This is a genomic window from Ralstonia sp. 22111 (assembly GCF_052045895.1).
Classification (GTDB): Bacteria; Pseudomonadota; Gammaproteobacteria; order Burkholderiales; family Burkholderiaceae; genus Ralstonia; species Ralstonia wenshanensis.
Genome location: NZ_JBQEPR010000013.1, coordinates 57,672 through 114,329, shown reverse-complemented (window position 1 = coordinate 114,329; position 56,658 = coordinate 57,672). Strand labels below are relative to the sequence as shown.

Annotated in this window: 50 protein-coding genes and 1 tRNA gene (2 of these 51 running past the window's edge); 27 read left to right on the top strand and 24 right to left on the bottom strand. The window is 64.7% G+C overall.

The features are described from left to right. The 6 genes from aroE to mpl form a co-directional block, all read right to left on the bottom strand. A protein-coding gene (gene aroE, locus ACTJK4_RS24090) for a shikimate dehydrogenase (protein WP_316871810.1) crosses the window boundary here: on the bottom strand, positions 1–482 show its 5' portion. It extends 436 nt beyond the left edge of the window; 482 of the gene's 918 nt are visible here — the first part of the coding sequence; it begins with the start codon at positions 480–482; its stop codon lies off the left edge, out of view. Positions 483–493: 11 nt separating this feature from the next. Next, positions 494–1,408 carry an energy transducer TonB family protein gene (locus ACTJK4_RS24085; RefSeq protein ID WP_232041028.1) on the bottom strand — a complete coding sequence of 305 codons (915 nt, stop codon included), beginning with the start codon at positions 1,406–1,408 and terminating at the stop codon, positions 494–496. A gap of 52 nt (positions 1,409–1,460) precedes the next feature. Further along, the gene (locus ACTJK4_RS24080) at positions 1,461–3,557 is read right to left on the bottom strand and encodes a ribonuclease catalytic domain-containing protein (protein WP_440819129.1); all 2,097 of its coding nucleotides are present in this window, start codon (positions 3,555–3,557) and stop codon (positions 1,461–1,463) included. Positions 3,558–3,710: 153 nt separating this feature from the next. Continuing rightward, entirely contained in the window at positions 3,711–4,289 is a 579-nt protein-coding gene (locus ACTJK4_RS24075) for a chorismate--pyruvate lyase family protein (RefSeq protein WP_232041030.1), read from the bottom strand. After that, complete coding sequence (locus tag ACTJK4_RS24070) at positions 4,286–4,909, bottom strand: YqiA/YcfP family alpha/beta fold hydrolase (protein ID WP_440819128.1); 624 nt, start codon at positions 4,907–4,909, stop codon at positions 4,286–4,288. The genes ACTJK4_RS24075 and ACTJK4_RS24070 overlap by 4 nt, the downstream gene beginning before the upstream one ends. A gap of 7 nt (positions 4,910–4,916) precedes the next feature. After that, positions 4,917–6,302 (bottom strand): UDP-N-acetylmuramate:L-alanyl-gamma-D-glutamyl-meso-diaminopimelate ligase, encoded by a 1,386-nt coding sequence (gene mpl / locus ACTJK4_RS24065; protein ID WP_440819127.1) that lies wholly within the window; start codon positions 6,300–6,302, stop codon positions 4,917–4,919. Positions 6,303–6,380: 78 nt separating this feature from the next. Here mpl and ACTJK4_RS24060 point away from each other — a divergent pair, with 78 nt between their 5' ends. From ACTJK4_RS24060 to ACTJK4_RS24015, 10 genes are all read left to right on the top strand, one after another. Continuing rightward, positions 6,381–7,055, top strand: coding sequence for a UDP-N-acetylmuramate--alanine ligase (locus ACTJK4_RS24060; RefSeq protein WP_322017550.1), 675 nt, complete (start codon positions 6,381–6,383; stop codon positions 7,053–7,055). A gap of 64 nt (positions 7,056–7,119) precedes the next feature. After that, positions 7,120–7,644, top strand: coding sequence for a TlpA family protein disulfide reductase (locus tag ACTJK4_RS24055; protein ID WP_232041034.1), 525 nt, complete (start codon positions 7,120–7,122; stop codon positions 7,642–7,644). A 183-nt stretch (positions 7,645–7,827) separates the two neighbouring features. Beyond that, the gene (gene aroQ, locus ACTJK4_RS24050) at positions 7,828–8,295 is read left to right on the top strand and encodes a type II 3-dehydroquinate dehydratase (RefSeq protein WP_440819126.1); all 468 of its coding nucleotides are present in this window, start codon (positions 7,828–7,830) and stop codon (positions 8,293–8,295) included. Positions 8,296–8,436: 141 nt separating this feature from the next. Next, on the top strand, positions 8,437–8,904 hold the full coding sequence (accB, locus tag ACTJK4_RS24045; RefSeq protein ID WP_232041036.1) for an acetyl-CoA carboxylase biotin carboxyl carrier protein: 468 nt from the start codon (positions 8,437–8,439) through the stop codon (positions 8,902–8,904). A 132-nt stretch (positions 8,905–9,036) separates the two neighbouring features. Beyond that, the gene (accC, locus tag ACTJK4_RS24040; RefSeq protein ID WP_232041037.1) at positions 9,037–10,404 is read left to right on the top strand and encodes an acetyl-CoA carboxylase biotin carboxylase subunit; all 1,368 of its coding nucleotides are present in this window, start codon (positions 9,037–9,039) and stop codon (positions 10,402–10,404) included. Then, positions 10,401–11,300 (top strand): 50S ribosomal protein L11 methyltransferase, encoded by a 900-nt coding sequence (gene prmA, locus ACTJK4_RS24035; RefSeq protein ID WP_440819125.1) that lies wholly within the window; start codon positions 10,401–10,403, stop codon positions 11,298–11,300. The genes accC and prmA overlap by 4 nt, the downstream gene beginning before the upstream one ends. Before the next feature lie 107 nt (positions 11,301–11,407). Next, on the top strand, positions 11,408–12,847 hold the full coding sequence (locus ACTJK4_RS24030; protein ID WP_440819124.1) for a DUF3426 domain-containing protein: 1,440 nt from the start codon (positions 11,408–11,410) through the stop codon (positions 12,845–12,847). A 53-nt stretch (positions 12,848–12,900) separates the two neighbouring features. Continuing rightward, entirely contained in the window at positions 12,901–13,401 is a 501-nt protein-coding gene (tpx, locus tag ACTJK4_RS24025; RefSeq protein WP_024979133.1) for a thiol peroxidase, read from the top strand. Between the two features lie 92 nt (positions 13,402–13,493). Continuing rightward, on the top strand, positions 13,494–14,429 hold the full coding sequence (locus ACTJK4_RS24020; RefSeq protein ID WP_414561092.1) for a carbohydrate kinase family protein: 936 nt from the start codon (positions 13,494–13,496) through the stop codon (positions 14,427–14,429). Between the two features lie 9 nt (positions 14,430–14,438). Then, positions 14,439–14,906: a membrane protein gene (locus tag ACTJK4_RS24015; RefSeq protein ID WP_045204804.1), complete on the top strand. Its 468-nt coding sequence runs from the start codon at positions 14,439–14,441 to the stop codon at positions 14,904–14,906. A 251-nt stretch (positions 14,907–15,157) separates the two neighbouring features. On the opposite strand, the gene ACTJK4_RS24010 is transcribed toward ACTJK4_RS24015, so the two are convergent. After that, the gene (locus tag ACTJK4_RS24010; RefSeq protein ID WP_440819123.1) at positions 15,158–15,733 is read right to left on the bottom strand and encodes a histone H1-like DNA-binding protein; all 576 of its coding nucleotides are present in this window, start codon (positions 15,731–15,733) and stop codon (positions 15,158–15,160) included. A gap of 786 nt (positions 15,734–16,519) precedes the next feature. Beyond that, the gene (locus ACTJK4_RS24005) at positions 16,520–16,705 is read right to left on the bottom strand and encodes a hypothetical protein (RefSeq protein WP_440819122.1); all 186 of its coding nucleotides are present in this window, start codon (positions 16,703–16,705) and stop codon (positions 16,520–16,522) included. Between the two features lie 768 nt (positions 16,706–17,473). Here ACTJK4_RS24005 and ACTJK4_RS24000 point away from each other — a divergent pair. From ACTJK4_RS24000 to ACTJK4_RS23975, 6 genes are all read left to right on the top strand, one after another. Further along, positions 17,474–18,253 (top strand): collagen-like triple helix repeat-containing protein, encoded by a 780-nt coding sequence (locus tag ACTJK4_RS24000; RefSeq protein ID WP_440819121.1) that lies wholly within the window; start codon positions 17,474–17,476, stop codon positions 18,251–18,253. Positions 18,254–18,385: 132 nt separating this feature from the next. Further along, the gene (locus tag ACTJK4_RS23995; RefSeq protein WP_440819120.1) at positions 18,386–19,501 is read left to right on the top strand and encodes a collagen-like triple helix repeat-containing protein; all 1,116 of its coding nucleotides are present in this window, start codon (positions 18,386–18,388) and stop codon (positions 19,499–19,501) included. Positions 19,502–19,567: 66 nt separating this feature from the next. Next, positions 19,568–20,023, top strand: coding sequence for a DUF2147 domain-containing protein (locus ACTJK4_RS23990; protein ID WP_316878555.1), 456 nt, complete (start codon positions 19,568–19,570; stop codon positions 20,021–20,023). A 216-nt stretch (positions 20,024–20,239) separates the two neighbouring features. Beyond that, positions 20,240–21,787, top strand: coding sequence for a methyl-accepting chemotaxis protein (locus ACTJK4_RS23985; RefSeq protein ID WP_440819119.1), 1,548 nt, complete (start codon positions 20,240–20,242; stop codon positions 21,785–21,787). A 118-nt stretch (positions 21,788–21,905) separates the two neighbouring features. Next, positions 21,906–23,249, top strand: a complete 1,344-nt coding sequence (locus tag ACTJK4_RS23980; protein WP_316871823.1) for a peroxidase — start codon at positions 21,906–21,908, stop codon at positions 23,247–23,249. A gap of 124 nt (positions 23,250–23,373) precedes the next feature. Next, complete coding sequence (locus tag ACTJK4_RS23975; protein ID WP_440819118.1) at positions 23,374–24,270, top strand: EamA family transporter; 897 nt, start codon at positions 23,374–23,376, stop codon at positions 24,268–24,270. Here the strand turns inward: ACTJK4_RS23975 and ACTJK4_RS23970 are convergent. The 3 genes from ACTJK4_RS23970 to ACTJK4_RS23960 all read right to left on the bottom strand — a co-directional run bounded on the left by ACTJK4_RS23970 (position 24,267) and on the right by ACTJK4_RS23960 (position 29,801). Then, the gene (locus tag ACTJK4_RS23970) at positions 24,267–25,349 is read right to left on the bottom strand and encodes a M14 family metallopeptidase (protein ID WP_440819117.1); all 1,083 of its coding nucleotides are present in this window, start codon (positions 25,347–25,349) and stop codon (positions 24,267–24,269) included. The two genes, ACTJK4_RS23975 and ACTJK4_RS23970, sit on opposite strands and share 4 nt — an antisense overlap. 154 nt (positions 25,350–25,503) lie before the next feature. Continuing rightward, positions 25,504–26,712 carry a ribonucleotide-diphosphate reductase subunit beta gene (locus ACTJK4_RS23965; protein WP_102066852.1) on the bottom strand — a complete coding sequence of 403 codons (1,209 nt, stop codon included), beginning with the start codon at positions 26,710–26,712 and terminating at the stop codon, positions 25,504–25,506. 116 nt (positions 26,713–26,828) lie between these two features. After that, a complete protein-coding gene (locus ACTJK4_RS23960; RefSeq protein WP_260802212.1) occupies positions 26,829–29,801 on the bottom strand; it encodes a ribonucleoside-diphosphate reductase subunit alpha in 2,973 nt (990 codons plus the stop codon). A 651-nt stretch (positions 29,802–30,452) separates the two neighbouring features. On the opposite strand from ACTJK4_RS23960, the gene ACTJK4_RS23955 reads away from it, so the two are divergent. The 3 genes from ACTJK4_RS23955 to ACTJK4_RS23945 are packed head-to-tail and all read left to right on the top strand — an operon-like array spanning position 30,453 to position 34,904. Further along, the gene (locus ACTJK4_RS23955) at positions 30,453–32,483 is read left to right on the top strand and encodes an alkaline phosphatase family protein (protein WP_440819116.1); all 2,031 of its coding nucleotides are present in this window, start codon (positions 30,453–30,455) and stop codon (positions 32,481–32,483) included. Between the two features lie 30 nt (positions 32,484–32,513). Continuing rightward, on the top strand, positions 32,514–32,708 hold the full coding sequence (locus tag ACTJK4_RS23950; protein WP_252690587.1) for a hypothetical protein: 195 nt from the start codon (positions 32,514–32,516) through the stop codon (positions 32,706–32,708). Between the two features lie 36 nt (positions 32,709–32,744). Continuing rightward, on the top strand, positions 32,745–34,904 hold the full coding sequence (locus ACTJK4_RS23945) for a phosphocholine-specific phospholipase C (protein WP_440819115.1): 2,160 nt from the start codon (positions 32,745–32,747) through the stop codon (positions 34,902–34,904). Positions 34,905–35,470: 566 nt separating this feature from the next. Here the strand turns inward: ACTJK4_RS23945 and ampD are convergent. Genes ampD through ACTJK4_RS23920 form a run of 5 tightly spaced genes read right to left on the bottom strand, consistent with a single transcriptional unit; the run spans position 35,471 to position 40,984 of the window. Further along, positions 35,471–36,067, bottom strand: a complete 597-nt coding sequence (gene ampD / locus ACTJK4_RS23940) for a 1,6-anhydro-N-acetylmuramyl-L-alanine amidase AmpD (RefSeq protein WP_440819114.1) — start codon at positions 36,065–36,067, stop codon at positions 35,471–35,473. Continuing rightward, on the bottom strand, positions 36,060–37,679 hold the full coding sequence (locus ACTJK4_RS23935) for a sigma-54-dependent transcriptional regulator (RefSeq protein WP_343620135.1): 1,620 nt from the start codon (positions 37,677–37,679) through the stop codon (positions 36,060–36,062). Before ACTJK4_RS23935 ends, ampD begins: the two co-directional genes overlap by 8 nt. Positions 37,680–37,718: 39 nt before the next feature. Further along, entirely contained in the window at positions 37,719–39,767 is a 2,049-nt protein-coding gene (locus tag ACTJK4_RS23930; protein WP_414561101.1) for an ATP-binding protein, read from the bottom strand. Further along, positions 39,764–40,030: a hypothetical protein gene (locus ACTJK4_RS23925; RefSeq protein ID WP_232041057.1), complete on the bottom strand. Its 267-nt coding sequence runs from the start codon at positions 40,028–40,030 to the stop codon at positions 39,764–39,766. The genes ACTJK4_RS23930 and ACTJK4_RS23925 overlap by 4 nt, the downstream gene beginning before the upstream one ends. A gap of 45 nt (positions 40,031–40,075) precedes the next feature. Then, a complete protein-coding gene (locus tag ACTJK4_RS23920) occupies positions 40,076–40,984 on the bottom strand; it encodes a cytochrome C assembly family protein (protein ID WP_232041058.1) in 909 nt (302 codons plus the stop codon). A 174-nt stretch (positions 40,985–41,158) separates the two neighbouring features. Here ACTJK4_RS23920 and ffh point away from each other — a divergent pair, with 174 nt between their 5' ends. Both ffh and ACTJK4_RS23910 read left to right on the top strand, forming a co-directional pair. Beyond that, positions 41,159–42,574, top strand: coding sequence for a signal recognition particle protein (gene ffh / locus ACTJK4_RS23915; protein WP_260802218.1), 1,416 nt, complete (start codon positions 41,159–41,161; stop codon positions 42,572–42,574). 68 nt (positions 42,575–42,642) lie between these two features. After that, positions 42,643–43,191 carry a hypoxanthine-guanine phosphoribosyltransferase gene (locus tag ACTJK4_RS23910; protein ID WP_232041060.1) on the top strand — a complete coding sequence of 183 codons (549 nt, stop codon included), beginning with the start codon at positions 42,643–42,645 and terminating at the stop codon, positions 43,189–43,191. A 65-nt stretch (positions 43,192–43,256) separates the two neighbouring features. On the opposite strand, the gene ACTJK4_RS23905 is transcribed toward ACTJK4_RS23910, so the two are convergent. From ACTJK4_RS23905 to ACTJK4_RS23890, 4 genes are all read right to left on the bottom strand, one after another. Continuing rightward, positions 43,257–43,850, bottom strand: coding sequence for a MarC family protein (locus tag ACTJK4_RS23905; RefSeq protein ID WP_232043050.1), 594 nt, complete (start codon positions 43,848–43,850; stop codon positions 43,257–43,259). Positions 43,851–43,863: 13 nt separating this feature from the next. Next, a complete protein-coding gene (locus tag ACTJK4_RS23900; RefSeq protein ID WP_232041061.1) occupies positions 43,864–44,730 on the bottom strand; it encodes a 2OG-Fe(II) oxygenase in 867 nt (288 codons plus the stop codon). Positions 44,731–44,796: 66 nt separating this feature from the next. Further along, on the bottom strand, positions 44,797–45,552 hold the full coding sequence (locus ACTJK4_RS23895) for a lytic transglycosylase domain-containing protein (protein ID WP_414561103.1): 756 nt from the start codon (positions 45,550–45,552) through the stop codon (positions 44,797–44,799). A 22-nt stretch (positions 45,553–45,574) separates the two neighbouring features. Then, positions 45,575–47,299, bottom strand: coding sequence for a proline--tRNA ligase (locus ACTJK4_RS23890; RefSeq protein WP_414561104.1), 1,725 nt, complete (start codon positions 47,297–47,299; stop codon positions 45,575–45,577). A gap of 220 nt (positions 47,300–47,519) precedes the next feature. On the opposite strand from ACTJK4_RS23890, the gene ACTJK4_RS23885 reads away from it, so the two are divergent. Both ACTJK4_RS23885 and ACTJK4_RS23880 read left to right on the top strand, forming a co-directional pair. Further along, positions 47,520–48,227 carry an RNA pyrophosphohydrolase gene (locus ACTJK4_RS23885; RefSeq protein ID WP_316871833.1) on the top strand — a complete coding sequence of 236 codons (708 nt, stop codon included), beginning with the start codon at positions 47,520–47,522 and terminating at the stop codon, positions 48,225–48,227. Between the two features lie 5 nt (positions 48,228–48,232). Continuing rightward, a complete protein-coding gene (locus ACTJK4_RS23880) occupies positions 48,233–48,862 on the top strand; it encodes a CNP1-like family protein (RefSeq protein ID WP_322017529.1) in 630 nt (209 codons plus the stop codon). A 96-nt stretch (positions 48,863–48,958) separates the two neighbouring features. Here ACTJK4_RS23880 and proB read toward each other — a convergent pair whose 3' ends face one another. From proB to rplU, 4 genes are all read right to left on the bottom strand, one after another. Next, positions 48,959–50,083 carry a glutamate 5-kinase gene (gene proB, locus ACTJK4_RS23875; protein ID WP_343620954.1) on the bottom strand — a complete coding sequence of 375 codons (1,125 nt, stop codon included), beginning with the start codon at positions 50,081–50,083 and terminating at the stop codon, positions 48,959–48,961. Between the two features lie 33 nt (positions 50,084–50,116). Continuing rightward, the gene (obgE, locus tag ACTJK4_RS23870; RefSeq protein WP_027680331.1) at positions 50,117–51,211 is read right to left on the bottom strand and encodes a GTPase ObgE; all 1,095 of its coding nucleotides are present in this window, start codon (positions 51,209–51,211) and stop codon (positions 50,117–50,119) included. A gap of 196 nt (positions 51,212–51,407) precedes the next feature. Further along, complete coding sequence (rpmA, locus tag ACTJK4_RS23865; protein ID WP_004633021.1) at positions 51,408–51,668, bottom strand: 50S ribosomal protein L27; 261 nt, start codon at positions 51,666–51,668, stop codon at positions 51,408–51,410. Between the two features lie 37 nt (positions 51,669–51,705). Then, a complete protein-coding gene (gene rplU, locus ACTJK4_RS23860; protein ID WP_004633023.1) occupies positions 51,706–52,017 on the bottom strand; it encodes a 50S ribosomal protein L21 in 312 nt (103 codons plus the stop codon). A 336-nt stretch (positions 52,018–52,353) separates the two neighbouring features. Here rplU and ispB point away from each other — a divergent pair, with 336 nt between their 5' ends. The 4 genes from ispB to pilB all read left to right on the top strand — a co-directional run. Continuing rightward, positions 52,354–53,283, top strand: coding sequence for an octaprenyl diphosphate synthase (gene ispB / locus ACTJK4_RS23855; protein WP_414561432.1), 930 nt, complete (start codon positions 52,354–52,356; stop codon positions 53,281–53,283). Between the two features lie 26 nt (positions 53,284–53,309). Beyond that, positions 53,310–53,386, top strand: a tRNA-Pro gene (locus tag ACTJK4_RS23850). 172 nt (positions 53,387–53,558) lie between these two features. Beyond that, the gene (locus ACTJK4_RS23845) at positions 53,559–54,833 is read left to right on the top strand and encodes an HlyC/CorC family transporter (RefSeq protein ID WP_414561105.1); all 1,275 of its coding nucleotides are present in this window, start codon (positions 53,559–53,561) and stop codon (positions 54,831–54,833) included. Positions 54,834–55,092: 259 nt separating this feature from the next. Continuing rightward, a protein-coding gene (gene pilB, locus ACTJK4_RS23840; protein WP_232041069.1) for a type IV-A pilus assembly ATPase PilB crosses the window boundary here: on the top strand, positions 55,093–56,658 show its 5' portion. 162 nt of this gene lie beyond the right edge of the window; only the first 1,566 of its 1,728 coding nucleotides appear in the window; its start codon is at positions 55,093–55,095; its stop codon lies off the right edge, out of view.

The following is a 56,658-nucleotide window of genomic DNA, read 5'->3' as shown; positions in this document are numbered from 1 at the left end:
GCGGGCTTGTGCTCCAGCAGCGGCAGCAGCACGCCACGCGCCGCACCGCCCGCGCCCAGCAACAGCACGCGCTCGCCTTCGAACGAGTTCCCGATGTTGTGGGTGATGTCGCGCATCAGGCCGACGCCATCGGTGTTGTCGCCAAAAATCTCATCGCCGTCGAACTTGAGCGTATTGACCGCGCCGGCCGATTCCGCCCGCAGCGACAGCGACGTCGACATGGCATACGCATCGAGCTTGAAGGGCACGGTCACGTTGAGCCCGCGGCCGCCTTCGCGCACGAAGTTCATCACGGTTTCGTCAAACGCGATCAGTTCGGCGTAGATGCGGTCGTAGCGGATGAGCTGCCCCGTCTGCTGCGCAAACGCGGCATGGATGATGGGCGACTTGCTGTGCGCGATCGGGTTGCCGATCACGCCATAGCGATCTGTGGGCGGCGCGCTCGCAGCTGCGAGGATGGCCTCTTGAAACGACGACGGCATGGACGACGAAATCAGCGGGTCTGCAGGTGGGTTTCCAAGCCTGCGCGGGTGAATTTGAACGTGGCAACCACATCCTGGATGTCGACACGCTTGCGCATCTCGGCCGGGAAGGCGCCAAACGGAGAAGACGAACGGACGATGGCCACGGCCTGGCGATCCAGTGCGGGGTTGCCCGAGCTTTTTGCGATCTCGATGCCTTCGATCTTGTAGCCGTCCTGGTTGTAGCCGAGCTGGCCTTCGCGGTTGATGCTGATTACGACGATCAACTCGCCGTACAGCGGGCGGCCGTTCTGGCTGGGAAAGTTGGCGGTGCCACGGGCTTCAATCTTGCGGCGCACGGCATCGTAATAGCGGGCGTAATCGACCTGACGCGCGCTGGCGGCCGTCAGCACATTGCGGCGCGGGCGCTTGGCGTAGTTTTCGAGGTTGCGGTCGATCTCGGCCTGCAGGCGGGCGATTTCGTCTTGCGTGGTGCGGTCGTCGGTGCCGTTGGTGGGCGACGGCTGCGGACGCTCGCCGGGCTTGACCTGCCGATCGTTGACCAGCGGTGCGCGGTCAGTCGATTGCGTGAGCAGGCGCCGCTGCTCCTGCTCGAGGTATTCCAGCCGGCGCTGCGTGAGCTTGATGGCGTCGCCGGTCTGCTCATTGGTGTCGGCAGGCAGCGGCGTGGTGGCGCGCTGTTGATCGAATTCGCCACCGCCGTTCAGGTTGACCTGGGCCACGGCCGTCGCCTTGGACGGCGCCGTCGACGATTTGGCATTCACGAGAACCACATCCAGGCCCGGATCTTCGCGCTTGATATCGAACGCTTCGGGGGCCACCACGCGCACGAACAGCAGCAGGACATGCACGGCCAGCGACACCACCAGCGCCTTGGTGAGCGTGCTGCTGCCGGACCAGTCCGGACGGTTTGCAAGGGCGGCCATGGGGCGATTCCTGGTCGATGCGCGAAGAATGAAAGTCAGACAGCGATTGTAGTTAGGCAGCGCCAGGCGTTCCACCGCTCTCGCTGTCTTGCGGCGGCGGCGCCACAGCAGCGTCCGCTTCTGCGCGCGCCTCTTCCTCATCGGCGGCGGGTTGTGGTTCAGCCGGCACATCGGCTTCAGTCTCTGCCTCGGCCAGTTCTTCTTCGATGGCTTCGGCCTCAGCTTGCGCGCCCACCGCGGGCGCGAGGATTTCGACCACGCGGCACGACACTTCCAGGCTGATCTCGTCGGTGTCCAGGATATCGAGCACAACATGCGTGCCGCGGGGCGTTTGTGCCAGTTCGGGCACCTTCGTCACCAGCGGAATGTCGGCGAATCGCACAGCGCCTTCCTTCAGCACCACGGCCTGCATGCGTGTGCGGTTTTCCTGCCTGAGCCAGCGCAGGCACCAGTAGCGCTCCATGGTCGACTGGTGGTCGGCGTAGGCAGCGTAGGTGGCTTCGAAGTCGGCCACGGCAGCCAGCAGATCGGCATCTTTGGGCTTGAACGGCGCGATCAGCTTGGCCGTCACGCCGTGCTGCGCCACTGCTGCAATCTGCCATTGGTTGACCAGATCGACATAGCGACGCAGCGGCGAGGTGCTCCACGCGTACTGCGCCACGCCGAGCCCTTCATGCGGCGCCGGATACGTCTGCATGCGCGTGCGGTGCATGCCCCACGCCTTCTGTGTGCGATAGATGCCCGGCACCCCGGCGTCGGCCAGCATGCGGCCCCACGTGCTGTTGGCCAGGATCATCAACTCGGCGACGATCTTGTCCAGCGGCGAGCCGCGTTTGCGCTGTTCGATCCGCACGCGCTCGCCACCGCCCTCGGCTTCGGGAATCGCATCGATGTAGAACGAATAATCGCCCTTCTGCGCGCCCTCCGGCTTCAGGCCGCTTGCGATGCGGGCCTGCTGGCGGCCGTCATACAAGGCGCACACGAACGGCCACAGCACCGCCAGTTCGGCCTTGAACGGGTAGTCGCCCGAGCCATCGGCCAGCGCGTCGGCGGTGATCACGTCGTCGAGCAGGTTGTGGCGCAGGTTGGCCGCCACGGTCACGGATTCGCAGCGCGTCTCGCTGGCGGTGACCGCCCACGTGGCGCGGTCGACCGTCGCGTACAGCGACAGGGCCGGACACGCGCGCCCTTCCTGCAGCGTGTAACGATCCACCACCGACTCCGGCAGCATCGTGATCTTGTCGCCGGGGAAATACACGGTCGACAAACGCTGGCGTGCAATCACGTCCAACGGTTCACCGCGCTGGATGCCAAAGCCCGGCGCGGCAATATGGATGCCGATACGCACGGTGGCGTCATCAATCGGGGTCACGGAGATGGCGTCGTCGATTTCCGTGGTGGTCACATCGTCGATCGAGAAGGCGCGCACGTCGGCGGCCGGCAGCTCCATCGCCGGTTCCGGCACGGTCACATCCGGGAAGCCGGTGCCCTTCGGGAAGCACTCCGAGAGGAAGCGCGCCTCATGCAGCGCGCGGGCATTGGCGATGCCGCCCACCGCCACCATTAGGCGCATCGGCGACAGACCCAGTGCCGTGCACGCCGCATCGAGCGCCTTATATTCGAGGCTGTTCTTGTCCGGCTTGAACAAGAGTTGCAGCGTCTTACCGCCGAAGGCCTCAGGCAGGCGCATCGCCTTCAGCTCGGCTTCATATTCGGCCTGCAGGGCAGCTTGCTGTTTCTTGCGCTCGAGGCCCGCGAGCGCGGCCTTCAGTTGATCTTCGGGTGCGCGCTGATAGCGGCCGCGGCCCTTGCGGCGGAAGTAGATCGGCGAGCCATGCAGCGCGATAGCCAGCGCGGCTTGCTGCGTGGCATTGGCGCCGGCGCCAAAGTATTCGCCCGCCAGATCGGTAAAGCCGAATTCTTCGGCCGAAGCGCATTCCCAGAGGAAATCCAGGTCGATCTCTGCCGACAGTGCCTGGGCCGCCTGCGACAACTCACCAGCGGACGGCTGCGCGAATTGCAGCAACACGTCGCGCGACTTGACCTTGGTGCGCTTGGCACTCGGCAACTCGACCTGATAGGCCTCGCCCTGTTGGGACAAGACGGTGCCCGCGCGGATCTCGCCGCCTTCTTCAAACAGCAACTGCATGGATTTGTATGGATTGCGGCACTCGCATGAGCGAGCGTCACTTTGAATGAGGTGGAATGGCCGCGCACCCTGACGTCACAATGCAATACGCGGCGATAAAAAGTTGGGGGCGATGATACCGCACTGGCTGAACGCCCGGCCCGCGAAATACGCCTACCGCGGCGGGTGGAAGTTGCTCAGCGCAGGCAGGAAAACCTCTGTCACGAGCATCGCGCTTGCCCCGCGTCGGAACACCGATCGGCGGGCCGGCAACCGGGCGGTCCCAGCCACAGGCGCGTCGCCGAGCGCCCCGTGCGCCCGGCGTACCAGCGGGTGGCGCGCGTCCAGCAAAGCGAATTCGAAATCTCCGCGCTCAACACGCGGATCGGCAAACAGCGAGTGCCCCAGCGGCTGCGCGCCCAGTGCTTTCAGGAACGGCCAGTCAAGCGCCACACTGCGCGGATGCACGATGGTGTGGGCATAGACCACCGGGATGTCGTCGCAGATCAACAAAACCTCGCGGATCAAGGTGTCCGCAGGGCCAGCCATGCCTAGACAACGCCACTCGTCGCGCAACGGCATCGCGCGCTGCTGGCCGAGCAATTGAACGCGGAAGCGCGAGGATGCCGCCCGAAGCCGCGCGGTCAGCGAATCGGCACCCACAGCCCAACGCGCCCAATGCCGGTCATAGACGACAGCCGGAGGCAACGCGCTGCGCCAGAGGCTGCGCGGGTAAGAGGGGGAATCGGTCATGCGGCGCTAAACGGATGCGCTGCCAACAAATCGGCGGGAACACCGCAGAAGACAAGCACTTCGTCCATGTACTGGGCGAAATCGCTGATGCCATGGTCGCTACCGTCAATGATGCGGGTGGTCGCGCCAGGAAAGTGGCCGAGCATTTCGCGGTAGTCGAGCACCTCGTCGCCGGTCGCAGCCAATAAGTAATAGCGCTCGGGTTGCGTGATCACAGGCACAGCAAGGGCGCGCAGCTCATCGAGGTGATGTGGTTCAACGCGAATGGTGCCACCGCCATGCCACAACGGTTGCTCGCCAACGTATTTGGCGAGATCCCGCTCCGGGCGGGTAGCGGGATTAAGCATTGCCGCACGAAGCCCATGCCGCTCAGCCAGCCAGGTGGCGTAAAAGCCGCCCAGGGAGGAGCCGATGAGCACAGGCTTGAGGCCGTCACGCATACCCAACTCAGCGAGTAGCGCCTCTGTTTCGGCCACCGCCTCACGCGGTGACACGGGCAACGTCGGACAAACGTATTCATCTGCCAGGCCCACGGAAGCCATCCGCCGACCTAACAACTGCGCTTTGAACGAGCGCGGCGACGAACGGAATCCGTGCAGATAGACGATGGATGCCGGCATATGGGGATCAGTTCGCCGTGCCGACGCGTTCAGCCAAGGCGTCCAGCAGCTTCTGATGTACGCCGCCGAACCCCCCGTTGCTCATGACAAGAACGTGGTCGCCAGGGCGGGCGGCAGCCGTGACGTCTGCGACTAGGGTGGCCAGATCAGAGAATGCCTTCGCGCGCCCCCCCAGCGGTGCTAACGCGCCAGCCAAATCCCAGCCGATTGCGTCGCGGCCGTTGGCGGCACCGTAAGCGAAGACTTGATCGGCTCCGGATAGGCTGTCTGGAAGCGCCTGCTTCATCACACCCAACTTCATGGTGTTTGAACGGGGCTCCAGTACCGCGAGAACGCGCCCCTTCCCTACCCGACGGCGCAGGCCCTCGATCGTCGTACGAATGGCGGTCGGATGATGGGCAAAATCGTCGTAGACGGTCACGTCATTGACAGTGCCACGCACTTCCATGCGGCGTTTCACATTTTCGAAACGGGCCAGGCTTTCAATGGATTGAGCAGGCGGCACGCCAACGTGGCGCGCGGCGGCAATGGCTGCCAGCGCATTCATGCGATTGTGATCGCCTTGAAGCGCCCAACGGACTCGGCCCTGCGGCTGCCCCTTGAAAACCACGTCGAAGCTGTCGTCATCGCGCAGGTTCGCGATTTCCCAGCCAAGGCGGTCTTCAGCGCCGAATTGCTCGACTTCTGACCAGCATCCGCGCTCAAGTACACGCTTCAGGCTATCTTCGCGACCATTCACGAGCAGGCGACCTTGACCGGGCACAGTGCGTACCAAGTGGTGAAATTGGGTTTCGATTGCGGCAAGATCGGGAAAGATGTCGGCGTGATCGAACTCCAGGTTATTCAATATGGCCGTACGGGGGCGGTAATGGACGAACTTGCTGCGCTTGTCGAAAAATGCCGTGTCGTACTCATCGGCCTCGATGACAAAGAAGTCGGATTCCGTGAGCCGCGCCGACAACCCGAAGTTGCGCGGCACACCACCCACCAGGAAGCCCGGGTTGTAGCCGGCGTCCTGCAAGATCCACGCGAGCATCGATGTGGTTGTCGTTTTGCCATGCGTACCTGCCACGGCAAGCACCCATTTCTGACGCAGGACGTTGTCGCCCAGCCATTGCGGGCCAGAAATGTAAGGGAGATTGCGATCCAGGATGGCTTCCATCAGCGGATTGCCGCGGGAGATCACGTTGCCGATGACGTACAAATCAGCGCCGATGGAGAGCTGTTCGGGGTCGAACCCTTCGATCAGTTCGATACCTTGCGCTTCGAGCTGGGTGCTCATCGGGGGGTAGACGTTGGCGTCGCAGCCGGTGACGCGGTGACCGGCCTGGCGGGCAATCAGGGCAATGCCGCCCATGAAGGTGCCGCAGATTCCAAGGATGTGGATATGCATGGGAGCCATCTCAACTTCGTTGCGCCGCATTGTACCTGCGGCTTCAGGCCGGCCCGCGCGCTTCAGTAAAATAGAGCCATGTCCAAACGCCCCACCCTCGACCCCGCCCGCGTGCGGGAGGAAATTGCCATCACCGCCGCGCGCATGATCGCGGAAGACGGCGCCGATTACGCGACCGCCAAGCGCAAGGCCGCGCGCCAGGTGCTTGGCACCGAATCCCGCGCGCCCGGCGAATGGCTGCCCGACAATGAACAGGTCGAAACGGAAGTCCGCGAATACCAGGCGCTGTTCCAGGCCGAATCCCAGCCGCGCGTGCTGGCGTTGCTGCGCCGCATCGCGCTGCTGCTGATGGAAGGGCTGGCAGTCCATCGCCCGTACTTGGCGGGGGCGGTCTTCAACGGCACCGCCAGCGAGCACTCCGACATCCACCTGCAGGTCTTCTGCGATAGCCCGAAGGATGTGGCGATCTTCCTGCTCAACGCCGGCGTGGACTTCGATACCACGGAGAGCGCTCACTTCGCCGGCCGAGACGAGGTGGAAACGCTCAGCTTCCTGTGGCGCGGCCAATGGCCCGCCGGGGCCGAATCCCGCGAGTTGGCGCGCGAGCTGCGCGCTGAAACAGGCACGCCCGTCGGCGTCCATATCGCCCTATATGACATGAACGATGTGCGCGGTGCGCGGCGGGCAGACGCCACCGGCAAGACGCAACGCGGCGACGCGGCGGCAGTGCGTGCCCTACTGTCGCAGGGGTGATCGGCCGACAGGAGTACAATCCCGCACGCTCCGCCTCTGTATATATAGAGACCTCCGCAAAACCATGTCCCGCCGTACCGCTCTGATTGCCCTGTTGATTGCCGGCCTGCTTGCCGCGACGGCGGGCGTCTATTTTGGGCATCGCGCCACTGAGCCGAAAACGCCGGCCGACCATGCTGTTGCCGCGTTCTACGGCAGCAAGCTCCCGGACGCCAATGGCGCCCCCCTGGATCTGGCAGCGTTTCGGGGCCAGCCGGTGGTCATCAATTTCTGGGCACCGTGGTGCGGTCCTTGCGTAGAGGAGATGCCCGAGCTGTCTGCGCTGGCACAGGAGCAAAAGGCCAAGGCAAGGTTCGTTGGCATCGGGATTGACTCGGCGTCCAATATTCAGACTTTTCTGGGTAAGGTCCACGTCACATACCCCATTGCCGTGGCGGGCTTTGGCGGAACGGAGCTGGGCCGCCAGTTCGGAAACGAAGTCGGCGGCCTTCCGTTCACTGTGATTCTCAACGCACAAGGCGAGATCATTTTCCGGAAGATGGGTCGTGTGCATGCCGACGAACTACGTGAGGCCCTGCGGCGCACGTGAATGTACAAAAACGTCATATGACGTTCATGTGCACACAACTCCCCTTCTTCTTCGGCAAATGTGTGGGCAGTACGCCCAAGATCGGTGAAAACACCGATTTCTCGATACTTTTTCAGCAAAAACTAGACAAAGCATTCTAAGTTGCTGTAAATTGCGCCCAACTTCGCTCAACCGGTCAAAACCGTGGCTGATAAACCCATCGCCAAAGCGCTTCGCAACGTGCTCGTACTGCACGGCCCGAACCTCAATTTGCTGGGGACGCGCGAACCGGAAGTCTATGGCGCAACCACTCTTGCCGACATCAACGCCGCCCTGGTCGAACGCGCCACGGCGCGCGGCGTGACGCTTGCGCACTTCCAGTCGAACCATGAAGGTGCGCTGGTGGATCGTATCCACGCCGCAAAAAGCGAAGGCATTGAATTCATCATCATCAATCCGGCCGCCTACACGCACACGAGCGTGGCGCTGCGCGACGCGCTGGCCGGCGTGGTGATCCCGTATATCGAAGTGCATCTGTCCAACGTGCATCGTCGTGAACCGTTCCGCCACCATTCTTATCTGGCGGACCAGGCGGTGGGCGTGATTTGCGGATTGGGCTGGCGCGGCTATATGGCGGCGCTGGACTTCGCAATTGACCAACACGGCGGCTGATCAGCCGTCTTCTTCCTTTTATTTCAACCACTTAACCAACGCAACGACGCCAGCGCCTGGAGCGCCTTTGACCGATGTGCGGCTGAAGAGCCATTCGCGCGCATCGACCGCCCAGACCGCCGACGCTGCAGGAGAACGTTCATGGATTTGCGCAAGCTGAAAACGCTGATCGACCTCGTGGCCGAATCGGGCATTTCGGAACTCGAAGTGACCGAAGGCGAAGGCAAGGTCCGCATCGTCAAGTCGGCGCCGCAAGTGGTGGCCCCGATGCAATATGCGCCGATGCCGATGCAGGCCGCACCGGCTGTCGGCGCCCCCGCCGCAGCGGCTCCGGCAGCCGTCGGTGGCGAGGCTGCCGCCCCGGCCCTGCCGGCAGGCCACATCGTGACGTCGCCGATGGTCGGCACGTTCTACCGTTCGCCGTCGCCGGGCGCCGCCGAGTTCGTCAAGGTGGGCGACACGGTCAAGGAAGGCCAGACGATCTGCATCATCGAAGCGATGAAGCTGCTCAATGAGATCGAAGCGGACAAGGCGGGCGTGATCAAGGAAATCCTGATCGAGAACGGCCAGGCTGTGGAATACGGCCAACCGCTGTTCGTGATCGGCTGATCTTCCGGCATCTGACCCTCATCGTGCGGCGCGCAGCGTGCCGCATCCGAGCGCGAGCCGGCGCACAAGGGCTGCCACTGAGCGCGGCCCAGCCACTGCGCCCTCGCCTCTCCTTTTTGTAGCGAGAACACGATGTTCGACAAGATCCTGATCGCGAATCGCGGCGAGATCGCTCTTCGCATCCAGCGTGCCTGCCGCGAACTCGGCATCAAGACCGTGGTGGTCTATTCCGAGGCAGACAAGGAAGCCAAATACGTCAAGCTGGCTGACGAAGCCGTGTGTATCGGCCCGGCACCGTCGCCGCTGTCGTACCTGAACATGCCGGCCATCATTTCGGCCGCCGAGGTGACCGACGCACAGGCCATCCACCCTGGCTACGGCTTCCTGTCGGAAAACGCCGACTTTGCCGAGCGCGTGGAGCAATCCGGCTTCACCTTCATCGGCCCGACGCCCGAATCGATCCGCCTGATGGGCGACAAGGTCTCGGCCAAGCAAGCGATGATCAAGTCCGGCGTGCCGTGCGTGCCGGGCTCGGAAGGCGCCCTGTCCGAAGACCCGAAGGAAATTCTGGCAACGGCCAAGAAGGTTGGCTATCCGGTGATCATCAAGGCGGCTGGCGGCGGTGGTGGCCGCGGCATGCGTGTGGTCCACACCGAGGCTGCGCTGATCAACGCCGTCAACATGACGCGCGAAGAAGCCGGCCGTGCCTTCGGCAACCCCGAAGTCTATATGGAGAAGTTCCTGGAGCATCCGCGCCACGTGGAGATCCAGATCCTGGCCGACCAGCACCGCAACGCCATCTGGCTGGGTGAGCGCGACTGCTCCATGCAGCGCCGCCACCAGAAGGTGATCGAAGAAGCGCCAGCGCCGCACATTCCGCGCCGCCTGATCGAGCGTATTGGTGACCGTTGCGCCGAAGCCTGCAAGAAGATCGGCTACCGCGGCGCCGGCACGTTCGAGTTCCTGTACGAGAACGGCGAGTTCTACTTCATCGAAATGAACACGCGCGTGCAGGTCGAACATCCGGTCACGGAAATGATCACGGGCGTCGACATCGTGCAGGAGCAGATCCGCGTGGCGGCCGGCGAAAAGCTGCGCTTCCGCCAGAAGGACATCGTGCTCAAGGGCCACGCCATCGAGTGCCGCATCAACGCGGAAGATCCGTTCAAGTTCACGCCGTCGCCGGGTCGCATCACCTCGTGGCACGTGCCGGGCGGCCCGGGCGTTCGCGTGGATTCGCACGCCTACAACGGCTACTTTGTGCCGCCCAATTACGACTCGATGATCGGCAAGCTCATTACGTACGGTGCAACGCGTGAGCAGGCCATCGCCCGCATGCGCATCGCCCTGTCGGAAATGGTGGTGGAAGGCATCCAGACCAACGTGCCGCTGCACCGCGACCTGATGCTCGACGCGAACTTCGTGGAAGGCGGCACCGACATCCACTATCTGGAGCACCGCCTAGCGCAACAGGAAGTGGCCAAGGGTGGCGGCAAGTGACGTACCGCGAATGCGTGCTCGAAGTGTCGCGTGACGACGCCGAAGCGTTGTCCGAAGCGCTGTTTGATCTCGGCGCGCTGTCGGTCTCGGTGGAAGACGCCGATGCCGACACGCCCGAAGAGCAACCACTCTTTGGCGAGCCCGGCCACGAGCCGACACGCCTTGCGTGGAACCGCTCGCGCGTGGTTGCGCTGCTCGCTGACGATGCCGACCCGGCATTGCTGGTGGCAGCCGCGGCCAACGAAATCGGGCTGTCACCGCTGCCTTCGTACACCGTGCGCGAAGTCGAAGAGCAGGACTGGGTGCGCGTCACGCAATCGCAGTTCGAGCCCATTCATATTGGTGAGCACATCTGGGTCGTGCCGTCGTGGCACGATGCGCCGGAGCCCGATGCCGTGGTGCTAGAACTCGACCCGGGCCTCGCCTTCGGCACCGGCAGCCACCCGACCACGCGCCTGTGCATGGAATGGCTGGAGCAGCACGTGCAACCCGGCGAACGCACGCTCGACTACGGCTGCGGCTCGGGCATCCTGGCCATCGTCGCCAAGAAGCTCGGCGCCGGTGAAACCGTCGGTGTCGATATCGATCCGAACGCCGTGGAAGCCTCGCGCTACAACGCCGAGCGCAACCACGTCGAAGCCACCTTCGCCCTGCCCGACGATGCACCGGAAGGCACGTTCGATCTGGTCGTCGCCAACATCCTGTCGAACCCGCTCAAGCTGATGGCAGCCATGTTGTGCGCACGCGTGCGCCCGGGCGGCCGCCTGATTCTGTCGGGCGTGCTCGAGCGCCAAGCCGAAGAAGTGGCCGCCGCGTATGCCTCGGTCATTCCGCTCACCGTTTGGCGTGCACGTGACGGCTGGGTCTGCCTGCATGGTGTGAAGCCCGCGGTGTGAAGCCCACATAATTTCACGGTATTGCGCGCCAGCGCCGCCTGCAAAGGTCGACGCTGGCGCCACTGTCTGCAATACTCGCGCGGTCGGCTTTTTTCTCCTCGTCCCGCATGGCAACTGCGCCACAAGCTGCGCCACGTTTGGCCGCCCGCTGCCCCAACTGCCAAACCGCATTCCGCGTTGTCGCCGATCAGCTTCGGCTGCGCGGCGGGCTCGTCCGTTGCGGCCGCTGCAATCACATCTTCGATGGCCGCGATCATCTGATCGAGCTTGGTGCCGCGCCCATGCCTGCGGCGCCGCCCGCCGAAGCAACGCAGCCACGGCAATTGCCGGAACACACCGCTCGCGTTGCGCCGCTCTCAACGCCCGTCACCCCTGAACCGGAAACGCCCACGGCGCCACCTGCCGCAGAGGACGATCACGGCTTCGGCATGACGCTGATCTGGGAAGAAGACGTTCCGGAAGAAGGCGTCGCGGAAGTGCATCTGGGGGAAGTGGAAGGGGCAACACCCGTGCCCGACGTGCAATCGACCGCACCGGACACCCGCCCGCTGCCGGACGAGGCGCCGATCGAACACGCTGCCGAGCCCGCGCCGCAGACATCGCAACCCGAACCGCCCGCCGCGTCCGTCGCTCCCGCCGATCCGTTCCACGGCCTGCCGCCCATCCGCGACCTTGACGACGAGGAAGACGCGTTCGCCGCCGCCGTGCCCAAGCAGCCGTCGGCAGACCTGCAGGTGGAATCGGCCATCGCGCCCTCGTCAGCTCCGGCTGTGACCGCGTCTGCGCCGGCAGCGGTCGCCTCCCTGATGCCCGAGGCGGAGAAGCACGATTCGGTCTGGATGCGCCACGAAACCGATCCGCACACGCTTTTTGCGCCGGTGCCGCGCCGCCACCACGGCCACGCACGTCGCACGCAAGCCGAGCCGACCGGTCCGACGCCGCAGCGCACGCTGACCGGCGCCCCGCGTCCGCGCAAGGTGCGTGGGCCGAATCATGGTGTCTCTGCCGCGACGCTGGATTTCCTGCGTGCCGCGCAGGCCCGCGAGCAAGCACGTAAAACGACCGGACGCCGTGCCCTGGCGCGCATCGCGATCAGCTTGCTGGCGGTGCTGGCGGTAGCGCAACTGCTCTTCCTCGCGCGCGCCGAAATCGCGCGCCGCGCGCCCTCTACACGGCCCATCCTGGAGGCAATGTGCCAGCCGTTGCACTGCACGATCGCGCCACCGCGTGATCTCGATGCATTGCAGATCGAATCGTCGCAACTGCAGCGTCAAGAGGGCGATGCCTCCGACCAGTACGTATTGACGGCTACTTTGCGCAACCGCGCCGGCGGCCCCATCGCCCTGCCGGCCATCGAGCTGATAACCACCGACCTGCAAGACCAGTTGCTCTCGCGCCGTGCGCTACTGCCCGCCGACTACCTGAACCCGAGCGACAGTGCATACGGCAAGTCAGGGTTGCCCGCCCGCGCCGAACTACCGATTCGGGTACGATTCCAGTCCCAGCGCCCGACGGCCAATTACCGGGTCCTGATTTTTTACCCCTGAATCTTCACCCCCCTGGCTTTTCCCCAACACGCATCAAAGGAAGGAGTAACACCATGGCAAACGTGACCCTTGGCGGCAACCCGATCGAAGTCGGCGGCCAATTCCCGACCGCAGGCTCGAAGGCACCGGCATTCACGCTGGTCGGCGCAGACCTGAAAGACGTCTCGCTCGCTGATTTTGCCGGCAAGCGCAAGGTCCTGAATATCGTGCCGAGCCTGGACACCCCGGTGTGCGCCACCTCCACGCGCAAGTTCAACGAAGCCGCTGCCAAGCTGGACAACACCGTCGTGCTCTCCATCTCCGCTGATCTGCCCTTTGCGGCTGGCCGCTTCTGCACCACCGAAGGCATCGCGAATGTGAAGCCGCTGTCGACCTTCCGCGACAAGGGTTTCAAGCAAGCCTACGGCGTCGACATCACGTCGGGCCCGCTGGCTGGCGTGACCGCGCGTGCCGTGGTCGTGCTCGACGCCAACGACAACGTCCTGTACTCGCAACTCGTGCCCGAGATCAAGGACGAGCCGAACTACGACGCCGCCCTGGCTGCGCTGAAGTAAGCTGAGCTGATCGCATCGAGACCGACTTCCGGTCTCTCGTTCATCACACGGCCGTCCACTGGGCGGCCGTGTCATATCTGGAGTGTTTCAATATGGCCAGCGTGATCTGCGGCTCAGTTGCCTACGACACCATCATGACGTTCGACGGACACTTCCGCGAACACATCCTGCCCGACAAGATCCACATCCTGAACGTTTCCTTTCTGGTGCCAACCATGCGCCGGGAGTTCGGTGGCTGCGCAGGCAACATCGCTTACACGCTGAAACTGCTCGGCGGCGAGCCCATCATCATGGGCACCGTCGGCCAAGATGCGGGCCCGTACCTGGACTACCTGAAAAAGCTCGGTATCTCGACAGCGCACGTTACGGAGGTTCCGGACACGTTCACCGCGCAAGCGATGATCACGACCGACCGCGACAACAACCAGATCACCGCGTTCCACCCAGGCGCGATGAGCCATTCGAGCATCAATTCGGTCAAGAATGCACTGCCGGCCCGGCTCGGCCTGGTGGGCCCCGACAGCCGCGAAGGCATGCTGCACCACGCGACGCAATTTGCCGAATCCGGCGTGCCGTTTATCTTTGACCTGGGCCAGGCAATGCCGCTGTTTGACGGCGCGGACCTGCGCCACTTCGTTGAACTCGCCAGCTACGTGGTGGTCAATGATTACGAAGCGCAGGTCATGCTGTCACGCACGGGCTACAGTGCGGCAGAGCTTGCGCGGCGCGTCGAGGCTTACATCGTCACGCGCGGGGAAGAAGGGGCGGAGATTTACGCCGGCGGCAAGCAGTACACTATTCCGGCCGTGCCGGCAGAACGTGTGGTCGACCCGACCGGTTGCGGTGACGCGTTCCGCGGCGGCCTGCTCTACGGCATCGAGAACGGCCTGGACTGGGACACCACCGGTCGCCTCGCCAGCCTGATGGGCTCACTCAAGATCGCTTGCCAAGGCCCGCAGAATCACGGCCTGCCCGTCGACGAAATTGCCCAGCGCTTTGAATCCGCTTTCGGGTACAGGTATCAATAAGGAATCAACATGAAACCCATCTATCGCATCGGCGCCGCGACTCTGCTGGTCGCCGCCCTTGGCCTGCAAGGCTGCGCCATGGGCACCAACTCCAACAGCGCTTACACCTCGGTGCAGGCGCAGCGCGAGCAGACCGTGCGCTTTGGTACGGTAGATTCTGTGCGCAATGTCGTGATCGACCGTGAGCAGACCGGTGTTGGCACCATTGCCGGCGGCGCGATCGGCGGCATTGGTTCGGCAGCAGCCATCGGGCGCGGCAACGGCTCGGTGGCGGCCGGTGTGCTCGGTGCGATTCTCGGTGGCGTTGCAGGCAGCGCGCTCGAGGGTCAGATGAACAAGCGTCCGGGCCTGGAAATCACCGTCAAGCTCGACAACGGCGAGTACCGCGCGATCACGCAGGACGCCGACGAGGCCTTCCGTCCTGGCGAGCGCGTGCGCCTGCTCTCATCGGGTGGGGTGACGCGCGTCACGCACTGATCCACGACGCTCGGCCGACAGGCCGAGGGGTTGATGGAAACACCGCATCGGCATCGCGCCGGTGCGGTTTTTTTACGCCCGCGAGAAACGTATGCGCGACGCTCGGGCAAGAAAAAGCCCGCCGGGGCGTGAGCCGATCGGCGGGCGGTGCAAGACGCTGAGGTCTTGCGGACCGGATACGCAGTATCCGATCAGGTGGGCGCGACCTGCGCGCCGCTGTGGTCCCGGAGGATCACCGTCGTCAGAATGACTTACGGACGGTTGCCGGTCGGGAACGGCCATGCCGCAGCCGGGTTCAGCGCGGTCTTGGCAGCAGGTGCAGCAGGTGCAGCGGCCGGAGCAGCAGCGGGCTTGGCGACAGCCTTCTTCGCGGGGGCCTTCTTCGCAGCAGGCTTGGCAGCAGCCTTCTTCGCAGCCGGAGCCTTCTTGGCAGCAGCCTTCTTCGCAGCAGGCTTGGCAGCAGCCTTCTTGGCAGCCGGAGCCTTCTTCGCTGCAACCTTCTTCACAGCAGCTTTCTTGGCCGGAGCCTTCTTGGCCGCAACCTTCTTCACAGCAGCTTTCTTGGCCGGGGCCTTCTTGGCTGCAACCTTCTTCACAGCAGCTTTCTTGGCCGGGGCCTTCTTGGCTGCAACCTTCTTCAATGCGGCCTTCTTGGCGGGTGCCTTCTTGGCAGCGACCTTCTTAGCTGCGACCTTCTTGGCCGGAGCCTTCTTAGCGGCCGGAGCAGCCTTCTTTGCAGCAGCCTTCTTGGCGGCCGGAGCCTTCTTCGCAGCGGCCTTCTTGGCCGGGGCCTTGGCGGCCGGTTTCTTCTTAGCAGCAGTTGCCATGGGAAACTCCTTCAAGATTGGGTATCGAACTATCGAGATTGAGCAACCCGACCGGCCCGATCCCACGATGCATTGGCATCGCCAGACCAACCGAGCGAGCGATTCATCGGCGCGCCACCAAACGGCAGTCGCACGCTAATGAATTCGGTAGGAAGCTCTGCGACTTGCGCGGCGAACACACGCAGCAAGTTGCACGCCCCGGTCGCGCGCACGAGCGCAACCGCAAGCTGCCAGACAGATTGCATCCGGCGAGTCTTCAACAATTGAGAGGACCGGGGCATCGTGGCCACACCGGTCGAAATCTGATCTTGCGCGAATCGCTGCGTGGACCGCAAAGCCGCGTGCAGCGTGACTTTGCAGACAGCGAGAAACTGGAGAGCGCGCGTTTTCTTTTGGGGGTAGTACGCCCATCCCGACGGGGGGATCGCAGAGACGGCACCGAGTTCGAACAGCCCTGTCGGCGTGGCGTGCATCAAAGTGGTTACGCTCCTCGACTACCTTTCACTTGCCGCTTGGAACTTCATCGTCGTTGATCGCGCGAAGCTTCCTTGCATCGAAGTCAACGTCTTGTCAAGGCGAATCATAATTCGTTTGCGCGGTGATGTTAAGAGATTTATGCAAAAAGCGCGGTGAGTTTTGGTGAAGGATTGCGCTGCGTCTGTGCGTCGCTGCGATTCGAATCGCGCATGCACGCAGATCGATCTCGCGAATGCGCATTTTCTTGCGTCGTGACATCACGTTACGGCGTTGCTCCACGTTGACACACGCGCCCCGCAAACCCAGTGGTCATGCCGGTTTACAGCAACGCGCGATGTTGCGCGCGCGTGCATCGCGAACACACGCACGCGCCTCGCGCGCATTCAATATCGTCGTGCGCGCCGACGCGCGAGCAGCGCGATGCGTGCCGAAAAAAACGATGCGTAGATGCGACAGCGCGCGCGAATTTTTCGCGCTCAACACGTCGATACGCACGCAATCGATGCGCTCGACACATGCGCATCGACATGTTGAACGTGTCGATGACGCTGCTGACTCGCATCTCGAACGCCGTCGATGCGCGCCGCGCGAAGTCGATGCGATTGCGATGGTGAACCGCGTGCATGCAGGTGCCGCAAATCGCGTGCCGCGCGTTCGATGCGCGACGTGCTAGCGAGAGGGTCGACGCATCGATGCATACGTGCGCGCGAATCGCATCGACGCATGCGATGTTGGTGTCGACGCATGCGCCCCCCCTCCCGGGCGGGACGATGCCGAACTGCGGGCGAGCACGACGGTGCGATGGCGACATGCGCAACGCAAAACCGATCGCCGATCGCGGGAAAACCCTGCTCAGCAAACGCTGAAAAGTTCACGCAACTGCGTTTGAAACGAGGCTGTTTTACGACGATAGAAGGATTGTTCTACGGCAATCCACAGGCCATTTTTGCTGCGGACTTATCGCCTGGGAAATGGCTCGCAGTCTTGTTTAATGCAGAAGCAAGATCGCAAATTGCTGCAGTCGCAAATCCGGGTGTCAGGTTGCCGCTGATTGTCATGCCATTCGGTTTCACTTCACGATCCGCTCACCACATGAGCACGGCATCGATCGCGCGGTGTGGCACGGACCTGCGCGTGGCCCGTGACAAGACAGGGAGGTCGTCGCCAACCCCACAGCCTGGCGACGACAAACCCGACGAGCAAAGAGCGCAAGACAGAAGGGGTCCAACACAAGCGTTCTGTTCTGAGTAGTGGAGGCACAAGATGCGCGATCTAGCGTTCTTGTCGAAATCGAATCCGCCGAAGCGCGGAGTGTTCCTGCAGTGCGTGCTGGCGACAGCGTCGCTCGCCATGCTGGCCGGCTGCGCGAATTCGGGCAGCGGCGACATGGGTACGTCGCTTGGCGGTGGCAGCGATTCGCAATCCAAGCCGGCGATCGCGGCATCAAGCTCGCCCACGTGGTCGAACGACAACAGCGGCAATGCAACGGGTGGCACCGGCTCGACCGGCAGCACGCCCATCGCGACGCTGACCGGCCCTGTCGAGCAGGTGACGACCACCACCATCACCGCCATCGTGCCACTCACCAGCACGCTGACTTCGACCACACAAACGCTGGGTGCGGCGACGGGCCTTGGTTCTCCGGTGAGCAACGTGCTGGCGACGCTGGGCGGCGCGCTCGGCAGCACGGGCAGCACGATCACGACGGCCGGCAAGGGCGATGTGTTGGTATCGACGGTTGGCACTACGGTGGGCACGCTCGGCGCGGTCACCACGGGGTTGTCGACGATGGTCTCGCCGGCGGCACCGTCTGCTGCGGGCAGTGCGCCGGGTAGCGCGCTGACCGGTGCGCTCGGTGGCGCGCTGGCGCCGGTCACGACGGCAGTCGGTTCCTTGACGGCGGGGCTGCCTGGCGTCGGTGCGCTTGGCTCCGTTGGCGCAGCCGGCAGTGGCGGTACCGGCGGATTGGGCAGCGTCGGCACGACGGTGGGCGGCTTGGTTGGCGGTGTGCTGTCGGGTGTGACATCCGGCGTGCACCACTAGCCACTGCTCTGTAGAACTTTCTTTGCATTCGACGGCAAACGCAGGCGGATGCTACCCGCTGGACGCCAGATGCGCGTTCTTCTGACCCGGCGGTGACACGCGGTACGGGCCGCGCTTACAAGGAGACTCACCATGAAGATTCAGAACCCGCTCCACACTTCTTCTTCCGTTTCGTCGTCCGCCGTTTCGGCATCGCGCACGCTGCTGGCAGCCGCTGCAGTGGCCGTGCTGACGCTGGCCGGCTGCGCTTCGGGTGGCAACCCGAACGGCGATACGACGCCGTCATCGACGGCCAATAACGATCCGGGCGCGGTGCCGGTCGGCAACGTGGCCAGCAGCAGCGGCAATGTGGTCACGCAGACGGGCAAGACCGTCAGCGACCTTGGCACGACGATCGGCACGGCGTCGGTGCCCGTCATCGGCGGCACGGCGGCGCAGAAGGACCTGGGTGCGACGGTCACGTCCGCCGGCAACACGGTGCAGACATTGGGCGGCGGCATCAGCAATGGGCTCGGCAAGATCGGCTCGACGCCCGACCCGGTCGGCACCACGGTGCAAAGCTCGGGTGACGTGATCCGCTCCGCTGGGGTGACGACCGGCAACGCGGGGCAGACCGTCTCGGATCTGGGTGCCGCCGGCAGCCCGCTGGCGCCGCTGAATCCGGTGACGTCACCGGTGGGCAGCGGTGTGTCTGCGCTGGGTCAGGTGATGCAGGGTGCCGGCGGGCTCGTCACGATTGGCACGTCGAGCGGCCCGGTGCAGCAGGTCACGCAGCAGACCAGCAACGCGATCGTGCCGCTGTCGTCGCAGGTGGTGAAGGGCACGCAGACGGTCGGCAGCACGACGATGCTCGGCGGCCCGCTGGCCGGCGCGCTCAACACGGTTGGCGGCGGCCTGCAGAGCGCGGGGGCGCAAGTCGGTGCGGCCGGCGGCAACCCGCTCGCGGCTGACGTGGGCGGTGTGGTTGGCGCCGTCGGCGGCACGGTGGCGAGTGCCGGCGGCCTGGTCAATGGCGGCAGCGGCGGCGGGTCGACGAATCCGCTGGCGCCGATCACGAGCGCGCTCGGTGGCGGCGTGGGTGGCGGAAGCAATCCGCTGGCCCCGGTCACGAGCGCGCTGAGCGGCGCAGCCGGCAGCGGCAACCCCCTCGCCCCGATCACGAATGCGCTGGGTGGCGTCACGAACGCCGCCGGCACCTCTGGCAGCAATCCGCTGTCACCCCTGACCGGTGCGTTGAGCGCGCATTGATCCCTGCGCCGACATCATCGATCAGCCCTCACCGATTTTTTTGACTGACAACAAGGAGACTCCACGATGCAACCTACCCCCCACGCTCTCGCCCGCCTGGCTGGCGCCCTGGCACTCGCTCTGGCCGCTGGCAGCGCCTTCGCGCAAGTCAGCCCCGCCGGCACCTGGAAGACCATCGACGACAACACGGGCAAACAGAAAGGCGAAGTGACGATCGTCGATAACGGCGGCACGTTCTCGGGCAAGGTCACCAAGATCCTGGTGCCGGGCGACGAGAACAAGACCTGCACCAAGTGCACGGACGACCGCAAGGACCAGCCCATCAAGGGCCTGACGATCCTCACGGGTCTGAAGGCGGACGGCAACAACAACTGGGATGGCGGCCAGATCCTGGACCCGGAAAACGGCAAGGTCTACAGCGCCAAGATGTCGCTGTCCGAAGACGGTCAGAAACTGAATGTGCGCGGCTTCCTGGGCATCAGCCTGCTGGGACGCACGCAGACTTGGATTCGCGAGCAATGATCGCCTGCCGATAGCGAAAACCAACAAAACCTCCCAACGCGCGGCGGCGCCCCCTCCTTGTGGGTGGGTGCCGTCTCTTCGGGCGCCGGTGCAAGCCGGCGCCTTCTTTTTGCGGAAATCCGCACACTGCGCGCACGGTATCTCCATTAAAGAAGACCACTCCACCGCCGTTACACCGTTGGGGAGACGTCAAACAATAAGTGGAGAAAACGCGACATGCGACAGTGGACACTCAAAGCAAAGCTGCGTCTTGCGTTGGGCCTGATGTGGCTGGGGCTGATCGGCGTCGGCATCTGGAGCGCGATGGAAACCCGCGCGACCATGCTCGATGAGCGCAAGGTCGGCCTGCAAAACCTGGTGGACGCCGCCGAGGGCATCGCCAAGCTGTATCACGGCCGCGCGCAATCGGGCGCCATGAGCGAAGCCGACGCCAAGAAAGCCGCGCTGTCGACGCTGGCCTCGATGCGCTTTGGCTCCACCGGCTATCTATTCGTAGTCGACTCGCAGTTCATCCTGCTGATGCACCCAACGCTGGCGGACATGGTCGGCAAGAGCACCGCGGGCTTCAAGGACCCGACCGGCAAACCGGTCTACCCGACCATCGTCAACGCCGCCAAAGACAAAGGCTTCGGCTTTGCCGAATACCAGGGCCGCCTGCCCGGCAGCGAAACCGCATTGCCGAAGATCGGCTACGTAAAGCACTTTGTGCCGTGGGACTGGAACCTCTCCAGCGCCGTCTTTCTGCAGGAAGTGGATGCGGCGTACCGCCATTCGCTCATCGCCAATCTGATCGTCATTCTGGTGGTGGGCGGCGCGGTGTCGCTGGCCATATCGCTCATCATCCGCAACGTGCAGCGCGGGCTGGGCGGCGAACCGAGCTACGCCACCGAGGTCGCACGCCGCATTGCCGGCGGCGACCTCGCCGTGCAAGTGCAAACCCACACCGGCGACCGCGACAGCATGCTGGTCGCCATGGCGCAGATGCAGCAGCAACTGACCGGCACCATCAGCCATATCAAGACATCGGCGGATTCGATTGCGAGCGCCACCAAGCAGATCGCCGCCGGCAATGCCGATCTGTCGCAACGCACGGAAGAGCAGGCTTCGTCGCTGGAAGAAACCGCGTCGAGCATGGAAGAGCTGACGAGCATCGTGCGTCAGAACGCCGACAACGCGCGCCAGGCGAGCACGCTGGCCGTCAACGCATCGGACATCGCCGCCAAGGGCGGCGAGGTGGTCGGCCGCGTGATCGACACCATGGCGGGCATCAACGAAAGCAGCAAGAAGATTGCCGACATCATCGGCGTGATCGAAGGCATCGCGTTCCAGACGAACATCCTGGCGCTCAATGCCGCAGTCGAGGCCGCGCGCGCCGGCGAACAGGGCCGCGGCTTTGCCGTGGTGGCCGGCGAGGTACGCAACCTGGCGCAGCGCTCGGCGGGGGCGGCCAAGGAAATCAAGGAACTCATCGGCGATTCGGTCGGCCGAGTGGAAAACGGCACCACGCTGGTGGCCGAAGCCGGCAGCGTGATTGACGAGGTGGTGATCGCAGTCAAGCGTGTGACCGACATCATGGGCGAGATCAGCTCGGCCTCCGAGGAACAAAGCTCTGGCATCGAGCAGGTCAACCAAGCTGTCACGCAGATGGACGAGGTGACGCAGCAGAACGCCGCGCTCGTCGAGCAGGCGGCGGCCGCCGCGCTGTCGCTGGAAGAACAGGCACAGGTGCTGCGCGACGCGGTGGCGTCGTTCCGCACCGCCTGATCGCCGAGATTTCACGTCTTGCTCCCCAACGAGGGGAGGGACGCCGCGCCGTTCTCTGGTGTGTCGCATGGTGCTATGCTGCGCGCCAGAGAATCGATAAAACCATGTTGGAATAGCCATGCCCGAGCGCAACCGGCCGCCATTCAGGGGCCCTTTTGGCGCGATTGCCGGGTCGACCACCAGCGTCTACGCCGCAGCAGGAGACACCGCCGGCGACGCCCATGAGCCGATGTCCGGCGGCCGCTCCAGTGCGGTGCGCGATGTCGCTGCACAAGATCTGGCCAGCGACACCGCGCTGTGGCGCTTTGCGCTGGCCGCAGAGCACGGCGGCCGCGCGCCCCATCCCGACGCCGCCTTGCGCGACGATCTTTCCGTCCTGCGCATCCTGCGCCACGCAGACGGCCTGCGCCTGCTCCGGCAAGGGTTGCGCAGTGCGTTCCCGGGTTCGGCCTTGCGTCTGACCACCTTCTGGCCCGAAGAGCAGCCGCACGCCTACCCGGCGCGCGCGGAAGCCCGCCCTGCGGAATTCGGCGATCTGCTCGTGCTGCTGCGCCTGCGCGGCGCGGTGCCGACGCTCGATTGCCGCGCGCTCTTTCTTACCAGCCGCCGCATCGACCAGCCGGACGATACGCTCGACAAGCATCACGCCCTACCGCAGATCAACCTGTACGAAGGCTGGCCCGACTTCAACGTCTATGCGCGTTCGCCGATCAAGTCGCGCAACGCAACCTTCCTGGGCAAGTTCGACCTGTCGGCTGAGCTGGACCCGCTGCGCCGCGTTGGCCGCGACCAGCGCCAGTGGCGTTACCTGACGCCCTGCACGGGCCTGCAGCACTACGCGCAATGGCCTGGCGCACGGCCGGCTTCTCCGCTGCAATGGCGCTGGCCTTCCGGCCCGCAAGCCGGCGCCGCACGGCCCAGCACCGGTTCTTTCACGGGCCTGCTGCGCCAGCTCGCACGCCCGGAAGGCCCCGGCGAGGATTGCTCCGCCGGCACAGACGTGCCAACGTGGGGCCGCCTCATCAACAGACTGCTCGACCACAGCTGGGAAGTCGCCCCGAGCCACGCGCTCAAGAGCGGCAATATCAGCTCGCTGGCATTCTGGACGCGACTGCGCGGCTTCCTGACGGCGGAATACCTGCTCGGCTCGCACTCGTTGCAGAAGGGTTTTGGCGCGTCGTTGCAGTTCGAGATGGCCAATGGCCTGCAGGACATCGCCCGCGACGACTGGACGGCCACCACCGGCTTCGACCCTGAAGACCTCGACGTGCCTGGCGTGCGCGGTACGCTGCAGCGCATTGCGGCGTCCAGACTGGCCGTCTTCGGCATGAGCGCGGAAGACCCGGCGCCGCTCGCCGCCCCACGCCCGCAACGCGGCGTGACGCCGCGCCCCGATGGCGAACGCGAAGGCCAGCGCGTGTTGCTGATCGACGTGATCCGCCCCAGCGCAGCCGCCCTGTAAGCACGCCAATTCGATAAAAAGCGACGCCCGCGCCGCCGAGAACGCAACGATTTCTCGGCGGCGCGCGGCTATGCTGTGGCGTTGCGCTGCCGCGCTTCCTGCCGCCCCCCCTCCGCTGTCGCTCATGTCTTCCGCTGCTTCCGCTTCCACTGCTTCGACGACGTCCACCTCCCCCTGGATGCCCATCCTTGCCCTGATGGGTTCGATGGCCTCCGTGTGCCTCGGTAACTCGTTTGCCAAGACGCTGTTTCCGGTGCTGGGCGCGGCGGGCACGGTCACGTATCGCGTGACGATTGGCGCGGTGATCCTGCTGGCGTTCTGGCGGCCGTGGCGCCTGCACCTGAGCCGCGCAGATGCCGGCCGCATCGCGCTGTATGGCGTCACGCTGGCGAGCATGAACCTGCTGTTTTACCTGTCGCTGCAGCGGTTGCCGATCGGCATTGCGATCGCCATCGAATTCACGGGGCCGCTGGTGCTGGCCGTGCTGCTGTCGCGCCGCGCGCTGGATTTCGTGTGGATCGGGCTGGCGGTGGTCGGCTTGCTCATGCTGACGGTGGCCGACAAGTCGGTCGGTCAGGTGGACCACCTGGGCGCGGTGTATGCGCTGGCCGCCGGCGTGTGCTGGGCGCTCTACATCCTGACGGGCAAGAACCTCGGCGGCCTGCATGCGGGCCAGGCGACGTCGATCGGCATGGTGGTCGGTGCGCTGTTTGCGATTCCGTTTGGGGTGGCGCAGGCGGGGGCCGCCCTGCTCTCGCCATCGCTCATTCTGGCGGGACTGGGCATCGGGCTGCTGTCGAGCGCGATCCCGTATTCGCTGGAGATGGTGGCGCTCAAGCACCTGCCGGGCAAGACGTTTTCCGTGTTGCTGAGCCTGGAGCCTGCCATCGGCGCGCTGGCCGGGGCGATCGTGCTGCACGAGCAACTGACCGGGCGCCAGTGGGTGGCGATCCTCGCCATCATCGCTGCGTCGGCGGGCTGTGCGCTGACGGTGCGGGCACCCAAACCCATCCGAAGCTAGCCGGAAACCCGCGCTGCGGCTTGCAATACGGCCATGCGCGTCTGCGCGTAGACCATCCCCTTCCATTCCGGCACGTCGCAATAAAACGCATCGCGTAGCCCCTTGCGGATGCCAGCCTGCTGCGCGGCGCCCTGCTCCGGATGGCGATGCAGCCAGTGGTCGGCGCGCAGCGCCTGCAGCACCGCCAGCGGCGCGAGCGTACCGAACTCCAGCGTCACGCAGGTCTTCTCGATGTTGGGCAGCAGTTCGTACGCGATGCCCACCAGATCGCCCTTGACGACCGACGAGACCGAACCCGCTGCAGCAATCGGTCGAACATCGGCACCCCAGGTGCGCATGGCACGCTCCAGCTCGGCAGGATCGGGGCTGTTGAAGATCTTCTCGCCGTGGCCGTAGTGGCCGAGCCCGGTATGCAGGTCGATCCACACCAGGCGCGACATGCCGGCCGCGTGCCGCGACACGATCCCGCGCATCTGCAGCGTGCTCCAGCACGGCGCGCTGCCGCCGTAGAACATGCCGTCCGGCACGCGGTATTGGCCGCTCGTTGCGGCGTCTTGCAGGGCTTTTTCGCCGCGGGTGACCATGTAGTGCTGCAACGCTGCCTGATCCGCCTGGCTGGGCGGCCACGTGCGCGGCAGCAGCAGCGGATCGACTTCGAGATACGCCGGGTTGGCGGACGCGGCTTCGGCAAAGTTGACGCTGTTGCGGTTCAGGTCAACGTTGTCTTCATTCACGCGCCGCAAGTGTGCAAACCCGTACGGGTTGACCGCATGCACCAGCAGCAGCGCTACGTTGGCAGCCGCCAGCCGCGCGAACAGTTCGTCGTCTTGCAGCAGGCCGGTCTGGCAGCCGGAGCCGCAGAACCCCTCCACACCATGGACGCCGGAGGTGACGATCAGCAGAGCCTGAGCCTGCGCCGGCGCGAGCAGCGCGGTATCGATGGAAAGTTGCTCCCCAGACGGCCCCACCACATCGGGATGCAGATGACGCTCGATGCGAAGCCCCCGGCTCTGTGCGGCGGCGAGGAACTTGCTGCGCGCTTCATCGTAGGTCTGCGAGAAGAAGGCTTCGACCGTCATAGCGGGAATCCGGGGGCAGTGGTAGCCGCAGCGTGCCATGTCTGACAGGCGCGGCGCAATCGCACAAACGTGAATGGACGCCCCAAAACGCAAACAGGCGACGCATGGTGCGTCGCCTGTCTACGTTGATGCCGGGTCGAGCGCGTGGCTCAGATCACTCCCAGGACAGCGCACCGCCGGTCTGGTACTCGATCACGCGCGTCTCGAAGAAGTTGCGCTCCTTCTTCAGGTCGATCATCTCGCTCATCCACGGGAACGGGTTTTCTTCGTTCGGGAACAGCGCGTCGAGGCCGATCTGCTGGCAGCGACGGTTGCAGATGAAGCGCAGGTAACCCTTGAACATCGGTGCGTTCAGGCCCAGCACGCCGCGCGGCATGGTGTCTTCTGCGTAGCGGTATTCCAGGTCGACGGCCTTTTTGAACAGCTCCGTGATCTCGGCCTTGAACTCGGCCGTCCACAGGTGCGGGTTCTCCAGCTTGATCTGGTTGATCAGGTCGATCCCGAAATTGCAGTGCAGCGACTCGTCGCGCAGGATGTACTGGTACTGCTCGGCAGCGCCGGTCATCTTGTTCTGACGGCCCATCGCCAGGATCTGCGTGAAGCCAACGTAGAAGAACAGGCCTTCCATGATGCAGGCGAAGACGATGAGCGACTTCAGCAGCTTCTGGTCGTTCTCGGGCGTGCCGGTCTTGAACGACGGATCGGTCAACGTGTCGATGAACGGGATCAGGAACTCGTCCTTGTCGCGGATCGACTGCACTTCGTGGTACGCGTTGAAGATCTCGGCCTCGTTCAGGCCCAGCGACTCAACGATGTACTGATACGCGTGCGTGTGGATCGCCTCTTCAAACGCCTGGCGCAGCAGGTACTGGCGGCATTCCGGCGCGGTGATCTGGCGGTACGTGCCCAGCACGATGTTGTTGGCGGCCAGCGAATCGGCCGTCACGAAGAAGCCCAGGTTGCGCTTGATGATGCGGCGCTCGTCTTCGGTCAGACCGTTCGGGTCTTTCCACAGGGCGATGTCGCGCGACATGTTGATTTCCTGCGGCATCCAGTGGTTCGCGCAGCCGGCGAGGTACTTTTCCCAGGCCCACTTGTACTTGAACGGCACCAGCTGGTTGACATCGGTGGCGCCGTTGATGACGCGCTTGTCAGCGGCGTTCACGCGGCGGTTGCTCTGTGCGGCAGCGGCGTTCGGGTTGTTGCCGAGGATGCCCGTGCCGGCGGCCTGCGTGGCCGACGGGGGCAGCACGCCGCCCTGGTCAGCGGTGGCCGTTTGCAGTTGCGGCTGCGGTTGATACACCGGCTGCGGTGCAGCCGAAGGTTGTGCGGCAGGTTTGACGTCGTCGTCCCAGCTCAGCATATGTGTTTCTCCTAATTCTTTGCTCGTCGCTCCCGCTCTTTTGGAGCGCGAGTCCAGTGTCGTTCAGGTCACGGCGCCCCCGCTTGCGCGGGAGCAACCTCAGACACTGTTTTGACTTATTGGCAGGCTTCGCATTCCTCGAAACCGGGGTCGCCCGGGCGCATCGTGCACACGGCGCCTTCGGCTTCCGGCATCGCCTGGGCGGTGGCAGCAGCGGCATCCAGCGCGCTGGTCGGTGCGGCCGACGTCACGCCCGATGCACCTGCAGCCGACACACCACCTGTATCGCTACCCGAGGACACCGCATTCAGCGTGCCGCGCGACACGGTCGACTTCTCGACGTGCGTGGCGCCGATCGTGCGCAGGTAGTACGTGGTCTTCAGGCCACGCAGCCAGGCCAGCTTGTACGTGTCGTCCAGCTTCTTGCCCGACGCGCCGGCCATGTAGATGTTCAGCGACTGAGCCTGGTCGATCCACTTCTGGCGGCGCGATGCCGCTTCCACCAGCCACGTCGGCTCCACTTCGAAGGCCGTTGCGTACAGGTCGCGCAGGTCTTGCGGAATGCGGTCGATGCGGGCCAGCGAGCCGTCGAAGTACTTCAGGTCGGCGACCATCACTTCGTCCCACAGGCCGCGTGCCTTCAGGTCACGCACCAGGTAGTCGTTGACCACCGTGAACTCGCCCGACAGGTTCGACTTGACGTACAGGTTCTGGTACGTCGGCTCGATACAGGCCGACACGCCGATGATGTTGGAGATCGTTGCCGTCGGGGCGATCGCCACGCAGTTCGAGTTGCGCATGCCGTACTGCTTGATGCGGCCGCGCAGGCTGTCCCAGTCCATGGTCGACGACATGTCGGTTTCCAGGTAGCCGCCACGCTCTTCGGCCAGCAGCTTGAGCGAGTCCTGCGGCAGGATGCCGCGATCCCACAGCGAGCCCTTGTAGCTGCTGTAGCGGCCGCGCTCTTCAGCCAGCTCGGTCGACGCCCAGTAGGCGTAGTAGCACACGGCTTCCATCGAGGTATCGGCAAACTGCACCGCTGCGTCGCTGGCGTACGGCACGCGCAGCACGTGCAGCGCGTCCTGGAAGCCCATGATGCCCATGCCGACCGGACGGTGGCGCAGGTTCGAATCACGTGCCTTCTTGACCGCGTAGTAGTTGATGTCGATCACGTTGTCGAGCATGCGCATGGCCGTGCGCACGGTCTTCTTCAGCTTCTCGTGATCGAGCACCACGCTGCCATCCGCCTGCTTGACCAGGTGGGCGACCAGGTTGACCGAACCCAGGTTGCACACGGCGATTTCGCTGTCGTTGGTGTTCAGCGTGATTTCCGTGCACAGGTTGGAGCTGTGCACCACGCCCACGTGCTGCTGCGGGCTGCGGATGTTGCACGGATCCTTGAACGTGATCCACGGGTGGCCGGTTTCGAACAGCATGCCCAGCATCTTCCGCCACAGCTGCAGCGCCGGCATCTTCTTGAAGAGCTTGATCTCGCCACGCGCGACCTTGTCTTCGTAGGCCAGGTAGGCCTGCTCGAATGCCTTACCGACCTTGTCATGCAGGTCCGGGCAGGTGGACGGCGAGAACAGCGTCCACTCGCCGCCTTCCATCACGCGCTTCATGAACAGGTCCGGGATCCAGTTGGCCGTGTTCATGTCGTGCGTGCGGCGGCGGTCGTCGCCGGTGTTCTTGCGCAGTTCCAGAAATTCTTCGATGTCCAGGTGCCACGTTTCCAGGTACGCACACACCGCGCCCTTGCGCTTGCCGCCCTGGTTCACGGCCACGGCCGTGTCGTTGACCACCTTCAGGAACGGCACCACGCCTTGCGACTTGCCGTTCGTGCCCTTGATGTGCGAGCCGAGTGCGCGCACGTTCGTCCAGTCGTTGCCCAGGCCGCCGGCAAACTTGGAGAGCAGCGCGTTTTCCTTCAGCGCCTCGTAAATGCCGTCCAGGTCATCCGACACGGTGGTCAGGTAGCACGACGAGAGCTGCGAGCGGCGCGTGCCCGAGTTGAACAGCGTCGGCGTGCTCGACATGAAATCGAACGACGACAGCAGCTGGTAGAACTCGATGGCGCGGGCTTCGCGGTCGATTTCGTTCAGCGCCAGGCCCATCGCCACACGCATGAAGAACGCCTGCGGCATCTCGATGCGGGTTTCATTGATGTGCAGGAAGTAGCGGTCGTACAGCGTCTGCAGGCCGAGGTAGTTGAACTGGAAGTCGCGCGAGGCGTCCAGGGCCGCACCCAGGCGGGCCAGGTCGAACTGCGCCAGCTTGTCGTCGAGCAGCTCGGCGTTGATGCCGCGCTTGATGAACTGCGGGAAGTAGTCGACGTAGCGCGTGCTCATTTCCGCTTGCGTGACTTCTTCGCCGAGGATTTCGCGACGGATCGTGTGCATCAGGATGCGCGCCGTGACCTGGCTGTACGCCGGGTCCTTTTCGATCAGGGTACGCGAGGCCAGGATGGCCGAGTCGTACACCTGCGTCATCGGCACGCCTTCATACAGGTTCTTGACCGTTTCCTTGAGGATCGGCTCCGGGTCCACCGCTTCGCCCAGACCTTCGCAGGCCGAGACGATCACGTTGCGCAGCGCCGCCATGTCCAGCGGGCGGGTGATGCCGCCGTCGGTCACGTTCAGGCCGATGAAGGCCGGTTGCTGCTGGGTTTCACCGGCTTGTGCGCGCTCCTGGGCGCGGCGCTCGCGGTACAGCACGTAGGCGCGGGCCACGTCGTGCTCGCCCGAGCGCATCAGGGCCAGTTCCACCTGATCCTGCACGTCTTCGATATGGAACGTGCCGCCGTTCGGGCGGCTGCGCAGCAGCGCACGCACGACGTTCTGCGTTTGTTGCTCGACCAGCTCGCGCACACGCGCGGAAGCAGCGCCCTGCCCGCCATTCACGGCGAGGAAGGCCTTGGTCATGGCCACGGCGATCTTCGAAGGCTCGAAGCTCACCACGGCGCCGTTGCGGCGGATGATCTTGTAGTCCGCGTAGCCAGTGCTGGGGGCAGCGGCCGTGCCGCCAGCGCTTTGCGCAAATTGGGAGGGGTTGGCGGTGCCGGAGTGGATTTCTGGTTGGGCCGTCTGCATGTGGACTCCTGTTGAACCGTTCGTTTTATTGGCGCGCCGGGGGTGAAGCACCCTGGGCGAATCCTTGCGCTACGCGGAGAAATGAGACGGAAAAGACCCCTGCCTTTCCTCAGCCCCCAAGCGCCGGCTCGACCTGCCGTACGCCCGCCCCCGCGTGGCGCTGAAATAAGAATCCCGGAAAGCGACCACTACATCTAGTGTCCAACTCCGGGATTGACGCTAAGTATAGTGGCCCAATCGAATTTGCCTAGACTTGACAGGTGGGGGCAGAGGGCTATTTTTCACTCGCCAATGCGGTGCCGCAAACCCGCTACGCCAGTCTGCACAAAGGGTCGGCGGGACTGGCGTGCGGCGTCGCAATGACCGACTCTTCAGAATAATTCTTTCTATCGACGTCGCAAGCTCAATAGACGTCACCTCATCTTCGGTAGGGGTATGTGTGCGGCGCACTGCACCGGTGCACGCGTGCCGCACCCCGGGGCAATCCCCGGCATTTCACCCGCTCAAGAAATCCGAATAGCCACATCAGCATTCTTGCCGAGGCTGTCACTTGAGCGACAGGCCCCCACCCTACGCTTCGGTCGCATTGCAGGGAGCGCAATCACAGCGGCGGGACACCGAGCGCCGCGCACAACGACCGAGGAAATCGACATGGCTTGGAATCCACCTGCCCGCCGCCTGCTGACGGCAGCGCTGGGCACGACCGTGGCCGCGACGCTGGCGACCACGTTGACCGCATGCGGCGGTAGCGACAGCAGCCCCATCGCCAACCAGGGCAACACAGACGCGCCCTCTACCAGCGCCAGCAAAAAGGTGCTGGTGGTCGGCGTGGACGGCGCCACTTATGCGCAGATACAGAGCGCGCTCTTGCAGCACAGCCTGCCGAACCTGGGCGCGCTGGCGGTGATGCCGGCTTCGACCGGCGGCACGCTGGGCACCACCACCGCCCAGCCGCCGCTGGACACACCGAGCTGGGCCACGGTGCTGACCGGCGCCTGGCAAAACCGCCATGGCGTGACCGACGACACCGTCACCACCCTGGCCGCCCCAAGCGTGTTCAGCTACGCGCGCAGCGCCGCCAAGGCAGCCGGCGCCACGCAACGGCTCGGCGCCGCCGTCAGCTCGGCAGCGCTGCCTGCGCTTCTCAAGGCGGATCAGCAAGCCGGCAACCTCGACACGCTCGTGGACTGCGCCCAGGTGGACACCTGCGTGACGCAGAACAGCGTGAAGCTCGTGCAGTCCGGCTACGACGTCGTCTTCGCGCAATACACCGCGCCGGCCGCCGCCGCGCTGGCATCGGGCCTGCAAAGCGACGCGTACACCGCTGCGCTGGACAACGTCGACCAGGCGCTGGGCACGCTGCAAGCCGCCATCGCCCAGCGCCGCACCGCCAACCCGAACGAAGACTGGCTCGTCGTCGTGACCACCAGCCACGGGCTGGACGCCACGGGTGCCACCACGTCGGCGCCGACGCTTGAAAACCGCACCGCCTTCATCGCGCTGAACAAGAGCGTCAATCCGGTGCTCGGTAAGAACGGCATGGCCGCGCCCACGTCGGAAGCCGCGCTCGCTGCCCTGCCGAGCGAGGCCGACATCGTGCCGACCGTGCTGGCGCAATTGAACGCCGCCGTACCGGCCACCGCTCACAAGTTGGACGGTGCAGCACTCACGGCCAGTGCCGTCGGCGTGCGCAATGTCCAGAGCACCGTGGGCGCGTACAGCGCCTCGCTGTTGCTGAACTGGCAGAACCCGACCGCTGCCAGCGGCCCCATCACCGTGCTGCGTGATGGCAAGCCGGTCGCCACGCTGCCGGCCACAGCCACGCAGTACACCGACAGCAACATCGCTGCCGCAAGCGGCATCTACCGCATCAACTACACGCTCGTGCGCAACAACGTGCCGGTGTCGATGCTCGCGCAGATCAGCTACGTGGCGCCAACGCCGCTGGCGACCTCGCTCACCAACGGCCTTGCTGCGTACTACAGCTTCGATCCGCTGCCGCCAACCGACCGTAAAGCCAGCTCGACGATCGGCCCCTGGGTGGCCGGCACCGACGGCGGCTCTGCTGCCGCCGACCCCTTTGGCGGCACGGCGCTCTCGGTCGATTCGCGCATCGACGCCTACAAGCTCACGCAGAACGGCGCTGACATCGCGCTAAGCCCGCAATTCACCATCGGCTTCTGGTTCAAGTCGGACTGCACGCAGGGCAACGGCACCGGCGAACCGATCCTCGCCAACAAGGACTATTACTCCGGCTCCAATGCCGGCATCGCCATCGGACTGTGGGGCGGCTGCGAAGTGCGCTTCAACCTGGGCAGCGGCGGCAAGCGCGACGACATCCAGGGCATGAAGTTCAGCGCCAACCAGTGGGCCTATCTCGCCCTGTCGGTGGACGCGCAGGCCAAGCGCTTCAGCGCTTACATCCTGGACCCGGTGCTCGGCGTGCAGAAGGTGGAAGACAAGGCCATCGCCAACACCGACGTCACGAAGCTGGGTGGCCTGGCCACCAAGGTCTGGGGCATGAACGACGACGCCACGCACAACTACGTGCCCAACAACCCGGGCTCGCTCAAAGGCGTGATGGCCTACGACGACCTCGCCATGTGGACGCGCCGGCTGACGCTGGACGAACTCAAGACGATCAACGGCTCGCACAAGCCACTGTCGTCGCTGAACCCCTGACCCCCTCCCCCAACCCGAACGAGACCGCTCATGAAGCCCTTCATCCACCCTCTCGCGCGGCCGCACCGGCTGGCCGCCGTGCTGCTGTGCGCCGCCACCTTGTCGCTGTCGGCCTGCGGCGGCGATTCGAACGACGGCACGCCGAGCACAGGCCCCGGCGCCGCTCAGCCCGATCAACCCGGCCAGCCGCCGGCCAACAAGCCGACCCTGCACTGCGCTCCGTAACGCGCGGCTTCCCATCGACTTGCGTTTGAGACCGACATGACTTCCGACACGAACCACGCTAACAACGGCAGCCGCCGCAACTTCCTCAAGATGGCCAGCACGGGGGCGATTTCCGCCGCCGCGCTCGCCGCCTTCCCGCCGTCGATCCGCCGTGCACTGGCGATTCCCGCCAACAACGCCACCGGCACGATGCGCGACGTTGAACACGTGGTGATCCTGATGCAGGAGAACCGTTCATTCGACAACTATTTCGGCACGCTGCAAGGTGTGCGCGGCTTTGGTGACCGCTTCCCCATCCCGCTGGCCGGCGGCCTGAACGTGTGGCAGCAGACCTACGTGCCCAGCAGCGGGCCGAGCCGCACGGTGCTGCCGTATTACCTCGACAGCAGCGCCGGCAACGCGCAGCGCGTCTCGGGCACGCCGCACAGCTACCCCGATGCGCAGAACGCGTGGGACCTGGGCCGCATGAGCAAGTGGCCGACGTACAAGCAGACGCAGTCGATGGGCTATTACAAGCAGGCCGAGCTGGACTTCCAGTTCGCGCTGGCCAACGCCTTCACGCTGTGCGATGCGTACCACTGCTCCTTCCACGGTGGCACCAACACCAACCGGCTGTTCCACTGGACGGGCACGAACGACCCGACCGGCGCGGCGGGCGGCCCCGTCATCGACAACAGCGGCGACCACCTCGACGCCAGCGTCACGTACAACTGGAAGACCTACCCGGAGCGCCTGCAGGCTGCCGGCGTGTCGTGGAAGGTCTACCAGAACATGCCGGACAACTTCACCGACAACCCGCTCGCCGGCTTCAAGGCCTACCGCGACGCCAACGCCGCGCGCGGCAACCTGGCCGACGGCAGCCCGTTCCCGCCGTACACGCCGGCCGACGAAACCGTCAGCCCACTGATCAAGGGCGTCGGCAACACCATGCCCGACGGCGGCTTCCTGCAGGCCTTGAAGGACGACATCGCCGCGGGCCTTCTGCCGCAGGTCTCGTGGATCGTCGCGCCGGCCACGTATTCCGAGCACCCCGGCCCGTCGAGCCCCGTGCAGGGCGCGTGGTACACGCAGGAAGTGCTCAACGCGCTCACCGCCAACCCGGCCGTGTGGAGCAAGACCGTGCTGTTCATCAACTTCGATGAGAACGACGGCTTCTTCGACCACGTGCCGCCGCCCGCAGCACCGGCCTATGACAACGGCGTGCTGGCCGGCAAGTCGACGGTGAGCACCGCTGGCGAGTACCACACGGACCAACACCCCTATGGCCCCGGCCCGCGCGTGCCGATGTACATCGTTTCGCCGTGGAGCCGCGGCGGCTGGGTCAACTCGCAGGCGTTCGACCACACCTCGGTGCTGCGCTTCCTGGAGCTGCGCTTCAACGTCAAGGAGCCGAACATCAGCGCGTACCGCCGCGCGGTGCTGGGCGATCTGACCAGCGCCTTCAACTTCGTCAACCCGAACAACGAGACGCTGCCCACGCTGCCCAACCGCGACAAGACCACCGCCGACGCCATCCGCACCGCGCAAGGGTTGCAGCCGCAGGTGCCGCTGCCCTCCGTCACAGCGCAGCAGATGCCTGTGCAGGCCACCGGCACCCGCCCCTCGCGCGCCCTGCCGTACGAGCTGCATGTCAGCGCCCGCGAAGACGCCACCAACCGCGCGCTGCGCCTGATCTTCAGCAACACCGGCACGGCGGCTGCCGTCTTCCACGTGTACGACCGCCTGCATCTGGACCGCGTGCCGCGCCGCTATGCGGTCGAGCCCGGCAAGATGCTCGACGACACCTGGGACGTGTTCACCGCCGACAAGGGCAAGTACGACCTGTGGGTGCTGGGCCCCAACGGCTTCCACCGCGCGTTCTCGGGCGATGTGAGCGCCGTGTCGGCGGCGGGTGCAAGCGCGCCGGAAATCCGCGTGTGCTACGACCTGGCCAACGCCGAGGTCTACGTGACGATGATGAACACCGGCACCGCCGGCTGCACCTTCACCGTCAAGCCGAATGCCTACCGCAATGACGGCCCGTGGACGTTCGACATCCCGGCCGGCAAGCAGCTCGACCAGCATTGGCCGATCGCGCGCCAGGGCAACTGGTACGACTTCACGGTGACGGTGCCGCAAGGCGGCTTCACGCGGCGCTTTGCCGGTCGCATGGAAACCGGCAAGGACGGCGTGTCCGACCCGGCGATGGGCACCTGAGGTAGGCAGTGAAGTAGAAAGAGAAGCAGGGAAAGATGCGGGCAGCCTTCGAAAGCGGGCTGCCCGCTTCCGTTTCGGCGCTGCGTAGGGCGTGCGGCCTGCAACGTGTTGGCCTCGAAGGGCCGAATGCCACGGGTTCACCCCGACGCTTGGGCTTCACACCACGACGTTCGAGACGTTTATTCCCGCGTATGGTGCTCACACCTCCGTGTTCGCGGGTTCAAGTGTCGTGCGCGAGCTTCAGACCCTGGAATCGTTCCCGGATTGATCGACGAAATGGGCATCCGACGGTCGCGCTTCACGGTTTCACACTCGCACGCGAGCGTCGGACCGTGACGCTCCACGGTTTTACTGTCGTGCGTGAGCCTCAAACCGTGGAACGCCACAGTTTGACCCTCGCACGCGACCCTCCGACTGTGGCGTTCCACGGTTTCAGGCTCGCGTGCGACGCCTGGACACTGACGCTCCACCGTTTCACCCTCACGCCTGAGTCTTGGAGGGTGACGCTCCACGGTTTTACCCTCGCACGTGGGCCGCAGACCGTGAGGCGTGGGAGGATTGTCGCGTCAGAGCGCGTACTGATACGGAAACAACGCCGCGTTGAACCCGCCGAGCGCACGCAGATGCGCCCAGTCGAAATGCGGCCCTGGGTCCGTCTTGCGGCCCGGTGCAATGTCCGAATGGCCTGCAATCGCCGCAATCGGATACGCCGCGCAGATCGCCCGCACCAGCGACGCCGTGGTGGCGTACTGCTCGGGCGTGAAGGGCAGATCGTCGGTGCCCTCGATTTCAATGCCGACCGAGAAATCGTTGCAGCGCGTGCGGCCGAAAAAGTCCGACGCACCGGCATGCCACGCCCGCGCGTCGCACGACGCAAACTGCACGCATTCGCCCGTGCGGCGGATGAAGAAATGCGCCGACACGCGCACGCCGCGCAGCTGATCGAAGTACGGATGCGCGTCGCAGTCGAGCGTGTTGGTGAAGAAGTCGAGCACGTGGTCGGTGCCGAAGTCGGCCGCGGATTGCGCCGGCGGCAGGCTGATGTTGTGCAGCACGATCAGGTCGATCGGCATGCCTTCGGGCCGCGCGTCGATATTCGGCGACGGATGCCGGCGCGCGCCATCGACCCATCCGTCAGCGCCGATATGCACCCGATCAGGCATCGCCGTTCAGCCCATTTCCGGCAGGTTCGCCCACGTTGCCAGGGGCTTCAATGTCCCGCGGGTCACGAATGCCAAGCTGCTGCATGCGATAGCGCAACTGGCGGAATGACAATCCGAGCAGCTTGGCGGCCGCCGTGCGGTTGAAGCCCGTCTGGTCCAGGGCGGCCAGGATCACGTTGCGCTCGACCGACTCCAGATAGGCCGGCAGATCGATCGGCAATGCAACGCTCGGCAGCGACGGCTCCGCCGGCTGCGCTACAGGGGCCGGCTCGGGCTGCGCCACTGGTTGCGGCATCCCCATGGGACTTGGCACGGCCGCCGGCATGTAGACGGCATCAGGCCAGCTTGTCATCGGCGGCGACATCGGGTGATGGGCCGCTGCGGCGGCCTGCGCCTCGCGCGTGCGGTGGAACAACGGCGAGCGCTCGATCTCGGCGCCGAGTGCGCCAAGGTCATCCACGTCGATCGACTCGCCTTCCGCAAAGGCGTAGGCGCGCTCCAGCAGGTTCTCCAGCTCGCGCACGTTGCCCGGGAACGGATACGCGCACAGTTGCTGCAGCGCCGGACGCGTCAGGCGCTTGGGGCGCGGATCGCCGTAGCGGCTGGCAAGCTGCTCGAGCAGCACGCCGGCCAGCACGGGCACGTCTTCGGCGCGCTCGCGCAGCGTGGGCATGCGCAGTTCCAGCACGTTCAGGCGGTAGAACAAATCTTCGCGGAAGCGGCCGGCAGCCACCAGACGCGCAAGGTTCTGGTGGCTGGCGCACACGACACGCACGTCGACGGGGTCTTCGCGGCTTTCGCCGATCTTGCGCACGCGGCGCTCCTGCAACGCACGCAGCAATTTCACCTGCATCGTGAGCGGCAGGTCGGCCACCTCATCGAGCATGAGCGTGCCGCCATTGGCCGCCTGGAAGAAACCCTGCCGGTCGGTGTCGGCGCCGGTAAAAGCGCCTTTCACGTAGCCGAAAAACTCGGCTTCCATCAGGTTCTCGGGAATCGCGCCGCAGTTGACCGCCACGAACGGCCGCGATGCACGCGCAGACAGCGCATGCACCGCGCGCGCCGCACGCTCCTTGCCGCTGCCGGATTCGCCGCTGATCACCACCGGCGCCATGCTGCGCGCCAGGCGCATCAGCGAGCGGCGCACTTCCTGCATCGCGGCGGAATGGCCCGGCAGCAGGTCGTTGGTGCGCTCCACCAAGTCGGCATTACCGGGATCGGGATCGCGTTGCTGGCGGCCCAGCGCGTTGAGCACGAGGCTGCGCAACTGGTCCAGCGAGAGCGGTTTGGCGATGTAATCGAACGCACCGGCCTTGAGCGCTTCCACCGCATTCTCGGCGCTGCCATAAGCAGTGATGACGGCCACCGGCGTGCGGTCGGCCGTGGCAGAAAGCTGGCGCACGAGTTCAATGCCCAGGCCATCACCCAGGCGCATGTCTGTCAGCACAAGCGCAAAGCGCTGGCGGGAGAGCGCCTCGCGCGCCTCGGCCAGTCCGCTGGCGAGCACGACGTCGTGCCCCATGCGGCGCAGGGAAATTTCCAGCAGCTCGCGCAGGTCGGCTTCGTCATCGACGACGAGGATGGGTTCGCGAACGATGGCGGCTTTGGACATGGATCAGCAGATGGTCGGCAGAAATTCGCGGCCAGCAGATCATTCCGCTACGGCCAAGGCAGGTTGGTCAAACATCAGGGTGATGACGAAGGCGCGGCGCGGCAACGTGTCGCGCGCCTCCATGGTCAACGCTCCGGTGCGATCGAGCAAGGATTCCAGTGCAATGGCGCCGTAACGGATCTGCGCATCGTTGGCGCTACACAACTCGCGCGCCATGTAGAGGCCCAGGCCAGTGCCTTGGGCGTCATTCGTGAAGAACGGCTCGAACAGACTGCGCTGCTGCTCAGTCGGCACTTCCGGGCCGTCGTTCCAGATCACGAGTTCGGCGTGGGTGTCGTCCAGCGCGTAGGCCGCCAGTTGGATCGAACCCGGCACGCGGCGGCAATAACGCAACGCGTTGTCGAGCATGTTGCCCACCACCTGCTGCAACTGCGCCGGGTCAAACAGCACGGGCTTGCCGAGGTCGACGGCCACGCGCACGAGGTTCGGGTTGATCTCGGTGGCTTCGCCTGCGCGGCGCAGGGCTTCGGCACGCCAGCGCTCGACGACCTCCGGCAGCACCTGCGCCAGTTGCACGCGCACCCGTTCGCCACGCGGGCGACGCGAGAGCATCAGCACGTCGGCAACTACCTGGTCGAGCCGGCGCACGTTATCCCGGATGATGCGCAGCAGGCGCGTCTCCACCCCGGAGTTTTCCGGTCGCGCGTGCGCGCCGCCATCCTGGCCGTCGCCCCCCTCGCCCGGATCGTCCAGAAGCTCAGCGGCCTGGCTGATCGCGGCCAGCGGGTTGCGGATCTGGTGCGCGACGCTGGCCACCAGCCGCCCCATCGAGGCCAGCTTCTCCTGCTGCGCCTGCTCCGCCACACGCTCCCAGCTTTCCACGTGAACCAGCACGGTGTCGTGCAACTCGTGGCGCAGAAACGCTTCGTCATCCGCCGACCAGCCCTGCGCGGTGGCCTCGGCCGACGGAATGCGCGGACGCATCTCGCCGCCCTCGCCCGGCAGGCCCAGGCCGATCGAGCTGACAAGGCTATCCATATAGACGCTGCGCAGGTTGGCCAGGCTCGGCAGGATGAAACGCAGGCGCAGCCGGGCGCTCAACATCGCGCGGCCGCCCCGGCCGCCCGTAGCCATGGGCAGTAGATCGAGGATGCGCGGTGCATCGTCGTCGCCAGTGCCATCGGCCGGACGGCTCTTGCGGCGCAGCCACTGGCGCAGCGTTTCGAGCAGCGGGCGCAGGTGCGGCACGTCCTTCAGGTCGAACAACATTGCACCGCTGCCGACAAACGCGCTCTGCGGCACGCCCAGCAGCATGGCTGCGGCCGGGTTGGCGGCAACGACGCGGCCATCGGCACGCACGAGCATCACGCCGTCCTGCATGTCGTAGACCATCAGGCGGTTGACGAGCTGTTGCAGGCGCAGCTCGCGCTCGCGGGCCATCGTCAAACGTTCCTGCGCGATCTGGCGGTGCGACAGGCCGTACATCATCGACGCGGCCATCATGTAGACCATGCCGTACAGCCCGGCAGATGCCAGGCCCGGCGCAATCACGCCGTCGCTCATCATCTGCAGGAACGGATCGGCCAGCACCACGATCGACGCCACCGCCGCCGTGAACAGCGCAAAGAGCAGGCTGGTGAGTGCACCCGCGGCCAGCACCGGCACCAGCAGCACCATCGCTACACTCGCCGACAGACGCGAGAGCGTGGCATACGCCAGCCCCAGGAACAGCAAATCGAGCACCACATCCAGCCGCACGCGGAATTGGAATCGCGTGCGCCACCAGCCGGCCGCCGCCAGGATCAGCAGGGCCATCGCCAGATACGGCAGCGTCAGGCTGAGCAGGGCGTCGCTATTGGGCAGGCCGACGGCATCGTTGTGCTCGCGCGGCACCATCACGAACAGCAACAGCACCAGCGCCACGGCCGCGCGGCTGAAGGCGAAATAGCGCAGCAAGCGCCACTGGAACTCAGGCGGATCGGGCTCCAGCCAGACCGCCCGGATTGCGCGCCAGGCATTCAGGCGCGCGAGCAGGCTGCGCGCGGCGGACGGCGTTGCCCGCGCGGCACCTGACGCTTCGGGCGTCATGTGTTGCCTCGGTCAGCATGCTCCGGGCAGCGATAGCGGCCGCCCGGCAGCGCGATCATGCCGGTGCGCGGCGCGTGCACGCCGCACACGGCACATTGCTCGATGGGTTGCGACGCCTGGGGGGGAGGAGTGCGCTGGGCCGTGCCCTGCCCGCGCGGGGCCGTCTGACCCTGCCCCGAAGAGCGGGAGGAGCGCGTCCCAAGGCGGCTCAACCACCACCAGCCGGCGAGCAGCATCAGGATCAGCAGGACAGGACGGGACATGGGGAACAGACAAGGACAGGTAACGGCGCTGGCGCCAGGAACGCGCTAGGCGCGATGCAGAATGACTTCGAGCACGAAGCGGCTGCCCACGTATGCCAGCAGCAGGATCGCAAAGGCCGCCATCACCCAACGCAGCGCCACACGCCCGCGCCAGCCGCGAAAACGCCGACCGATCAGGATGCCGCCGAACATCGCCCACGACAGCACGGCAAAGATGTTCTTGTGGTCGAAATGGAAGGCGCTGTGGAACAGCTGTTCGGAGAACAGCACGCCCGAGGCGATCGTCAGCGTCAGCAGAATGAAGCCCGCCCCGATCAGCCGGAACAGCAGTTTCTCAAGCGTGAGCAGCGGCGGCAGCAAATCCAGCCAGCGACTGAACCAGCTTGCCTCCGGGCGGTTGATGGTGTGCAGTCGGCGCTCCGCAGCCAGCATGAGGATCGCGTGGAATGCCGCCAGCGTGAACAGCCCGTAGGCCACGTTGGCAATAGCGAAGTGCAGCTTGAACAGCGGGCTGGCCGCATAGCCGAGAATTTGCGTACCAGGGAAGGCCACCGGCAGCAGGCTTCCGACCAGCGCCACCGGCATCACGAGCAGGCCGAGGCCGGCCAGCGAGAAGAAGAGGCTTTCGATCCAGAAAATGCCCACGCCCAGCCACAGCATGGCCGACAGCGCATAGGCAAAGCCAAACACCATGGCACTGGCCGGGAAGATCGTCTCGTGCAGCAGGAACCCGTGCGCGATCAAGGCGGCCAGCAAACCCCAGCGCCACCAGGCCGGGACAGTGTCGGCGGCCCCCGGAGGCGGCGGAACGAGCACCGTGGCGCCCGGCGATTGACCGCCTGCCGCCATGGCTCCGGCCGGGGCCTGGGCGCCCAGTCCACCGCGTCGCGCCCACGCTACCGAAGCGAGGGTGCCGTAGAGAAGCGCCGTCAGCGCATACAGTACAATTGCCATTTGCACAGTTTACCGCAGCGCACCCCGGTTTTGGCTGGGGCCCGCCCCCCGCCGAAAGCCTCGTTGGGCGGGAACGCAACATGCGCGCAATAAGCACATTCCTAGCCGGTGCAAGCGAAACGCGCGCCGGCCTCCTCTTCATCCCGTCCCCAATTCCGGATCCCTGTCACTGTCATGCTGGATAACCTGACCCAACGGCTCGCGCGCGTGGTCAAGACCATGCGCGGCGAAGCGCGCCTGACCGAAGCCAATACCGCCGAGATGCTGCGCGAAGTCCGCCTGGCACTGCTCGAAGCCGACGTGGCGCTGCCGGTCGTGCGCGAGTTCATTGCCCGCGTCAAGGAAAAAGCGCTCGGCGAAGACGTCATCACAAGCCTTTCGCCTGGCCAGGCGCTGGTCGGCATCGTCCAACGCGAACTGACGGCCATCATCGGCGGCCAGGAAGCGCTGGAAGGCGTCGGCAGCAACATCATGGGCGGCCGCGCGGCGGAGCTGAACCTCAACGTCACGCCGCCCGCGATCATCCTCATGGCCGGTCTGCAGGGCGCGGGTAAGACCACCACGGTCGGCAAGCTCGCCAAGTGGCTCAAAGAGAACAAGAAGAAGAAAGTGCTGACGGTGTCGTGCGATGTGTATCGCCCCGCCGCCATCGCGCAGCTGAAGACCGTTTCCGAGCAGGTGGGCGCAGAGTTCTTCCCCTCGCAGCCGGACCAGAAGCCGGTGGACATTGCCGCCGCAGCACTGGATTGGGCCAAGAAGCACTACCACGACGTGCTGATCGTGGATACGGCCGGCCGCCTTGGTATCGACGAGGCGATGATGCAGGAGATCGCCGCGCTGCACGCCACGCTCAAGCCGGCCGAAACGCTGTTCGTGGTCGACGCGATGCTCGGCCAGGACGCCGTCAACACCGCCAAGGCCTTCAACGACACCCTGCCGCTGACCGGCGTGGTGCTGACCAAGCTCGACGGCGATGCGCGTGGCGGCGCGGCGCTATCGGTGCGTCACATCACGGGCAAGCCGATCAAGTTCGTCGGTGTGGCCGAAAAGCTCGACGGGCTGGAGCCGTTCTACCCCGACCGCATGGCCCAGCGGATTCTGGGCATGGGCGACATCCTTGCGCTGGTGGAAGAAGCCCAGCGCGGTGTCGACATGGAAGAGGCGCAGAAGCTTGCGGCCAAGATCAAGAAGACCGGCGGCTTCGACCTCGAAGATTTCAAGGCCCAGATCGGCCAGATGAAGAAGATGGGCGGCCTGGGCAGCCTGATGGACAAGCTGCCGGCGCAGTTCGCGCAACAGGCGCAGGGTGCCAACATGGACCAGGCTGAAAAGCAGGTCCGCCGCATGGAAGGCATCATCAACAGCATGACGGCTGCCGAGCGCGCCAAGCCCGAACTCATCAAGGCGAGCCGCAAGCGCCGCATCGCCGCCGGTGCGGGCGTGCAGGTGCAGGAAGTCAACCGTCTGCTCAATCAATTCGAGCAGATGCAAGGCATGATGAAAAAGCTCAAAGGCGGCGGCATGATGAAGATGATGCGCGCCATGGGCGGCATGAAAGGCGGCATGAAGGGGCTGTTCGGCGGCCGCTGAGCGGGCTACCCTCCTTACTGAATCGCACCCTTGATCGACACACCGAACCGTTTCACCGAACCGACACGATGCTGAGCGCAGAACAGGCCCGCGAACTCTGGGCCAACTCCGAAGAAATCGTCAGCGAAGACGCCGTGCGCGGCTCGCTGGACCGCATGGCCGAAGAGATCACCGAGAAGATCGGCGACACCTTCCCGATGGTGCTGTCCGTGATGGGCGGCGCGGCCGTCTTTACCGGCATGCTGCTGCCCAAGCTGGCCTTCCCGCTGGAGTTCGACTACATCCACCTCTCGCGCTACAACAACAAGACGGTGGGCGGCGAGATGCAGTGGCGCGTGGCGCCGCGCGAGTCGGTCAAGGGCCGCACGGTGCTGGTGCTGGACGACATTCTCGACGAAGGCGAAACGATGGCCGCCATCCGCTCGCGCATCATCGACATGGGCGCAGCCGAGTTCTACTCCGCCGTGCTGTGCGAGAAGACGCTCAGCAAGTCCAAACCGCTGTACCCGGACTTCTGCGGCTTCAACGTGCCAGACCGCTACGTGTTCGGCTGCGGCATGGACGCCAAGGGCTACTGGCGCAACCTTCCGACCATCCGCGCGCTAAAGAACACCTGAGGCGGCACCGCGGCAAACAAAAAAGGGCGACATCTCAGTCGCCCTTTTTGTTGCCCGCGCGGGGTTCAGAGTTGATGCGCGAAGGTGCGAATGCCCTTGAGGAGCATCTCCACCGAGATCGCCACCAGGATCAGCCCCATCAGCCGCTCGAACGCCATCACCGTGCGCTCACCCACGAGGCGCTGGATGTGCGTGGCACTCAGCAGCACCACAGCGCACACGGCCATCGTCGCGCACAGCGAGCCGACCCACGTCCACATGCGCCCGGGCGCCTGCGACACCAACAGCATCACCGTGGCCATCGCCGACGGCCCGGCGATGGCCGGGATCGCCAGCGGCACGATGAAGGGTTCGCCGGTGGGCTGCGACTCGGCCGCACCTTCACGCGGGAAGATCATCCGCAGTGCGATGAGGAACAGCACGATGCCGCCTGCAATCTGCAGCGACATGTCGGTCAGGCTCATCATGCGCAGGAAGCTCTCGCCAAAGAACATAAAGACGAGCAGCAGCACGAATGCAATGCCGACCTCGCGCAGCACGACGCGGTTCCGGCGCTCGGGGGCCACCGGCCGCAGCGCCGAGATGAAGATGGGAATGTTGCCGAGCGGATCGGTGATCAGCACCAGCAGCACGGTCGCCGAGACAAAGGTGTATTCCATCGCCTGATGTCGATCAGGCGCCGCGACGGTATGGGCGTTCACGCAGCCATTTGGTGGCGATCCATTTCTCGCCACGCTCGACCGGCAGGCCGGCATGCAGCGTGTCTTCGTCCAGCGTGCCGTCCGGGCGCTTGTAGACGAAGAAGACGGCGTTGCCCTTGACCGGTGCCACCTCCAGTCCGAGCTTCGGAAAGCCCGTCGCGCCGCCCGCCTGCACGCTGTTCAGGTAGATGACCATGGTGGCCACGCGCTGGCCGCCCACTTCAAGCTGGCGCGCCTCGCCGCTGCGGCCCGGGTTGAAGAAATCGAAGTGCGGCTGGTATTCGCCGCCGGGCTGGTAGTTCAGCACCTGGAAGCCTTCGCCGTGTTCGACCGGCACGCCCACGGCCTGTGCGATGCGGGCTTCGATCTTGGCGATCAACGGATGCTCGCCGACCTGGAACATCCCGCCCTGGCTTGTGCGGGCCGAGATCAGGTTTTCCTCGCCCGTATCGGGGTTCACGACGGGCGAGCGCTTGAGGCGGTTGCGCCCGATCGCGATCAGCTCGTCACACTCTGCGTCCGACAAGAAGTGCTGGAACAGCACGATGCGCGGCGTCTCGAGTGCAAACAGGATCGGAATGTCGCCGTCGGCGGTATGCACGGCATTGCTGTTTTCAACCGCTTGGTCGGCAGCAGGCGTCGGCGCGGGCGCCACGACGGGGGCGGGCGCGCGAGCGGTCAGCGCCTCATCGACGACACGGCGCGCGAAAGCGCGGTCGTAGCCGGATTGCACCATCGACGCCACCAGGGATTCGGCCTCGAAACCTTCGGTCACGTGACGCTGCAGCCAGTCGCGCAGCGCGTCAGACATCGTCGCGTACGGTTGGGGGGTGGACATGCGGGATGGAGATGCGGGCGAACGAGAGATGGCCCTATTGTAGGCCCACCGTTCGCCGACAGAAGATCAGGAACCGCCTGCCGGACCGCCAGCAATACGTAGTGGCGAGAAAGGATTGCGCGCCGGCACTTCAGGCAATGCCTTGGCACGCGCAGCGGGGACAACGGGCTCGGCCGGCGCAGACACCGTCATCGCGCTCGACTCCTGATACTGCCAGCGCTTCCACGCAGCGAGCACGGCATTCGGATATTGCGGCTGGCCCCGGCTGCCGTTGTAGCGGCCCAGCGCCAAATACAGATTGCCGCCTTCCATGTCGAGGTAGTGACGCAGGATCGTGCAGCCGTAGCGCAGGTTGCTCTGCAGATGGAAAAGCTTGCGCGAGTCGTTGTCGCCGATGCTGCGCGTCCAGAACGGCATCACCTGCATCAGGCCCATCGCACCGGCACTGCTGATGGCGTATTTGCGAAAGCCGCTTTCCACCTGGATGAGGCCGAGTACCAGCGCCGGGTCCAGGCCAGCGCGCTTGGCTTCGTAATACGCCGTCTCGATCAGTTCGACGCGTACCGACGCCTGCGGAATCTTGCCGGACATGCGCACCGACATCTCGGCCAGCCAGCGCAGGTAGCCGAGTTGCTCGTCGTTGCTGGCAAATACCGGGCGCAGCGGGCGGCTGTCGGCCACGGCAGCAGACAGCGCGCTGCGCACGGAGTCCGCCAGGTATTCCTCTTTCTGGGCGCCTGCCCACGCCGCCTGCGTGCCCGCGAGCAACGTCCCCGCGCACAGCGCAGTGGCGATCAGGCGAGCGGAGAACAAGCGGGGCATGCGTGGCGGTCCTGTCGTTGCGTTATTGCGCGAGACGCGCCTTCAGCGTCGCCAGCACCTCGGCCGGTGCCACGGCGGTGGCGGCTTCGTCGCGGCGGCCCTGGAACTCCAGCTTGCCTTCCTTCAGGCCGCGGTCACCCACCACCACGCGGAACGGCACGCCGATCAGCTCCCAGTCGGCGAACATCGCGCCGGGGCGCTCGCCGCGGTCGTCCAGCATCACATCGATGCCGGCAGCAACGAGTTCGGCGTGCAGGCGGTCGGCTTCCTCGCGCACGGCGTCGGAGCGGTCGTAGCCCACGGGGCAGATCACCACCTGGAACGGCGCGATCGAGGCCGGCCAGATGATCCCGCGCGCATCGTAGTTCTGCTCGATGGCCGCACCCAGGATGCGCGTGATGCCGATGCCGTAGCAGCCCATCACCATCGGCTGCGTCTTGCCGTTTTCATCGAGGAACGTGGCGTTCATCGCCTCGGAGTAACGCGTGCCCAGCATGAAGACGTGACCGACTTCGATGCCGCGGCAGATGGCCAGCGTGCCCTTGCCATCCGGCGACGGATCGCCCGCCACCACGTTACGCAGGTCGTAGACCTCGGGCTCGGGCAAGTCGCGGCCCCAGTTCACGCCGGTGAAGTGGTAATCCTCTTCGTTCGCACCAACCACGAAATCGCTCATGGCGGCCGCCGTGCGATCGGCCACCACCTTCACGGGCAGCTTGGTGCCGATCGGGCCGAGATAACCGGGCCGCGTCCCGAACGCGCGGAGGATTTCGCCTTCGGTGGCAAAGCGGAAATCGGCCAGGCCGGGCACCTTCGATGCCTTGACCTCGTTGAGTTCATGATCGCCGCGCAGCAGCAGCAGCCAAATCTGGGGTTCGCCGCCCTCGACGTCAGTGGCCAGCACGATGGATTTGATCGTGCGCTGAAGCGGAATCCCCAGTTGCTCGGCTACAGCCTCGCACTTTGAGCGACCAGGCGTATGCGTCTTGGTGAGCGCCTCCACGGCGGCACCACGCGGTTCGGCCGGAGCCACGGCTTCCGCAGCCTCGATGTTGGCGGCGTAGTCCGAATCCGGGCAATAGATGATGGCGTCTTCGCCCGTGTCGGCAATCACGTGAAATTCGTGCGAACCCGAGCCACCGATGGCGCCGTTATCAGCGGCCACGGCGCGGAATTCCAGGCCGAAGCGCTGGAAGATGCGCGTATAGGCGTCGTACATCTTCTGATACGACACCTTCAGGCCTTCGGCGTCCCGGTCGAAGGAGTACGCGTCCTTCATGGTGAATTCGCGGCCGCGCATGATGCCGAAGCGCGGGCGGCGCTCGTCACGGAACTTGGTCTGGATCTGGTAGAAATTGACCGGCAGCTGCTTGTACGAGCGGATTTCGGTACGGGCGATGTCGGTCACCACCTCTTCCGACGTCGGCTGCATGACGAAATCGCGCTCGTGGCGATCCTTGAAGCGCAGCAGTTCGTCGCCCATCTTGTCCCAGCGGCCGGTCTCTTGCCACAGCTCGCCCGGCTGCACCACCGGCATCAGCACTTCCACCGCGCCGGCGGCGTTCATTTCCTCACGCACGATCTGCTCGACCTTGCGGATCACGCGCAGCCCCACGGGCATGTACGTATAGAGGCCCGCGCCAAGCTTCTTGATCATGCCGGCACGCATCATCAACTTGTGCGAGACGATCTCCGCGTCGGCGGGCGCTTCCTTGAGCGTGGAAATGAAGAATTGGGACGCTTTCATGCGACTGACAATAAGGGATGACGCAGCCAACCAAAGCCGCGAAAACAAGGGCAAAAGCCACCGGAATCAGGAGATGAGACGAGGCGCCTAGCGCACATTCGCGCAATCGACGCCCCTCCCCCAGGAGGCGCGAGTGAGCGGCAACATTTCGGCTTCTGTGACAGCCGAGCGACGGGCCGCTCTATAATCGGCGTAATTCTAAAGTATTCGAGGTGCAGTCATGCTCGATCGTGAAGGCTTCCGCCCGAACGTCGGCATCATCCTCATCAACGCAAGAAACGAGGTGTTCTGGGGCAAGCGCATTGGCGAGCACTCCTGGCAGTTTCCACAAGGCGGCATCAAGTACGGCGAGACGCCCGAACAAGCGATGTTCCGCGAACTGCACGAAGAAGTCGGCCTGTTGCCAGAACACGTCCGGATCGTCGGTCGCACGCGCGACTGGCTGCGGTATGAGGTGCCGGACAAGTTCATCCGCCGCGAAATACGCGGCCACTATCGGGGCCAGAAACAGATCTGGTTCCTGCTGCGCATGGTCGGTCGCGACTGCGACATCCAACTGCGCGCCACCGAGCATCCGGAATTCGATGCGTGGCGGTGGAGCCAGTACTGGGTGCCGCTCGAGGCCGTCATCGAGTTCAAGCGCGAGGTGTATCAGCTGGCGCTGTCGGAGCTTTCGCGCTTCGTGCAGCGGCAGGCGCGCGCACCGCTCTCGCCCTACGGGCGCGGCGGGCAGCACCGTGAGCGTGACGGACGTGATGCGCGCGATCACCGTGAACGTTCCGGCGGCCAGAGCGGCCGCAACGAGCCGTACGCCCAGCCGGCCCTGACCGTCACCACCACGACGGTCATCGTTGAAACGGTGAGCGTATCCGCGCCGACCGCCCCCTCCCCCAACCCTGACGACACGGCTCCCAAGGACAATTCGTGAATCTGATGACGACGACACGTGGAGCGCACCGCGCTCTCGTGCCGCTCGCGCTGGCGGCTGCGCTGGCGTTGACGGCATGTGGCCATAACCGCACCGGCGACCTCGAAGACAAGCTGTTGATGGACCCGTTCAACGACAAGCCCTTCAAGGAAGACGCCGTGACCTTCCCGGCCCCGCCGGTCGATCGTGATGCCGTGCCGTTCGATGTGGGCGGCCGCACTGATTCGCCGCTGCGTTTTGCCATCGATCCGAAATCGGTGTCGATCGGCAAGGACAACGTGGTGCGCTACACCGTGCTGATCACCAGCAAGACGGGCGCGCGCAACGTGAACTACGAAGGCCTGCGCTGCGATACGGCAGAACGACGCATCTATGCGACGCTGCGCAATGACACCAACCAATGGATCAGCAACCGCGCGGTGGACATGAACGAAACCGCGAATACCGAGTCCGCCAGCATGAATGCCTACAAGCCCGCCACGGATTGGCAGCGCGTTGGCAATGGCGGTCCGACGGACTATGCATCGGCGCTGTTGCGCTCGTACTTCTGCGACGTGCGCTCGGTAGCTGGAGATGGAAAGGCCTCTACGCTGGTGCAACGGTTGGGACAGGGCGGCCGGTATTTCGGGCCCTGAGCGGCAAACGTCGGCGTACTGCATTATCTGCCTCAAACAGAAAGGCCAACCCTGCAAGGTTGGCCTTTTGTTTTGACACGCCGCCGAGCGACTGAATTAGAGCAGCACCAGGTTGTCCCGGTGCACCAGCTCCGCGGCGCTTACGTAGCCAAGCACCGACTCGATCTCGGAGGATGCCCTGCGCGCGATGAGCCGGGCCTCGGCCGACGAATAGTTCGTCAGCCCGCGCGCCACTTCACGGCCTGCCGTATCCACGCAAGAAATCACCTCGCCGCGCGCGAATTCGCCCTGCACTTCGGTCACGCCGATCGGCAGCAACGACTTTCCGCCGGCCGTGAGTTTTTCCACTGCACCGGCATCCAGCACCACGCGACCGCGCAGTTGCAGGTGATCGATCATCCATTGCTTGCGTGCCGCCATCCGCCCCGTCGGCGCGCGAAGTTGCGTGCCGATGGCCTCGCCATTCGCCAGGCGCGCAAGCACGTCGGGCTCGCGCCCCGAAGCGATGATGGTGTGCGCACCCGACTTGGCCGCACGCTTGGCCGCCAGAATCTTCGTCAGCATGCCGCCCTTGCCGATGCTCGAACCGGCGCCGCCGGCCATCTGCTCAAGATCTGGCGTGCCAGCCTGCGCCTCGTCGACAAAGCGGGCGTCCGGGTCCTTGCGCGGGTCAGCTGTATACAGGCCGCGCTGGTCTGTCAGGATGATCAGCGCGTCGCCTTCGATCAGGTTGGTGACGAGCGCGCCCAGCGTGTCGTTGTCGCCAAACTTGATCTCGTCGGTGACGACCGTGTCGTTCTCGTTGATGATCGGCACGACACCGAGGCCCAGCAGCGTGAGCAGCGTGGAACGTGCGTTGAGGTAGCGCTCGCGATCGGCCAAATCGCCATGCGTGAGCAGCACCTGCGCCGTGCGGATGCTGTGCCGCGCGAACTCGGATTCGTACACCTGCGCGAGCCCCATCTGCCCAACGGCGGCGGCGGCCTGCAGCTCGTGGATTTCCTTCGGGCGCTTCGCCCAGCCCAAGCGCTGCATGCCCTCGGCGATGGCGCCGGAGCTGACCAGCACGACTTCCTTACCCGCCGCCCGTAACGCCGCGATCTGCGCAGCCCAGCGGGCAATGGCAGCCTGATCGAGGCCACGGCCGTCGTTGGTAACCAGGCTGGAACCGACCTTGACGACAAGGCGGCGCGCATCGGCAATCAGCGAATGCAGGGCCATGGTGGGCGTGTCTCCGAAGGGTGTTTGTTGTGTTCAGGCCTGATCGTCGTGGTCGACGTTGTGCAGGCTCGGGTCCAGACGCTGGTCGGGCGCGGCCGCTGCGGCGTCCTCTTCGGCGCGCAGCTCGTCGAGGTATTCCTGGATCGCGTGGACAAGCGCCTGCGTGCCGTCGTGGGTCAGCGCAGAAATGCGGTGCACCGGGCCCTTCCACTTGAAGCGCTTCACGAAGTCCTTCACGCGCGCTTCGCGCTCGTCCTCGGGCACCATGTCGAGCTTGTTCAGCACGAGCCAGCGCGGCTTGTCGAAGAGTTCAGCGTCGTATTTCTTCAACTCGCCGACAATCGCCTTGGCTTCGGCCACCGGGTCCACGCTCTCGTCGAACGGGGCAAGATCCACCACGTGCAGCAGCACGCGTGTGCGTTGCAGGTGGCGCAAGAACTGGTGCCCCAGACCGGCACCTTCCGCTGCGCCCTCGATCAGGCCTGGAATGTCGGCCACCACGAAGGACTTCGACGGGCCGGTCCGGACCACGCCCAGATTCGGGTGCAGCGTCGTGAAGGGGTAGTCGGCAATCTTCGGGCGCGCATTGGAAATGGCGGTGATCAGCGTCGACTTGCCGGCATTCGGCATGCCGAGCAGGCCCACGTCGGCCAGCACCTTCAGCTCGAGGCGCAGGTTGCGGCGCTCACCGGCCTTGCCGTCGGTCTTCTGACGCGGCGCGCGGTTGGTGCTCGACTTGAAGTGGATGTTGCCCCAGCCGCCCTCGCCGCCCTGCGCCAGGCACAGGCGCTGCCCGTCGACGGTCAGGTCGGCGATCAGCTCTTCCGTGTCGGCGTCATAAATGGCGGTGCCCACGGGCATGCGCAGCGTAATGTCGTCGCCAGCGGCGCCGTAGCAGTCGGCACCTCGGCCGTTTTCGCCGTTGCGCGCGAGATGCTTCTTGGCAAAGCGGTAGTCAATCAGGGTGTTGATGTTGCGGTCAGCCACGGCCCACACGCTACCGCCGCGCCCACCGTCGCCGCCATCCGGTCCGCCAAACGGGACGAATTTCTCGCGGCGCATCGAGGCGCTGCCGTTGCCGCCGTCACCAGCGATCACTTCAATCCGGGCTTCGTCGATGAACTTCATGGAGGGTCTCCGCCCGTGCGGCGTGCGCACGGCAGGTAAAAAGAAATCGGCGCCGCTCGCGCCATTGCTAACAGAACGCGCCTGGAAACAAGCGCCAAGAAGCAGCGTACCGCCCAGGATCAGGGTCGCGTTTTGTTAGCAGCCAGAAACGAAAAAGCCCCGCACGGGTGCGGGGCCTTTTGACTACAAGGCTGGATCAGGCCGCCGGAACAACGTCGACGAACTGCTTCTTGCCTTCGCCGCGGTTGGCGAACTTCACGTGGCCATCGACCAGCGCGAAGAGGGTGTGGTCCTTGCCCATGCCCACGTTCACGCCAGCGTGCGTGCGGGTGCCGCGTTGGCGAACGATGATGCCGCCAGCGTTGATGGCTTGACCACCGTACACCTTCACGCCCAGGCGCTTCGACTCGGAATCGCGGCCGTTCCGTGTGGAACCGCCGCCTTTTTTCTGTGCCATGACTGAACTCCTATCCGGTTACGTAGACGACGCAGCCTTAGGCCACGATCGAGTCGATACGCAACTCGGTGTAATTTTGACGATGCCCTTGGCGCTTTTGATAGTGCTTACGACGGCGCATCTTGAAGATGTGCACTTTGTCGTGACGACCGTGGGAGATGACGGTGGCTTTGACGGCAGCCCCGCTCACCAGCGGCGCACCAACCTTGAGTTGGTCGCCGGCGCCCACTGCGAGCACCTGGTCAAGCGTGATTTCTGCGCCAACGTCCGCCGGTATCTGTTCTACTTTCAGTTTTTCGCCAGCAGCAACCTTGTATTGCTTACCGCCGGTTTTTACGACCGCGTACATTGTCGGACCTCGATAAAAGAACTAAAACGTGACTCTTGTGCCACTTGCCGCCCGCATACGCAGACGACGGACACAGAGAACTCGCAACTATACAAGAAAAACCCAAGCAAATCAAAGACTAATCGCCTGATCGGGTGCTGCGCCCGCGCAACGGCCCGCCACGTCAAGCCTGGGGCGCCGCGCCATCGGGCAAACCGCCTGGTTGCTCTATAATCTCGCGGTTTTTTGCGCAGCATCGCTCCCCGCGCAAGTCGACCATCAGCCACACGCTTTCTGTCGGAATTCGCCTTGACTCAGACCTCCGCCTCCGTCCTGCTCGCTCCTGTCGCTGAAGACATGCGCGCCGTCGATGCCGTGATCCGCCGCCGCCTAGGCTCGGAGGTGGTGCTGATCAATCAGATTGGCGAATACATCATCAGCGCCGGCGGCAAGCGGCTGCGCCCGGTGATCCTGCTGCTGGTGGCAAATGCGCTCGGCTACAAGGGCGAGCATCAGCACGAGCTGGCTGCCGTGGTCGAGTTCATCCACACGGCCACGCTGCTGCACGACGATGTGGTTGACGAATCCGACTTGCGCCGCGGCCGAAAAACCGCCAACGCCGTGTTCGGCAATGCGGCCAGCGTGCTGGTGGGCGATTTCCTGTACTCGCGCGCCTTCCAGATGATGGTGCAGGCCGACAGCATGCGCATCATGCAGATCCTCGCCGACGCAACCAACATCATTTCCGAAGGCGAGGTTCTGCAACTGCTGAACATGCACGACCCGGACGTGACGGAAGAGCGCTACCTGCAGGTCATTCGCTACAAGACCGCCAAGCTGTTCGAGGCAGCCGCCCAGATCGGCGCGGTGCTTTCGGGCGCCGACGCCGCCACCGAAGAGGCCGCTGCTGAATACGGCCGCCGCATCGGCACCGCGTTCCAGATCGTCGATGATCTGCTCGACTACACGTCCACCGCTGACCAGATGGGCAAGAACGCTGGCGACGACCTGCGCGAAGGCAAGCCGACCCTGCCGCTCATCCATCTGCTATCGAACGGCACGGAAGAACAGCGTGCACTGGTGCGCCAAGCCATCGAGCAAGGCGGCACGGAACATTTCGATGCGATCTTCGCTGCCATTCAGACTTCCGGCGCGCTGGAGTACACGCGCCAGGCCGCCGAACGCGAAGCCGCTGCAGCCGAAGTAGCTGCAAACGCATTACCCCCTTCCCTTTTCCGCCAGACGCTGATAGACTTGTGTGCTTTCTCGCTGCAACGTCAGTCCTGACACGCACGAGATCTGCGAAGAAGCATCGGGGTGTAGCTTAGCCTGGTAGAGCGCTACGTTCGGGACGTAGAGGCCGGAGGTTCGAATCCTCTCACCCCGACCAGAAATTCCCTTGTCGATCAAGGACATCAAGCCCAGCAATTGCTGGGCTTTTTTGTTTCTTAACGACCCTCTGCTGGGGGGATCTACGCTAGCGGCATGCGCAACGGCCGCGCGCATCGGCACGCCAAACCCCTCTGTTATAGTGGGCACTTCGCCGTCCTTCCCCTCCCGCTTTGGACTCTTGGCCGCTCTGGGCACAAATTGGCGCCGTCGTGCTGCTGTTGTGCTGCTCCGCCTTCTTCTCGATTTCCGAAACCGCGATGATGGCGCTCAACCGCCATCGCCTGCGGCATCTTGCCAAGTCCAACGTATCGGGCGCGCGCAATACGCAGCAATTGCTCGGTCAAACCGACAAACTGCTCTCGCTCATCCTGATCGGCAACAACCTGATCAACACCGCTGTGCCGGTGCTGATTACGACGCTGGCGATCCATTACTTCGGCAACAACGGAACGACGCTGTCGATCGCCACGGCCATCGTCGCGTTTCTCATCATCGTGTTCGCCGAGATCGCCCCCAAGATCGTGGGCGCGACCTACCCAGAACGCGTTGCTTTCCCGGCCAGCTTCATCATCAAGCCGCTGATGCAGATTTCGACGCCGCTGGTCGCGGTGGTCAACGCGTTTGCCATGGGTGTGCTGCGATTGGTGCGGATCAACACACGCAAGGCGCCTGAGCAGCGCATGTCGACCGAGGAACTGCGCACGCTTGTGCTGGAATCAGGCAACTTCATTCCGCACAAGCACCGCAGCATCCTGCTCAACCTGTTCGATCTGGACGCCATCACCGTGGACGACGTGATGACGCCGCGCGCGCGGGTGGAATCGCTGGATCTGTCGCGCCCGATTGAAGAGGTCATCCAGCAACTCGAGACCTGCTACCACAACAAGCTCCCGGTGTTCGAGCAAGACAGCGATCAGGTGATCGGCATCCTGCATGTGCGCAAGGTCCTGTCACTGCTGGGGCACACCGAACTTACGCACGACGATTTCCGCGGCCTGCTCGCCGAGCCGTATTTCGTGCCGAGCGGCACACCCGTTTTCCGCCAGTTGCAGTACTTCCAGGAGAACCGCCGCCGCATCGGCCTGATCGTCAATGAATACGGCGACATGTTGGGGCTGGTGACGCTGGAAGACATCATCGAAGAGATGATCGGCGAGTTCACCACCACGCTTCCGAACGCCGGCAAGCTCGCCTGGGACAAGGAAGGCACTTATCTTGCGGATGCGGGAATGTCGTTGCGCGACCTGAACCGGCGCCTGGGCCTGAGCCTGCCAACCGACGGCCCGAAGACGCTCAACGGGTTGCTACTGGAAGTGCTGGAAGAGATTCCCGAGGCGACTGTCAGCGTGAAGATTGCGGGCTGCGTGATGGACATCGTCCAGATGGACAGCCAGTCCATCCGCACGGTGCGGCTGCACCAGCCGCCGCAGCCCAAGCGCAGCTGACGCCACACTCGAGAGCAAACGCTTCAGTTAGAACCGTTTTCTGCCGATGTGGCACAAATGCAAGCTGCGCTTTGATGCGCGCTTTACAAATGCAGGGGCGGTCGGCAAACTGCCCCGGTTCCGGGCACCACCCCCCACGAATGGGTGAGGTACCGGCGGCAGAACATAAAACAATCGCCTTGGGGGGCGAGCGCACGCTGGAGGCGGTGGGGCCCGGCGCGCGCTGAAATGGTCAGCTTCAGCCTGACGGACTGGACTCATGACACTCGGACTCGCTCTAGCGCAGAGCAGGCGGATCGCGCCCACGCTACTCACCCAGCTCGAACAGAGCGCGCGTGAAAAACGCACGCAGCTGATCGACGAGCTGGTGGGCAGCGGGATCATGAGTGCGCACGACCTCGCCGTGTTTGTCGCCGGCAAGTACCAGATGCCGCTGCTGGACCTCGCCCAGTACAAGCTCGATACCGTACCGGCCGTGCTGTCGGCCAATAAGCACTTCGCACAGTTGCGCTTGTTGCCGCTGGGCCGTCGCGAAAACCGTCTCATCCTCGCCACGTCCGACCCAAGCGATCCGAAGCCAATCGAAGAGCTGCGTCAGAAGATGAACGTGGCTATCGAAACGGTCATCGTCGAGCACGACAAGCTGGTACGCCAGCTGAGCCTCGCCAATGAGGCGCCGGCCGAAATCAAGTCGCTCTTCCCCAAGCAGGAAGCCACGCAGATCGAGTACGACCCGGGCGCTGCTGCCGCCTCGCGTCGCACCACCACCGATGGCATCGACGATGCCCCCGTGGTGCGCTTCCTGCAGAAGCTCTTTACCGAGGCCCTGTTGCGCGGCGCGTCGGACTTGCATTTCGAGCCCTTTGAAACGTTTTACCGCGTGCGTTTCCGCATCGACGGCATCCTGGCGCAGGTCGCACAGCCGCCGCTGGATATCCGCGACAAGATCGCGACCCGCATCAAGGTGCTCTCGCGCCTCGACATCTCAGAAAAGCGCGTGCCGCAAGACGGCCGCATGAAGCTGCTCATCACCGTCCCGAAAGACCGCAAGGACAAGGACAACAAAGAGACGATCGAGCGCGCCATCGACTTCCGGGTGTCGACGCTGCCGACGCTGTTCGGCGAGAAGATCGTGATCCGGATTCTGGAGTCGTCCACCGAGCGGCTCGATATTGATCAACTCGGCTACGAGCCGGAGCAAAAGCAGTTGCTGCTCGACGTGATCAAGCGGCCGTACGGCATGGTGCTCGTGACGGGGCCCACCGGCTCGGGCAAAACGGTGTCGCTGTACACGTTCCTGAACAGGCTGAACCAGGGCGACATCAACATTTCCACGGCCGAAGACCCGGCGGAAATCCAGTTGCCCGGCATCAACCAGGTCAACGTGAACGACAAGGCGGGGCTGACCTTTGCGGCGGCGCTGAAGTCGTTCCTGCGGCAGGATCCGGACATCATCATGGTGGGCGAAATCCGGGATCTGGAGACGGCCGACATCTCGATCAAGGCTGCGCAGACCGGTCACCTCGTGTTTTCCACGCTGCACACCAACGATGCCCCGACCACGCTGACCCGCCTGATGAACATGGGGGTGGCGCCGTTCAACATCGCGTCATCGGTGCTCCTGATCACGGCGCAGCGCCTGGCGCGCCGGCTGTGCAAGGAATGCAAGAAGCCGGGGCCGCTGCCCAAGGAAACGCTGCTCGACGCGGGCTTTACCGAAGCGGACGTCGACGGCTCCTGGCAGCCGTATCACCCGGTCGGTTGCGAAACCTGCAACGGCAGCGGCTACAAGGGCCGGGTCGGTATCTACCAAGTCATGCCGATC

Excerpts from the sequence above, each read along its gene's own strand:
- ACTJK4_RS24085 (WP_232041028.1), bottom strand. The coding sequence starts at position 1,408 with ATGGCCGCCCTTGCAAACCGTCCGGACTGGTCCGGCAGCAGCACGCTC.
- ACTJK4_RS24080 (WP_440819129.1), bottom strand. The coding sequence starts at position 3,557 with ATGCAGTTGCTGTTTGAAGAAGGCGGCGAGATCCGCGCGGGCACCGTC.
- ACTJK4_RS24075 (WP_232041030.1), bottom strand. The coding sequence starts at position 4,289 with ATGACCGATTCCCCCTCTTACCCGCGCAGCCTCTGGCGCAGCGCGTTG.
- ACTJK4_RS24070 (WP_440819128.1), bottom strand. The coding sequence starts at position 4,909 with ATGCCGGCATCCATCGTCTATCTGCACGGATTCCGTTCGTCGCCGCGC.
- mpl (WP_440819127.1), bottom strand. The coding sequence starts at position 6,302 with ATGCATATCCACATCCTTGGAATCTGCGGCACCTTCATGGGCGGCATT.
- ACTJK4_RS24060 (WP_322017550.1), top strand. The coding sequence starts at position 6,381 with ATGTCCAAACGCCCCACCCTCGACCCCGCCCGCGTGCGGGAGGAAATT.
- ACTJK4_RS24055 (WP_232041034.1), top strand. The coding sequence starts at position 7,120 with ATGTCCCGCCGTACCGCTCTGATTGCCCTGTTGATTGCCGGCCTGCTT.
- accB (WP_232041036.1), top strand. The coding sequence starts at position 8,437 with ATGGATTTGCGCAAGCTGAAAACGCTGATCGACCTCGTGGCCGAATCG.
- accC (WP_232041037.1), top strand. The coding sequence starts at position 9,037 with ATGTTCGACAAGATCCTGATCGCGAATCGCGGCGAGATCGCTCTTCGC.
- ACTJK4_RS24030 (WP_440819124.1), top strand. The coding sequence starts at position 11,408 with ATGGCAACTGCGCCACAAGCTGCGCCACGTTTGGCCGCCCGCTGCCCC.
- tpx (WP_024979133.1), top strand. The coding sequence starts at position 12,901 with ATGGCAAACGTGACCCTTGGCGGCAACCCGATCGAAGTCGGCGGCCAA.
- ACTJK4_RS24020 (WP_414561092.1), top strand. The coding sequence starts at position 13,494 with ATGGCCAGCGTGATCTGCGGCTCAGTTGCCTACGACACCATCATGACG.
- ACTJK4_RS24015 (WP_045204804.1), top strand. The coding sequence starts at position 14,439 with ATGAAACCCATCTATCGCATCGGCGCCGCGACTCTGCTGGTCGCCGCC.
- ACTJK4_RS24010 (WP_440819123.1), bottom strand. The coding sequence starts at position 15,733 with ATGGCAACTGCTGCTAAGAAGAAACCGGCCGCCAAGGCCCCGGCCAAG.
- ACTJK4_RS24000 (WP_440819121.1), top strand. The coding sequence starts at position 17,474 with ATGCGCGATCTAGCGTTCTTGTCGAAATCGAATCCGCCGAAGCGCGGA.
- ACTJK4_RS23995 (WP_440819120.1), top strand. The coding sequence starts at position 18,386 with ATGAAGATTCAGAACCCGCTCCACACTTCTTCTTCCGTTTCGTCGTCC.
- ACTJK4_RS23990 (WP_316878555.1), top strand. The coding sequence starts at position 19,568 with ATGCAACCTACCCCCCACGCTCTCGCCCGCCTGGCTGGCGCCCTGGCA.
- ACTJK4_RS23985 (WP_440819119.1), top strand. The coding sequence starts at position 20,240 with ATGCGACAGTGGACACTCAAAGCAAAGCTGCGTCTTGCGTTGGGCCTG.
- ACTJK4_RS23980 (WP_316871823.1), top strand. The coding sequence starts at position 21,906 with ATGCCCGAGCGCAACCGGCCGCCATTCAGGGGCCCTTTTGGCGCGATT.
- ACTJK4_RS23975 (WP_440819118.1), top strand. The coding sequence starts at position 23,374 with ATGTCTTCCGCTGCTTCCGCTTCCACTGCTTCGACGACGTCCACCTCC.
- ACTJK4_RS23970 (WP_440819117.1), bottom strand. The coding sequence starts at position 25,349 with ATGACGGTCGAAGCCTTCTTCTCGCAGACCTACGATGAAGCGCGCAGC.
- ACTJK4_RS23965 (WP_102066852.1), bottom strand. The coding sequence starts at position 26,712 with ATGCTGAGCTGGGACGACGACGTCAAACCTGCCGCACAACCTTCGGCT.
- ACTJK4_RS23960 (WP_260802212.1), bottom strand. The coding sequence starts at position 29,801 with ATGCAGACGGCCCAACCAGAAATCCACTCCGGCACCGCCAACCCCTCC.
- ACTJK4_RS23955 (WP_440819116.1), top strand. The coding sequence starts at position 30,453 with ATGGCTTGGAATCCACCTGCCCGCCGCCTGCTGACGGCAGCGCTGGGC.
- ACTJK4_RS23950 (WP_252690587.1), top strand. The coding sequence starts at position 32,514 with ATGAAGCCCTTCATCCACCCTCTCGCGCGGCCGCACCGGCTGGCCGCC.
- ACTJK4_RS23945 (WP_440819115.1), top strand. The coding sequence starts at position 32,745 with ATGACTTCCGACACGAACCACGCTAACAACGGCAGCCGCCGCAACTTC.
- ampD (WP_440819114.1), bottom strand. The coding sequence starts at position 36,067 with ATGCCTGATCGGGTGCATATCGGCGCTGACGGATGGGTCGATGGCGCG.
- ACTJK4_RS23935 (WP_343620135.1), bottom strand. The coding sequence starts at position 37,679 with ATGTCCAAAGCCGCCATCGTTCGCGAACCCATCCTCGTCGTCGATGAC.
- ACTJK4_RS23930 (WP_414561101.1), bottom strand. The coding sequence starts at position 39,767 with ATGACGCCCGAAGCGTCAGGTGCCGCGCGGGCAACGCCGTCCGCCGCG.
- ACTJK4_RS23925 (WP_232041057.1), bottom strand. The coding sequence starts at position 40,030 with ATGTCCCGTCCTGTCCTGCTGATCCTGATGCTGCTCGCCGGCTGGTGG.
- ACTJK4_RS23920 (WP_232041058.1), bottom strand. The coding sequence starts at position 40,984 with ATGGCAATTGTACTGTATGCGCTGACGGCGCTTCTCTACGGCACCCTC.
- ffh (WP_260802218.1), top strand. The coding sequence starts at position 41,159 with ATGCTGGATAACCTGACCCAACGGCTCGCGCGCGTGGTCAAGACCATG.
- ACTJK4_RS23910 (WP_232041060.1), top strand. The coding sequence starts at position 42,643 with ATGCTGAGCGCAGAACAGGCCCGCGAACTCTGGGCCAACTCCGAAGAA.
- ACTJK4_RS23905 (WP_232043050.1), bottom strand. The coding sequence starts at position 43,850 with ATGGAATACACCTTTGTCTCGGCGACCGTGCTGCTGGTGCTGATCACC.
- ACTJK4_RS23900 (WP_232041061.1), bottom strand. The coding sequence starts at position 44,730 with ATGTCCACCCCCCAACCGTACGCGACGATGTCTGACGCGCTGCGCGAC.
- ACTJK4_RS23895 (WP_414561103.1), bottom strand. The coding sequence starts at position 45,552 with ATGCCCCGCTTGTTCTCCGCTCGCCTGATCGCCACTGCGCTGTGCGCG.
- ACTJK4_RS23890 (WP_414561104.1), bottom strand. The coding sequence starts at position 47,299 with ATGAAAGCGTCCCAATTCTTCATTTCCACGCTCAAGGAAGCGCCCGCC.
- ACTJK4_RS23885 (WP_316871833.1), top strand. The coding sequence starts at position 47,520 with ATGCTCGATCGTGAAGGCTTCCGCCCGAACGTCGGCATCATCCTCATC.
- ACTJK4_RS23880 (WP_322017529.1), top strand. The coding sequence starts at position 48,233 with ATGACGACGACACGTGGAGCGCACCGCGCTCTCGTGCCGCTCGCGCTG.
- proB (WP_343620954.1), bottom strand. The coding sequence starts at position 50,083 with ATGGCCCTGCATTCGCTGATTGCCGATGCGCGCCGCCTTGTCGTCAAG.
- obgE (WP_027680331.1), bottom strand. The coding sequence starts at position 51,211 with ATGAAGTTCATCGACGAAGCCCGGATTGAAGTGATCGCTGGTGACGGC.
- rpmA (WP_004633021.1), bottom strand. The coding sequence starts at position 51,668 with ATGGCACAGAAAAAAGGCGGCGGTTCCACACGGAACGGCCGCGATTCC.
- rplU (WP_004633023.1), bottom strand. The coding sequence starts at position 52,017 with ATGTACGCGGTCGTAAAAACCGGCGGTAAGCAATACAAGGTTGCTGCT.
- ispB (WP_414561432.1), top strand. The coding sequence starts at position 52,354 with ATGCGCGCCGTCGATGCCGTGATCCGCCGCCGCCTAGGCTCGGAGGTG.